This is a genomic window from Bradyrhizobium sp. USDA 4452 (assembly GCF_054063575.1).
In genome coordinates this window covers 3,272,382-3,327,214 of the sequence record NZ_JBSSGK010000001.1, presented here as the reverse complement: position 1 = coordinate 3,327,214, position 54,833 = coordinate 3,272,382, and the positions used below count along the sequence as shown (strand labels likewise).

Sequence of the window (54,833 nt, the reverse complement as noted above, 5' to 3'; positions counted from 1 at the left end):
GTCGCGGTGCAGCCGGTGCGCACCGGTTTGCTGCAGGGCGGTTCCTGGTTCGTGACCGAAGGCCTCAAGGCCGGCGACAAGGTCGTCGTCGAGGGTTTCCAGAAGTTCGCCGCCGGCGACAAGGTTCGGCCGCAGGCCTGGCGTGAGGTCGATGCTGCTGCAGCACCGGATTCGCAGCAGGCCGCGCACGCCGTGAAGTGATCCGACATGCCCGGCTTTTTCATCGACAGGCCGATCTTCGCCTGGGTCGTCGCGCTGTTCATCTGTCTGGTCGGCGCGATCTCGATTCCGCTGCTCGCGGTCGCGCAGTACCCGATCATTGCGCCGCCCTCGATCTCGATCTCGACGAGCTATCCCGGCGCATCGCCTGAAAACCTCTACAACAGCGTCACGCGGCTGATCGAAGAGGAACTCAACGGCGCCGCGAACATCCTGAACTTCGAATCGACCTCCGACTCGCTCGGCCAGGTCGAGATCATCGCCAACTTCAAGCCCGGCACCGACACCAGCCAGGCCTCGGTCGAGGTGCAGAACCGCCTCAAGCGCGTCGAGGCGCGGCTTCCGCGCGCCGTGATCCAGCAGGGTATCCTGGTCGAGGAAGCCTCAAGCGCCGTGCTGCAGATCATTACGCTGAACTCGACCGACGGCTCGCTCGATGAAGTGGGCCTCGGCGACTTCATGATCCGCAACGTGCTGGGCGAGGTGCGCCGCATTCCCGGCGTCGGCCGCGCCACGCTGTATTCGACCGAGCGTTCGCTGCGCATCTGGATCGATCCGGCCAAGCTGGTCGGCTACGGCCTGTCCGCCGACGACGTCAACAAGGCGATCACGGCGCAGAACGCCCAGGTCGCCTCCGGCAGCATCGGCGCCGAGCCGAGCACCGATACGCAGACGATTTCCGCGCAGGTGCTGGTGAAGGGCCAGCTCTCCTCGCCCGACGAGTTCGGCGCGATCATCCTGCGCGCCAACGCCGATGGATCGACGGTCCGCCTGCGCGACGTCGCGCGGATCGAGATCGGCGGCCTCAGCTATCAGTTCAATACCCGTCTCGACGGCAAGCCGACCGCCGGCCTCTCGGTGCTGCTGTCGCCGAAGGGCAATGCGCTGGCGACCGCGAGCGCGGTCGAAGCCAAGATGAAGGAGCTGTCGCGCTTCTTCCCCGCCAATATCTCCTACGAGATTCCCTACAACATCACGCCCGTCGTCAAGGCCTCGATCGAGAAGGTCCTGATGACGCTGGTCGAGGCGGTGGTGCTGGTGTTCATCGTGATGTTCCTGTTCCTGCAGAACATCCGCTACACCATCATTCCGACCATCGTGGTGCCGGTGGCGCTATTGGGCGCCTGCGCCACGCTGATGGTCGCGGGCTTCTCGATCAACATGCTGACCATGTTCGGCATGGTGCTGGCGGTCGGCATCCTGGTCGACGACGCCATCGTCGTGGTCGAGAACGTCGAGCGCATCATGGCCGAAGAGGGCCTGCCGCCGAAGGAAGCCACCAAGAAGGCGATGTCGCAGATATCAGGCGCCATCATCGGCATCACGCTGGTGCTGATGGCGGTGTTCGTGCCGATGGCGTTCTTTCCCGGCTCGGTCGGCATCATCTACCGCCAGTTCTCGGTCACCATGGTGGCGGCGATCGCGTTCTCTGCGCTGCTCGCGCTGTCGCTGACGCCGGCGCTGTGCGCGACGCTGCTCAAGCCGGTCGAAAAGGGCCACGGCCATGCCCGCAAGGGCGTGTTCGGCGCCTTCAACCGCGTGCTCGACAGCAGCCGTGCCGGCTATGTCCGCACGGTGCAGGGCGGGCTGAAGCGCACCGGCCGCCTGATGCTGATCTATCTCGTGCTGTTCGCCGGCGTCGCTTACGGCTTCGTGCGGCTGCCCGGCGGCTTCCTGCCGGTCGACGACCAGGGCTTCATCACGACCGACGTGCAGACGCCGTCGGAGTCGTCCTATGCACGGACCGAAGCCGCGGTCGAGCAGGTCGAGAAGTACCTCAAGGATCGCGCCGGCATCGAGAACGTCACGTTCCTCACCGGCTTCAGCTTCCTCGGTCAGGGCATGAACACCGCACAGGCGTTCATCACGCTGAAGGACTGGTCGGAGCGCGGCGCGAAGGATTCCGCTGCCGCCATCGTTGCCGATATCAACCGCGACCTGTCGTCGTCGATCCGCGACGCCAGGATCTCGGCGCTGCAGCCGCCGCCGATCGACAACCTCGGCAACTCCTCGGGCCTTCTCGTTCCGCCTGCAGGACCGCGGCCAGAACGGCTATGCGGCGCTGATCGCAGCAAGCGACCGCCTCATCGCGGAGGCCAATGCCAGCCCGGTGCTGCAGAAGGTCTATGTCGAAGGCCTGCCGCCGGCGCCGCAGGTCAATCTGATGATCGATCGCGAGAAGGCCGGCGCGTTCGGCCTCACCTTCGAGGACATCAACAACACGATCTCGACCAATCTCGGCTCGAACTACATCAACGACTTCCCGAACCGCGGGCGCATGCAGCGCGTCATCGTGCAGGCCGACAAGACCAGCCGCATGAACGCGGACGACATCCTGAATTACAACGTCAAGAACAACCGCGGCCAGCTGGTGCCGTTCTCGGCGTTCGCCACCATCGAATGGTCGAAGGGGCCCACTCAAATTGCCGGCTTCAACTATTATCCGGCGGTGCGCATCTCCGGCGAGGCGAAGCCGGGCTTCACCTCGGGCGACGCGATCGCGGAGATGGAGCGGCTCGCCGACAAGCTGCCGCGCGGTTTCGGCTATGAGTGGACCGGCCAGTCGCTGCAGGAGAAGCTGTCGGGTTCGCAGGCGCCGTTCCTGCTCGCGCTGTCGGTGCTGGTGGTGTTCCTTTTGCTCGCCGCGCTCTATGAGAGCTGGACCATTCCGCTCGCGGTGCTGCTCACCATTCCGCTCGGCATTCTCGGCGCCGTGGTGGCGGCGACGATGCGCGGGCTGTCCAACGACGTCTATTTCACCGTCGGCCTGATCACCATCATCGGCCTCGCCGCCAAGGACGCGATCCTGATCATCGAGTTCGCCAAGGATTTGCGCGCGCAGGGCAAGCCGCTGGTCGAGGCGACCATCGAGGCGTGTAGCCTCCGGTTCCGCCCGATCCTGATGACGGGTCTTGCCTTCGTCTGCGGCGTGCTGCCGATGGCGATCGCCACCGGCGCCGGCGGCGCCAGCCAACAGGCGCTCGGCACGTCGGTGATGGGCGGCATGATCGCCGTGGTGATCCTGGCGCTGCTGCTTGTGCCGGTGTTCTTCGTCAGCGTGCAGCGCGTGCTGGCGGGGGATCGCGAGAAGGCGTCGGAGCAGGGTGAGATGTACGGCCCGCCTGCGCCGGCCAGGATGGGACACTGATTTTCGAGATCAGTCGCGCCTTGCTTTCGCAAGCCGTTCAATCCAGATTGCAGCTCTGGATGGAACGGGGAGCGTTTAGGCAACCCGAGGACTGAGAGCATGGGATGCGGCCGACCGACATTGCGATCTCGAATTATCGCTCCATTCGTCGGCTTTTCATGTCCATTCAACCGCTATCCGTCTTCGTCGGCGAGAACGGCGTCGGCAAATCCAATCTCTACAAGTCCCTGTCGCTGCTGCGCGACGCGGCAACCGGCCGGATCACGCGTACGATCGCCGACGAAGGCGGATTGAACTCGGTCTGCTGGTCAGGGCTTCGCAGGCGCGGCGAGGATGGACGGCTGCGGCTGGCGGTCAGATTCGAGAATGTCAATTATTCGATCGAGCTCGGGCATCCCGGCCCGGTCGAGGCGGCGTTCCCGGGCGAGCCGATGATCAAGTCGGAACGCATCGAGGCGATCCACGGCAAACGCAAAGTCCTGATGATGGAGCGGACCAATTCACACGTCAGCGTCCGCGGCGAGAGCGGTGCCTGGAGCGAGCACGAGAATGCGGTGCTGCCGTCGGAAACCGCGCTCGCCGATTTCCTCGACGGCCAGATATGTCCCGAAGTCGGTCTGATCAGGAACGCCTTGCAGAGCTGGCGCTTCTATCACGATTTTCGCACCGATCCGGCATCGCCGATCCGCAAGCCTTGTCTCGCGATCACGACGCCGTCGCTGAGCGCCGATGGCAGCGATCTCGCTGCCGCTTTGGCAACGCTCACCGCGATCAGGCAAGACGCGGCCGACCTGCAGGATGCGATCGAGGACGCATTCCCGGGTGCAGAACTCCGGGCGTGGGAAGAAAGCGGGCGCTGCGAATTCGATCTGCAACAGGCGGACATGCCGCGTCCGTTCAAGGCGCACGAACTATCCGACGGCACGCTGAAATATATCTGCCTGCTCGCGGTGTTCATAGGCTACCGGCTGCCGCCGTTCATCGCGCTGAACGAGCCCGAGACCAGCCTGCATCCATCCCTGCTGGCGCCGCTGGCCCGGCTGATCGCCAAGGCCTCGCGCCGCGCCGACGTCTGGATCGTCACCCATTCGGAACATTTGATGGAGGCGTTGCGCAGCGAAAGCTCGGTGCCGCTGCGCCGGGTGATCAAGTCCAACGGCGCCACGACCATCGAGGGCCTGACCGTCGGCGGTGAGTTTCGTGACGGGGCAGACGACGATGAGAACGATGACGACGACGATTAGAACGCGCCGTCGCGCTATTGCCCGAGCGGCTTCAGGATCTTGATCAGCTCGCCATGCACATACTCGTTGCCGCAGACGACGTGGCCGGTCTGCAGCGGGTCGTCATTGCCCTGGATGCCGGAGACGGTGCCGCCGGCTTCGCGGACCATCAAGAGACCGGCCGCGACGTCCCAGGCCTGCAGATTGCGCTCCCAATAGCCGTCGAGGCGGCCGGCGGCGACGAAGGCGAGGTCGAGCGAGGCGGCGCCGAAGCGGCGGAAGCCCGCCACCTTGCTCTGCAGCGCGGCTAGCTCCTGCAGCGCGAGCTGGTGGTTGCCGCGGCCGATATGCGGCAGGCCGCAGGCGACCACGCATTCGTTGAGCTGGCGGCGGCCAGCGACGCGCAGCCGCTGGTCGTTGAGGAACGCGCCCTTGCCGCGCTCGGCGATGTAGAGCTCGTCATTGGCGGGATTGTAGATCACGCCTGCGATCACGGTGTCCTCGCGCAACAGCCCGATCGAGATCGCGAATTGCGGGATGCCGTGCAGGAAGTTGGTGGTGCCGTCCAGGGGATCGACGATCCAGGTGTGGCTTTTGTCCGAGCCTTCGCGCTTTCCGCCTTCCTCGCCGAGGAACCCGTAGCCGGGCCGGGCCTTTTCGAGGTCGGTGTAGAGCATCTCCTCGGCGCGCTTGTCGGCGAGCGAGACGAAGTTCGCCGGGCCCTTCAGCGACACCTGCAGGTGTTCGATCTCGCCGAGGTCGCGCTTGAGGCTGCGGCCGGCGCGGCGCGCGGCCTTGACCATGACATTGATGAGGGCGGAGTAGAGCATGATGAGAGCTGGCGGCTTTCGAGCGTTGGAAAATCAATCGGGCAGCGTGCGCAAGATCTTGCCCGTCATCCTGAGGAGCGCGGAACGCGCGTCTCGAAGGATCGACGGCCACCGGCCGGGCCGCGCATCCTTCGAGGCTCGCTTCGCTCGCACCTCAGGATGACGGGAAACGGCCTGCGGCGCCTTCGGTTTCCCGACTGGGTGCCCTCTGGAGGCCGCCCCGTCAAGGCGTCATTTGACGTTGTTTCCGATCCATTTTCGCGCGGCCGCCTCGCCCTTGGCGCGGTCTTCCGGGCTCATATCGGCGAGGATGTCGTCGAGATCGGGGTCGCCCTTGCCGGCGGTCTTGGCGATCGTGTGCCATTTCAGGGCCTCGACCTTGTCCACCGGGGCGCCGGCGCCGGTCGCCAGCACACGGGCGAGGCGGTTTTGCGCGATCGGGCTGTTCTGCCGGGCCGCCTTGCGCAGCAGCGCCACCGCCGCCGGCACGTTCCGCGGCGTGCCGGTGCCGTTGTACAGCGCGATGGCATACTCGACCTCGGCATCGACATTGTCGGCCAGCGAGGCGGCCTGTAGCAGCCGCGCCGCCTTTTCGAGGTCCTTCGGCACGCCGGTGCCTTCCTTGTAGAAGGTCGCGAGCGCGTACTGCGCCTCGGGGCTGCCGGCGTCGGCGGCCATCCGCAACAGCTCGGCGGAGCGCTTGAGGTCCTGCGGCAGGGTCTGGCCATCGAGATAGAGCAGAGCGAGGTTGTAGGCCGCCTTGGGTTCGCCGAGCTTGGCGGACGAGGCCAGCAGCTTGACCGCGGAATCCTTGTCCACCGCGCCGCCGCGGCCCGCGATCCGCATCATCGCGAGCGCGAACATCGCCTCACGGTCGCCGGCATCGGACGCGCGCTTGTACCAGTCGTCGGCCTTGGCGTAGTCGCGCTTGACGCCGAGCCCATTGGCATAGAGCTCGCCCAGCATCGTCATTGCCTTGGCATCGTTGTTGTTCTGGGCGCGCGCCATCGCCAGTTCGAACGCGGTCTTGTACATGCCGCGCTGATAGGCGCCGTAGACCAGGTCGACATTGGGATCATCAGGCGTCGGGGTCGGCGAGGATGTCGGGGTGGCCGTCGGCGTGGCGGCGGGCTTCGGCGCGGGCCTCTTCGCGGCCGGCGCATGCACCTTCGGCTTCTCTTTCGGCGCCTCCTTCTTCGCGGACGGCGGCGTCTGCGCCGGCGGCGTGATCGAGAGCTGCGCCATCGCGCCGCTCGCCAGCATCGTGCAGCCGAGCGCAACACTTATCGGACGCAGGCATTTCATTCCGGCGTCATCCCGCGGCCTTGGCTTTGCCGGCATATGCAACCGCTTCGCCGATCTCGACGAGCGCAGCCTTCGCGCCGCGCGGATCGGACCAGATGAAATCTCCGACCAGCACGAAATCCGCGCCGGCCGCGGCGAACGCCTCGGCCTCCTCGCGCGAGGTCGCAAAGCCGACGCAGGGCGGCTCGAACAATTCGTCCCACCATTCGAGCCGCTCGGCGATCGCCTCGAGCGATGGCCGCGCTCCCTTGGCGTCGGGCTCGCCGAACAGCACATAGTCGGCGCCGGCTTCGCCCGCGGCCATGGAATCGTGGCGTGTCGCCAGGCCACCGACGCCTGCGATGCGATCGGGCTTCAGCGAGGGCATCGCCTCTTCCATCGCGGCGAGGCCGGTCAGGTGTGCGCCGTCGGCGCCGGCGCGGGCCACGATGTCGGGATGGCCGTCGATCAACAGCGCCGCACCTGCGTTCTGGATCGCAGGCGCCAGCGCCTTGATGGTGGAGATCATGCTGCGCGGATCGCTTTCGCGCAGCCGCACCAGAACGGCCGCGACGTCGGCCGCGGCCAGCAGATCGGCAAGCTCGGCCGCAAGCAGCAACGGCTCGTCGACCGGCGGCGTTGCCAGATAGAGGCGCGGCGCCGGCCGCGGCGGAACGGGCTTTGGGGCCAACTATGCCGCCTGTTTCTCGAGGCCGGCGTCCCACTTGCCGGTGCTCGCCAGCCCGTTCATCCGGGCGCGATGCGAGAAAGCGCGCTGGCCCGCGGGGACGTTCTCCGGTTTGCCGGACCATGCCTTCTGCGGCGCGGCCTGCAGCGCACGGCCATAGGAGAAGGTCAGCCGCCAGGGCAGATGGCCGATCTTGTTCATGGCGTCGAGATGCGCGGTCGCTTCCTCGTCGCTCTGTCCGCCGGAGAGGAAGGCGATGCCGGGCACCGCGGCCGGCACGCAGCTCTTGAGCAGGCGGACGGTCTTCTCGGCGACTTCCTGCACCGACGCCTGCTTCGGGCACTTCTTGCCCGAGATCGCCATGTTTGGCTTCAGGATCATGCCTTCGAGCGCGACGCGCTGCACCCGCAATTCCTGGAAGGTGCGGTTCAGCACGCGCTGCGTCACCTCGTAGCAGCGGTCGATGTCGTGATCGCCGTCCATCAGCACCTCCGGCTCGACGATCGGCACGATCTGCGCGGCCTGGCACAGCGCGGCGTAGCGCGCCAGCGCATGCGCGTTGACGCGGATTGCGGTCATCGTGGGAATACCGCGGCTGCCCGCGCCCGAGCCGATATCGATCACGGCGCGCCATTTCGCAAACCGCGCACCGCGCTCGTAATATTTCTTCAGCCGCTCGGCGAGCCTGTCGAGGCCGACGGTGACGAGTTCGCCGGGGCAGTTCGGCAACGGCTGGGTGCCTTCGTCGACCTTGATGCCGGGAATTGCGCCCGCCTGCTCGATCAGCTTGACCAGCGGCGTGCCGTCCTTGGCATTCTGCCAGATCGTCTCGTCGTAGAGGATGACGCCGGAGATGTATTTGCTCATCGCCTCCTGCGAGCGGAACAGCATCTCGCGATAGTCGCGGCGATTGTCCTCGGTCGAATCGACCTTGATGGCGTCGAACCGCTTCTTGATGGTGCCGGAGGATTCGTCGGCAGCGAGGATGCCCTTGCCCGGGGTGACCATGGCAAGCGCAACTTTGTTGAGGTCAGCGAGGTTCATCGGGAACGTCCTTTAGGGCCATTGCCTTTGCAAACCAAAATAGGCGGTTCTCGGGCAAATGCCTAGAAAACGTTCGTCGCGGCTCGTGTTCGGACGTTCCACCTCTCCCATCGGGAGAGGTCGCGCCGAAGGCGCGGGTGAGGGGATGCGCTCTATCGAGGGACCCGAATCCCTCACCCGGATCGCCGGCGCGATCCGACCTCTCCCCGTTGGGGAGAGGTGATCGCGGTCCGCGGCGAGTGAAGAGCGCTCAAGCAACCTTGGGGTCGAGCTCGCCCGCGGCGTAGCGCTTGGCCATTTCCGCCGTGGTCAGCACCTTCTTGATCTTGCTGGCCTGGCCCGCGGTGTTGAACTCCTGCAGGCGCTGCTTGCACAGCTTGGTCATCGCCTCCATCGCAGGCTTCAGGTACTTGCGCGGATCGAACTCTTCCGGATTGTCCTTCAGAACTTTCCGGATCTGACCGGTCATCGCCATCCGGTTGTCGGTGTCGATGTTGATCTTGCGCACGCCGTTCTTGATGCCGCGCTGGATCTCGGCGACCGGCACGCCCCAGGTCGGCTTCATCTTGCCGCCATTGGCGTTGATGATCTCCTGCAGCTCCTGCGGCACCGACGAGGAGCCATGCATCACCAGATGCGTGCTCGGCAGCTTGCGATGGATTTCCTCGATCACGTTCATGGCGAGGATGTCGCCATCGGGCTTGCGGGTGAACTTGTAGGCGCCGTGCGAGGTGCCCATCGCGATCGCCAGCGCGTCGACCTTGGTCTCCTTGACGAATTTCACGGCCTCGTCGGGATTGGTCAGCAACTGGTCATGCGACAGCTTGCCCTCGGCGCCGTGGCCGTCTTCCTTGTCGCCCATGCCGGTCTCGAGCGAGCCGAGCACGCCGAGCTCGCCTTCCACCGAGATGCCGCCGAGATGGGCCATGCCGGTCACGGTCCGGGTGACGCCAACATTGTAGTCCCAGTCGCCGGGGGTCTTGCCGTCGGCCTTCAGCGAGCCGTCCATCATGACAGAGGTGAAGCCGGCCTGGATCGCGGTCATGCAGGTGGCGGGCTCGTTGCCGTGGTCGAGATGCACGCAGACCGGGATCTGCGGATAGATCTCGGTGACGGCGTCCATCATGTGCTTGAGCATGACGTCGTTGGCGTAGGAGCGTGCGCCGCGCGAAGCCTGGATGATGACCGGCGCATCGACCTCGGAGGCCGCCGCCATGATCGCCAGCGCCTGCTCCATGTTGTTGATGTTGAAGGCAGGTACGCCGTAATCATGCTCGGCCGCGTGGTCGAGCAGTTGCCGCAACGTGATGCGAGCCATTCCATTTCTCCCTGTAATGCGCGTTCGCGGATTTGACCTAAATCAACCTTTTTTCAAAACTTCGACGCCCGGCAGCGGCTTGCCTTCCATCCATTCAAGAAACGCGCCGCCGGCGGTCGAGACGTAGGAAAAATCACCGGCCACGCCGGCCTGGTTGAGCGCCGCGACGGTGTCGCCGCCGCCGGCGACCGAGATCAGCTTCTTGGCCCTGGTGCGCTCGGCGGCATGCTTGGCCGACACCACGGTGCCGCGGTCGAACGGCGTCAGTTCGAAGGCGCCGAGCGGCCCGTTCCAGACCAGGGTCGCGGCATCGTCGATCGCGGCATGGATGCGCGCGATCGATTGCGGGCCGACGTCGAGGATCATGCCGTCGGCCGGGATCGCATCGAGGCCGTAAGCGTGCGAAGGCGCGTTGGCGGCGAACTGATTGGCGACAACCGCGTCAACCGGCAGGATGATCGCGCAATTCGCCGCGTTGGCCTTCTCCATGATCCGCAGCGCGGTCGCGGCGAGGTCCTTTTCGGCGAGCGACTTGCCGACGGCGACGCCCTGCGCGTGCAGGAAGGTGTTGGCCATGCCGCCGCCGATCACCAGCGCGTCCACCTTGTTCACGAGGTTTTCCAAAAGGTCGATCTTGGTCGAGACCTTGGCGCCGCCGATGATCGCGATCACCGGCTTGGTCGGGGCTTCCAGCGCCTTGCCGAGCGCGTCGAGCTCGGCCTGCATGGTGCGGCCGGCATAGGCCGGCAGTTTGTGACCGAGGCCTTCGGTCGAGGCGTGGGCGCGGTGCGCGGCGGAGAAGGCGTCATTGACCCAGATGTCGCCGAGTTTTGCCAATTCGGCGACGAAGCCGGCGTCGTTCTTCTCCTCTTCCTTGTGGAAGCGGGTGTTTTCCAGGCAGAGGATGTCGCCATCCTTGAGGGCCGCAACCGCCTTGGCCGCCGGCTCCCCGATGCAGTCCTCGGCGAAGGCGACCGGGCGCTTGATCACCGTCGACAGCGCTTCGGCGACCGGCTTCAGCGAATCCTTGGGATCGCGCCCCTTGGGCCGGCCGAAATGGGCGAGCAGGATCACCTTGCCGCCCTTGTCGGAGATTTCAGTGATGGTGGGAGCAACGCGCTCGAGCCGTGTGGCGTCGGTGACGCGGCCGCCTTCCATGGGGACGTTGAGGTCGACGCGCAGCAGCACGCGCTTGCCCTTCACGTTGACGTCGTCGAGGGTGCGGAACGATTTTGTCATGGACGTTTCCTGGGACGTTTCCTGTGCGGCCGGACACAGCCATCCACCGGACGGCGTCGCTTTCGCTTGCCGATGTCGCGGCCGTCAAGGTCGCGAATGCAGGGGCAAACACGCAGATGCCCGGCGCTGGGCCGGGCATCACGAACAGTCGAACTTAGATCAGCTTGCCGATCGCGACGGCGGTGTCGGCCATGCGGTTCGAGAAGCCCCACTCATTGTCGTACCAGGCCATCACGCGCACCAGCGTGCCGTTCTGCACCTTGGTCTGGTCCATGTGGAAGGTGGCCGAATGCGGATCGTGGTTGAAGTCGATCGAGACGTTCGGCGCGGTGGTGAAGCCCAGGATGCCCTTGAGCTGCTGCTCGGAGGCGCGCTTCATCGCCTCGTTGATTTCCTTGGCGTCGGTTGAGCGCTTGGCGACGATCTTCAGGTCGATCACCGAGACGTTCGGGGTCGGCACGCGGATCGAGACGCCGTCGAGCTTGCCCTTCAGTTCCGGCAGCACCAGGCCGATCGCCTTTGCCGCACCGGTCGAGGTCGGGATCATCGACATCGCCGCGGCGCGGCCGCGATAGAGGTCCTTGTGCAGGGTGTCGAGCGTCGGCTGGTCGCCGGTATAGGCGTGGATCGTGGTCATGAAGCCGGTCTCGATGCCGACGGTCTCGTTCAGCACCTTGGCAACCGGCGCCAGGCAGTTGGTGGTGCAGGAGCCGTTGGAGACGACGAGCTGATCCTTGTTCAGCGTGTCATGGTTGACGCCGTAGACGATCGTCGCGTCAGCACCGTCGGCGGGCGCCGAGACCAGCACGCGCTTGGCGCCGGCGGCGAGGTGCGCTGAGGCCTTGTCCTTGGCGGTGAAGATGCCGGTGCATTCCAGCGCGATGTCGACGCCGAGCGCCTTCCACGGCAGCTTGGAGGGATCGCGCTCGGCCGAGACCTTGATCTTGTTGTCGCCGACGCTGATCGAATCGCCGTCGACGGTCACGGTGCCGGGAAAGCGGCCATGCACGGAATCGAAGCGCAGCAGGTGCGCGTTGGTCTCGACCGGGCCGAGGTCGTTGATGCCAACCACCTCGATGTCCTTGCGGCCGGACTCGGCGATGGCGCGCAGAATGTTGCGGCCGATGCGCCCAAACCCGTTGATCGCGACGCGGATTGCCATGCTCGTCTCCTCTAAAGCTGTTGTCAGCCCCGCGGGAGGGCTCCCACGAGGTTCTTACGGCGGAACGCCCGGTTCGGCCGGGCGCGTACGGAAAAGATGGAGCTTTGGTAATCCTTTTTCACGACAAGCTCAACCGTGCCCCGCGAGTGGCAGACCGGCGTCAGACGCGCTTGGTGGCAGCGTTAACGACGGCTTCAGCGGTAATGTCGAAATGCGGGAAAAGGTCCTTCGCCGGGGCGCTGGCCCCGAAACCGTGCATGCCGATGAATTCGCCGTCATGGCCGATCACGGCGTCCCAGCCCCAGCGCACCGCAGCCTCGATCGCGATCTTGACCGGCGCCTTGCCGATAATGGCATTTTGTCGCTCCGCAGGCTGCGCCAGCAGCAATTCCAGCGACGGCACCGAGACGACCCGCGTCGCGATGCCGCGCCCTGCGAGCTGCTTCTGTGCCTCGACCGCGATCTGGACCTCGGAACCGGAGGCGAACAATGACACTTTCGCGTCACCCTGCGCCGCGACCAATTCGTAGGCGCCGTGACTGCACGGATTGTCGTTCGGCGCCGTGGTGCGGAGCTGCGGCAGGTTCTGGCGGGTCAGCGCCAGCACGGTCGGTCCGTCGACGCGGTTGAGCGCCAATTCCCAGCACTCGGCGGTCTCGACCGCGTCGCAGGGACGGAACACGCGCATGTTCGGCATCGCGCGCAACGCGGAGAGGTGCTCGACCGGCTGGTGCGTCGGGCCGTCCTCGCCGAGCCCGATCGAATCATGGGTCATGACATAGACGACGCCGGTGCCCATCAGCGCCGACAGGCGCATCGCGCCGCGCGCATAGTCGGTGAAGACCAGGAAGGTGGCGCCGTTCGGCGCAAAGCCGCCATGCAGGAAGATGCCGTTGAGGCACGCTGCCATGCCGTGCTCGCGGATGCCGTAATGGATGAAGCGGCCCTTCGGCGTCTTGGCGGCGAACGCTGTTGCCGACTTCGCCTTGTTGTTGTTGGAGCCGGTGAGGTCGGCCGAGCCGGCCACGAATTCCATCGGCATCGCGGCCGCGATCACCTCGATCGCAGCTTCCGACGATTTGCGGGTCGCGACGTTGAGCGGATTTTCCAAGAGGCTCTTCTTGAAGGCGCGCAGCCCCTTGGCGAGCGACTGCGGGCGCTCGTGACGGATGCGGCGCTCGAACTCGGCGCGCTTGCGGTTGCCGAGCTGCGCGAACTGCTCGTCCCACGCCTTGTGCTCGGCAGCGCCGCGAGCCCCGGCCTCACGCCAGGCCTTCAGCACGTCGTCGGGCACCGAGAACGGTTCGAGCGAGATGCCGAGCTTCTCCTTGGCGCCCTTGAGCTCGTTGGCGCCGAGCGCTTCGCCATGGGCTTTCGCGGTGCCGGCCCTGGTCGGCGCGCCGAAGCCGATCGTGGTCTTGCAGGCGATCAGCGAAGGCTTGCTGGACTTCTGCGCGCGGGTGATCGCAGCCGCGATCGCCTGCGGATCGTGGCCATCGATCAGCTCGGCCGCCCAGCCCGCGGACTTGAAGCGCTTCACCTGATCGACGGAGTCGGCGATCGAGGTCGGGCCGTCGATCGAGATGCCGTTGTCGTCGTACAGCACGATCATCTTGTTGAGCCGCCAGACACCGGCGAGCGCGATCGCTTCCTGCGAGATGCCTTCCATCAGGTCGCCGTCCGAGGCGAGCACATAGGTGTAGTGGTTGACGATCTTCTTGCCGAATTCTGCAGCGAGCATCTTCTCGGCGAGCGCCATGCCGACCGCGGTCGCGATGCCCTGGCCGAGCGGACCGGTGGTGGTCTCGATGCCCCTGGTGTGGAAATTCTCGGGGTGCCCCGGCGTCAGCGATCCGAGCTGGCGGAAATGCTTGAGCTGGTCGAGCGTCATGTCCTTGTTGCCGGTGAGGTACAGCAACGCATAGAGCAGCATCGAGCCGTGGCCGGCCGACAGCACGAAGCGATCGCGATCGGGCCACGCCGTATCGGCGGCATCGAACTTCAGGAATTTCGTGAACAGGACGGTTGCGATGTCGGCAGCGCCCATCGGCAGGCCGGGATGGCCGGAATTCGCCTTCTCGACGGCGTCCATGGCAAGGCCACGGATCGCATTGGCCATACGGGTGTGATCGACCTGCGTCATGATGAAAAGTCCGCCTGAAATGAGAGCTGATTGCTGGACGTATCGGGGCGAGCAGCCGCGATGCGCGCGTGGAGTGGCCTTACGGGTTGGAGGGTGGATTAGCACCTCAATTCCGCAAGTCCAAGGCGAGGAAACGCCCCAAAACGGGGAAAAGTTGCTCGAAATGGCCCAATTTCATTCAACGGTGCATAGTTCTGCGCCGCCGTTGCGCTTCCCTCGCTTGCCACGTAAATTTCGTCCGCTAAACGCTTGCCCAACCGCCGCTTTTGCCGTGCGGCAAGCCTGTCTCCAGCCGGCTATCAAGGCCGATCGACCAGAAGGGGTCCACGCCGCGTGTCATGAGTGATCGTCTCGCCAACGGGTCTGGCAATACCGAGGCACCGCTTGCCGATATCGATGCTGCGACCAAGCGGCTGATGGCCGCGCTCGATGCGCTGGAAAGTTCGGTGGAGCGGCGCCGCGAGGCCGACCGCGATGAGAACGAACTGGCGAGCAGGATCCAGGCGCTCGGCGCCGATCGCTCGAGACTTGCCGACGAACTCGACGGATCGCTGGTGAAGACGCGCAAGCTCGAGCGCGTCAATCGCGACATCGCGGAAAAGCTCGACGCGGCGATCGGCACCATTCGCGCCGTGCTCGAGGGCGGAGAAGGCAGATGAGCCACATCAACGTCACCATCAATGGCCGGCAATACCGGATGGCCTGCGAGGAGGGCCAGGAGGTGCGGCTCTTGAAGCTCGCGGAAAATCTCCAGCAGCGCGTCGAATCGCTGCGCGGCAAGTTCGGCGAGATCGGCGACGCACGGCTCACCGTGATGGCGGCGCTCACCGCCTGCGACGAGCTGGTCGATGCAAGCGCGCGCATCCGCAGCCTCGAGGAAGAGGTCGAGCAGTTGCGCAATGCCCGCACAGCCGCCGCCGACCGCGCCCGTGCGACCCAGACCGCGGTCTCCAACGCGCTGAACGCCGCCGCCGAGCGGATCGAGCGCACCACGCAGGTGCTCAACCGCACCATCGGCGGCGGCATCGCGATCGGGTGATGTTCTTGGTCGTCCCGGTCTTCGCCGGGGCGACGCCAGGTTTCTTACCGCTGGCGAATTGCGACAACGATCGCTAGATTAGCCCACGCGAAGCTGCGTCGTGCGTCAGGAGCCATATATCCCCGGGGCCTTATCGATCCTTTAGGGAACTGTCCCTGGCCGGGTCCGTGGACCCGGACATATGGTGCCCACCTACTTTCGTAGGGAACTCCGGGATCGAGCGCTCCAACGGCCTCTGCGGCTTCGCACTATTTTTGCTGTTGCCTAGTCGTCGCGCGGCGGCGGTTCGATTGTGGTGCAGCGCTGTTCCCTGCGAAGCAGGGCGTCCAGTGCGCCGCGGCGTGACCCTAATGAATGCGAGCGTCTGTGATTGATGGATCGTCCGTTGTCGCGGACGACGACAGCGGAAGATGGATCATGCACGCATCTCCATCGAAGGCCGAGCTTCGGGCGCTTGCCCTCGCCAAGCGTGACGCGCTGAGCGACGAGCAGCGCGCGACGGCTGCGGAAGCGCTCGCCAAGCGCGGCGCGCCGTTCGCCATCACGCAAGGCATGATCATCTCGGGCTATGCCCCGATCCGCAGCGAGATCGATCCGGCGCCGCTGATGAAGAAGCTTGCCGAGAAGGGGGCGCGGCTCGCGCTGCCCTGTATCAATGCGCGCGGCCAGTCGCTGACCTTCCGCAGCTGGTCGCCGCAGGACCGGCTGATGCTCGGGCCGCTCGGCATACCCGAGCCGTCGCCGGCCGCGGCCGAGGTGCATCCCGACGTGATGCTGGTGCCGCTTGCCGCCTTCGACAAGCTCGGCCACCGCATCGGCTATGGTGCCGGCTATTACGACTATACCTTTGCGCATCTGCGCAAGGCCAAGCATGTGATCGGGGTCGGGATCGCCTTTGCTGCACAGGAAACCAAGGCCATTCCGGCGCTGTCGCACGACGTCCCGCTCGATTATGTGCTAACGGAGCGCAAGACGTTCGATTTCCGGAGCCCTTGAATTGCGTATCCTCTTCGTTGGTGACGTCGTCGGCAGAACGGGCCGCACCGCCATATCAGATCATCTCCCCGGCATGGTCAGGGACTGGTCGCTCGATCTCGTCGTCGTCAATGGCGAGAACGCCGCCGGCGGCTTCGGCATCACCGAGGCGATCTACCAGGAGCTGCTCGACGCCGGCGCCGATGCGATCACGCTCGGCAACCACGCCTGGAATCAGAAGGAGGCGCTGGTCTTCATCGAGCGCGCGCCGCGCCTGATCCGGCCCTTGAATTTCCCGCGCCATTCGCCGGGCCGCGGCGCCGCGCTGGTCGACACCAAGAGCGGCAAGCGCGCGCTGGTTCTCAACGCGATCGGTCGCGTCTTCATGGAGCCGTCCTCGAACGATCCGTTCAGCGCGATCGAGCGTGAGCTCGAGGCCTGCCCGCTGCGCGAGGGTTGTGACGCCATCGTGCTCGATTTCCACGCCGAGGCGACCAGCGAGAAGCAGGGCGTCGGCTTCTTCTGCGACGGCCGCGTCAGCCTCGTGGTCGGGACCCACACCCATGTGCCGACCGCCGATCACCAGGTGCTGCCCGGCGGCACCGCTTACATGAGCGATGCCGGCATGACCGGCGACTATGATTCGGTGATCGGTATGCAGAAGGAGGAGCCGCTGCAGCGTTTCCTCACCGGCATTCCCTCCGGCCGTTTCGAGCCGGCGGCAGGCGTTGCGACGCTCAGCGGCGTCGCGGTCGAGACCGACGATGCGACCGGGCTTGCGGTCAAGGTCGCGCCGGTGCGCGCCGGTGGCCGGCTCGAGCCCGCGGTGCCGGGGTTCTGGACGTAAGTGAAGTCGCGCCGACGAACCGATTCCGTCATTGCGAGCGAAGCGAAGCAATCCATGTCACCGTGCATGGGGGGCGATGGATTGCTTCGTCGCTATCGCTCCTCGCAATGACGACTTGCCGTCAACCCTGCCGGAAACCGGTCCGGCCTATCGCTGCACACCATTTCGGAATAATGGAAATGTACCGGTGAGTTGCCCGACGTGTCAAGCGCAGTGTCGAGCGCCGGCAGCCGACGGCTACTGTGCATGGGGTTGTTTTGCATTTTTTTGGCAGTGCCTGTAGCCCGGATGCAGCCAACGGGGCGCGCGTTCGCGCGACTCCCATCCGGGCCCCGTTCAAAGCTTGTAGGCGGTGCGGAACGCGCCCCAGTGCCGGCCGCGGACGCGGATCGGCACGTCGATCTCGCGCATCATCACGGTGGTGCCGCCTCCCATGTCGCGCGCGTAGCTTTGCACCAGGTAGGCGCGCTCATTGCGCGCGGCGGCGAGGCCGGCGGGGTCGTTGAAGATGCGGCGATTGCGGCAATTGGCGGTGTTGTAGGCGACGTCGCCCGGCCGCTGCGGCTGCGAGTAGATCTTGTTGTGGACCGGCAGATAGCCGTTGCGGTCGACCGTCGCGCAGAATGCCAGGCGCTTGTCCTTGGCGAGGAACGCCTCGAGCGGAGCGGGCAGCGCGCGGTCCGCCCAGTCCAGCATCTTGGTGCGGTACTGCACCGGATTGGTGCCCGGTATCTCGACATAGTCGGTGTCGAACATGTCGGCGATCGTGATCGCGCCGCTGGCCAGTCCGTTCTCGAACAGTCTGCTCAGTGCGCGGCCGGCTTCCATCGCGCGGGTGACGAGTTCGGCGTTCTCCTCGTGGATCGCCCACATCCGGTCTTCGATCTTTTCGCGCAATTCGGCGGTCGCGGCCTCGAAGCGCGCCTGGCTGCCTGCCTTGGCGCGGTCGCCGATCCTGATCCGGCAGGCGCCGATGTCCTGGAGGGTCGCGCTCAGGGTCTCATGGGCCGGCAGCTTCTCGGCATCGGGCCCGCCGATCAGGATGCCGTCCATCGCGATCTCATAGACCGGCGCGGTGATGTTGCCGCGCGCGGTCGTGATCTCGATTCTGAGGCTGCAGGGCAGGCGCTCGTTCTTGCGCGGATCGCCGCGCTCGTCCTGGCGCAGCAGCACCGCGCAGCGCGCCTTCAGCTTCTGGGCGAAGGCGGTCACCGCCTTGCCGGCCTTGGCGACATTGTCGCCATGCGCGGCGGCTTCCCGCGTCGCGCTGTCGATCTCGCCGGCGCTGGTGCCGACCGAGACGATGAAGTGGGAGGCGGAGGCTGCGTTCTGGCCCATCTCGCCGGTGATCTGGTTCTGCTCGGCGACCGCGCCGTTGACGTTCTCGAACACCGGCCGGATCTTCTCGATCGCCTGCGAGATGCGGTGGACGGCGTCCGCCGATCCGGTGGCGTCCTTCTGCAGCGCCTCGATCTTGCGGGTGATCTCCTCAGTGGCGCTCTGGGTCTGCACCGCCAGCGCCTTGACCTCGGTGGCGACCACGGCAAAGCCCTTGCCGGCCGTGCCGGCGCGCGCAGCTTCAATGGTGGAGTTGAGCGCGAGCAGCGTGGTCTGCCGCGCGATCTGCGCGATCAGATTGACGACATTGCCGATCGCGGCCGAGGATTCGCGCAGGCGATCGACATTCGCGGTGGCCTCGCGCGCCGCCGCCGCGGCATCGTCGGCGAGCTGGCTCGCGCTGCGCACCTGCGCGCCGATGCCTTCGGCGGAATGGGTGAACCGGTCGGCGGCTTCGGAGAATGTCGTCGCGGTGCTCTGCGCATCGCTGCTGCGCCCGGTCAGCGCGTCGGTGCGGGCTCGGATCGTCGCGAGCTTGGCGGCCGTCGCCTCGGCGCCGTCGGCCACCGCGCCCGCGGCGCGCTCGAGCTGGCGGATCATAGCCCCTAGCTCGAGTTCCAGCAGCTCCAAGATTTCCTTCGACGAATCAGTCTCGGTCGAGACCTCGGGCGCGGTTGCCGCGGCCGGCACCAGTGGCGCGGCGACAGGCGCAGCCGGCTCCGGCTCTTGCTTTCGAAACAAACCGAACGCCATGGGGGCTCTTGGAAAGTTGCGGCGGGACGGGGCGATCCTCGCATCCGGGCATGAAGTCATGGTTAACAAGTGCCTCATATTCCGGCTTGCGGTAGTATTCTCGGGCCAGACGACCCCTGCCGACCTTTGATTTTGACCGCCAGGGGCCTATAAGGCCGCGTTTTCCACCCCTGTTCAGACCCTAGGCTCGAAGAGACGTCGCATGGCCGGCCATTCCCAATTCAAGAACATCATGCACCGCAAGGGCCGGCAGGATGCCCAGAAGTCGAAGCTTTTCGGCAAGCTGGCCCGCGAAATCACCGTGGCGGCCAAGCTCGGCACCCCGGACCCGGCGATGAACCCGCGGCTGCGCGCCGCCGTGGTCGCAGCGCGGGCCGAGAACATGCCCAAGGACAATATCGACCGCGCCATCAAGAAGGCCGCGGGCAATGAGGGCGAGAACTACGACGAGATACGCTACGAGGGCTATGGCCCCGGCGGTGTCGCCGTGATCGTCGAGGCGCTGACCGACAACCGCAACCGCGCCGCCTCCGACATCCGCTCGTTCTTCACCAAGTCGGGCGGCAATCTCGGCGAAACCGGCTCGGTCGCCTTCATGTTCGATCGCACCGGCATCATCGAGTACGACGCCAAGGTGGCCTCCGACGATGCGATGCTGGACGCCGCGATCGAGGCCGGCGCCGACGACGTCGTCTCCAGCGAAGGCGGCCACGAGGTCTACGCCTCGCAGGACACCTTCCGCGAGGTCGCAAAAGCGCTGGAAGCGAAGTTCGGCGAGCCGCGCAAGGCGGCGCTGACCTGGAAGCCGCAGAACACCGTCGCGGTCGACGACGAGACCGGCGAAAAGCTGCTCAAGCTGATGGACCTGCTCAACGAGCACGACGACGTGCAGAACGTCTACGCCAATTTCGAGGTGTCCGACGCGCTGATTGCAAAGATGGGCGGGTAAGAGCCGCGTTCATCGCCCCAAGCTCCAATGTCATCGCCCGACTTGATCGGGCGATTCAGCATTCCAGAGGTCGTTATTTGACCCGAGAGGCCGCGGCGTGCTGGATCCCCCGCTTTCGCGGGGGATGACGAGCGAGGACGGGATCAAGAGCGGAGCCGACGGCGACCGCGGCAGGGGATGGGCTTCCGTTTGTGTTTCGTTCTCGCAGGCCAGGCGGTATCACTACCGCATGACAGCCCAGCCGATTCGCTCTCCCGTCCGCATCATCGGTATCGATCCGGGTCTCCGCCGCACCGGCTGGGGCGTGATCGAGACCGAGGGCAACCGTCTGGTCTATATCGGCTGCGGCTCGGTCGAGCCGCCGGACGATCTGCCGCTGGCGAGCCGGCTGCTCGCGATCCATGAGGGGCTGGCCGCCGTGCTCGGCGACTTTAGGCCGGCGGAGGCCGCGGTCGAGCAGACCTTCGTCAACAAGGACGGCGTTGCCACGCTGAAGCTCGGCCAGGCCCGCGGCGTCGCCATGCTGGCGCCCGCAATGTTCGGTATCTCGGTCGCCGAATACGCGCCGAACCAGGTCAAGAAGACCGTGGTCGGTGCCGGTCACGCCGAGAAGAACCAGATCCAGGTGATGCTGAAGATCCTGTTGCCGAAGGCCGAACCGCCGTCCGCCGACGCCGCCGACGCGCTCGCGGTCGCGATCACCCACGCCCATCACCGCCAGAGCGCCGCACTCCGGCTCAGGGTGGCGAGCCTATGATCGGCTATTGCAACGTAGCGCAACGCGAGGAGCGCGCGCTCGTCAGGCTCCCTCCCCCCTTGCGGGGGAGGGTTGGGGAGAGGGGTGGACCCCGGGCGAGACGATTGCTGAGCGCATCGCCCTCGCAAAGTCGGCTACCTGTCGTCGGAACGGAAATTGACAGAGCGCGTCGTGTGGTACCCCTCGCCCTAACCCTCCACCGCAAGGGGGGAGGGAACCCTTCCGCCAGTGCGTCCCCTACTAGTGCGGGTTCATCCGAACACGGTGCGCGCGTCGAGCCTGGGTCACCATCATGATCGGCAAGCTCAAGGGTCTGATCGATTCCTATGGCGAGGACTACGTAATCCTCGACGTCGGCGGCGTCGGCTATCAGGTGCATTGCGCGAGCCGCACGCTGCAGGCATTGCCGTCGCCGGGCGGCGCGGCGGTGCTCTCGATCGAGACCTATGTCCGCGAGGATCAGATCAAGCTGTTCGGCTTCCGCTCAGATCTCGAGCGCGAATGGTTTCGCCTGCTGCAGACCGTGCAGGGCGTCGGCGCCAAGGTCGCGCTCGCGGTGCTCGGCACGCTGCCGCCGACCGATCTCGCCAACGCCATCGCGCTGCGTGACAAGGCGGCGGTGGCGCGGACGCCCGGTGTCGGGCCGAAGGTCGCCGAACGCATCGTCAGCGAATTGAAGGACAAGGCACCGGGCTTTGCCGATGTCGATCCCGCGGTGGTGCATCTCTCGGGCGCGATCGACAACAACCGCGCGCCGCGTCCGGTCACCGACGCGATCTCTCGCGCTGGTTAACCTCGGCTACGGCCAGCCGCAGGCCGCCGCCGCGATCGCCGCTGCCTCGCGCAGCGCCGGTGAGAGTGCCGAGACCGCGCAGCTGATCCGGCTTGGGCTTAAGGAATTGTCGAAGTGAACACGCCCTCGCGCATGGTCTCGCCCGAACGCCGCTCCGACGATGTCGGCGACACCGCGCTGCGTCCGCAGTCGCTGACGGAGTTCGTCGGCCAGGCCCAGGCGCGCAAGAATCTCTCGATCTTCATCGAAGCCGCCAAGAAGCGCGGCGAGGCGCTCGATCACGTGCTGTTCGTCGGTCCCCCCGGCCTCGGCAAGACCACGCTGGCGCAGATCGTTGCGCGCGAGCTCGGCGTCGGCTTCCGTGCCACCTCCGGCCCCGTGATCGCGAAGGCTGGCGACCTCGCGGCGCTGCTCACCAATCTGGAAGAGCGCGATGTGCTGTTCATCGACGAAATCCATCGCCTGAGCCCAGCGGTGGAAGAAGTACTCTATCCCGCGATGGAGGATTTTCAGCTTGATCTGATCATCGGCGAAGGCCCTGCGGCGCGCTCGGTCAAGATCGAGCTGTCGAAATTCACCCTGGTCGGTGCGACGACGCGCGCGGGCCTGCTCACCAATCCGCTGCGCGATCGCTTCGGCATTCCGGTCCGGCTCAACTTCTACACCGTGGAAGAGCTCGAGAAGATCGTCACCCGCGGCGCCCGCGTGCTCAACATCGGCATGAGCCCCGACGGCGCCAACGAGATCGCGCGCCGTGCCCGCGGCACGCCGCGCATCGCCGGCCGCCTGCTGCGCCGGGTCCGCGACTTTGCCTCGGCAGCCGATGCCGATGCCATCGACCGCGGCATCGCCGACCGGGCGCTGAGCGCGCTCGAGGTCGACAGCGCCGGGCTCGACGCGATGGACCGGCGCTATCTCACCACCATCGCCTTGAACTATGGCGGCGGGCCAGTCGGTGTCGAGACCATGGCCGCAGCGTTGTCGGAGCCGCGCGATGCGATCGAGGACATCATCGAGCCCTATCTGATCCAGTGCGGCTATCTGCAGCGCACCCCGCGCGGAAGACTGCTGACCTCACATGCCTTCCGCCATCTCGGCCTCGCCGAGCCGAACCGCGATCCCGCGCAGTTCGGCCTGTTCGGCGGCAATGGCGATGAGGATTGAGGCGAGCGCTCTCGAAGACGTGAAAAGACGTGTTGTGCCCGCTAACCATTGCGACGTCTCTGCGGGTCCTCTGCACAAACACGGCCCAATTTCGCTCTAATCAAAGGGCCTATGATCGTCCGGAGCGCCTTCCAGGAGGCGCCAGGCATCACCGATCAAGCGTCCATGATTTCACGTCGACATTTTCTTCGCGGCTTCGGCGGATTGACCGCCGCCACCGCCTCGACCGGAGCCTACGGCCTGAGCGAGCCGGTCGTCCGCCTCACGCTGACGCGCTACGATCTGTCGCCGCGGCAATGGCCGGCCGACTTTCCGCTCAGGATCGTCGCGCTCGCCGATATTCACGCCTGCGATCCCTGGATGTCGCTCGATCGCATCGCGGAGATCGTCGAGCGCACCAACGCGCTGAACCCCGACATCATCGTGTTGCTAGGCGACTATGTCGCGGGACTGCGCCACGTCACCCGCTTCATTCCGGCTTCCGAATGGGCCGCGGTGCTCAGGGGCCTGAAGGCGCCGCTCGGCGTCCACGCCGTGCTCGGCAATCACGATTATTGGGAAGACAAGACGGTGCAGCGCCTGGGGCAGGGGACACCCGTCGCGCGCCGCGCGCTGGAGCGCGCCGGCATTCCGGTCTACGAGAACGACGCGGTGCGGCTCACCAAGGACGGTCGCCCGTTCTGGCTTGCCGGTCTCGGCGACCAGCTCGCCTTTATGGCGGCGCGGCGCTATCGCGAGGTCCGGCGCATCGGCGTCGACGATCTCAACGCGACGCTCGCAAAAGTCACCGACGACGCGCCGGTGATCCTGCTCGCGCACGAGCCCGATGTGGCGCTCCGCGTGCCCTCGCGCGTCGCGCTGCAACTGTCCGGCCACACCCATGGCGGCCAGATCCGGCTGCTCGGCTGGTCGCCCGCGGTGCCGGTGAAGCACGGCATGCGGCTCGCCTATGGCCACATCAAGCTGAAATGCGACGTCGTCGTCTCCGGCGGCCTCGGCTGCAGCATCATGCCGTTCCGCCTCGGCGTGCCGCCGGAGATCGTGCAGGTCACGCTCGGCGCAAAGGGGCCGGTGCTGTCCTGATCGCGCTTGCGTGATCGCGCAATTTGCGCAAAACGATGGTTCTCACGAGGGCAATCGAGGGGCCGCACTTGACCTTACCCCATATCGACGGCGCGATCCGCGATGGCCGACATCATATGCAGGTCCGTGTCTACTACGAAGACACCGATTTTTCCGGCATCGTCTACCACGCCAATTATCTGCGCTTCATGGAGCGCGGCCGCACCAATCATCTCCGCTTGATGGGCGCCGAACAGAACGCGCTGTTCGAGGAGGCGCAGGAGGAGACCGGCGGCTTCGCCTTCGTGGTGCGCTCGATGACGCTGGACTTCCTGAAGCCCGCGCGAATGGACGACATGCTCGACGTCGTGACCTGGCCGATCGCGGTGAAGGGTGCCTCCATCATGCTCGCGCAGGAGGTCCGGCGCGGCGATGACGTGCTCGTGAAGGCGCAGGTGCGCGTCGCCTTCGTCAGTCAGGGCAGGGCACAGCCGATTCCGAAGTCCATTCGCGCGCTGATGAAGGCCGATCTGGCTTAACTATCGGGCGATAGGAAACACCCCATCGACTCTCCGTCGCCCGGCGATAGATTTGCCTGGCAAACATTGAGGGATCGCCGATGTCACGCCCGCCGCTGCCGCCCTTTACCCGCGAGACCGCCGCGCAGAAGGCGCGCATGGCGGAGGACGCCTGGAATTCGCGCGACCCGGTCCGGGTTGCCGGCGCCTATACCGAGGACAGCCGCTGGCGCAATCGCTCCGAGGTATTTCAAGGCCGCGAGGCGATCGTGGCCTTCCTGACCCGCAAATGGGAGAAGGAGCTGGAGTATCGCCTGATCAAGGACCTCTGGGCGTTCGACGGCAATCGCATCGCGGTGCGCTTCCAGTACGAATGGCACGACGTCGGCGGCAACTGGTTTCGCTCCTACGGCAACGAGCAGTGGGAGTTCGACGAGCACGGCCTGATGCGCCGCCGCGAGGCCTCGATCAACGACATCGCGATCGCAGAGAAGGACCGCCGCTTCCACTGGCCTGCGCCGGGTCCGCGTCCGGCCGACGTGCCCGGGTTGGGGCAGGAGCCGTTCTGATCGCTGCGCTCGATCCGGGCTCAGGGTGAGGCGGGAGCCGGGCCGTCGTGCTTCGAGACGCGCGTTCCGCGCTCCTCAGCATGACGGTCATGAGATTGAGCGTTCAGCTAGAGCTAAGCGTGCAGATGTTCGCTCCGTCACCCCTGCGCAAAGGCTTCGCCTTTGTCGCTGGAGGTGCGAGCGGAGCGAGCCTCGAAGTGTGGACGGCCCCACGCTCGGAGCCGTCGCCTTTCAATGTGCCTTACGCCGCCGCCTTGTGCCGGGCGATCTCCGCCTTGTAGAGCTCGAACTCCTCCGCGACCGCTTTCGCGACCGACGGCCGGGTGCGCAGGCGCTCGTAATAGGCCTTCAGCGCCGGCCACTTCGAAAGCTCGATCGGCGGCGTTGCCATGGTCCAGTTGATGACAGTGACGAGATAGGCGTCGGCGACGCTGAAATGATCGAGCAGGTAGTCGCGGCCCTTCAGGTGGTCCTCGAGATAGTCGAGCCGCGAGACGTATTTCTCCAGCGCGTAGGTCTTGGCTTCCGGCGGCGCCTTCTTGTCGAGCAGCGGCAGGAACAGGCCCTTGTGCAACTCGGTGCCGATGAAGCACAGCCATTGATGCAGCTTCGAACGTTCGGCGCTCGATGCGGTGCCGATGCCGGCGCGCGGGAACTGGTCGGCGACATATTGCAGGATCGCGGCGTTCTCGGTCAGCACCACGCCGTCGTCGGTGCGCAAGGTCGGCACCAGCCCGAGCGGGTTGACCTTGTTGAAGTCGGTGCCGTCATTGCGCACCTGTTTGGTCTTCGGATCGACCTCGAGATAGTTGGCCGGCTGGCCCGCTTCGTACAGCGCGACGCGGGTCGCCATCGAGCAAGCGAGCGGCGAGAAATACAGGTCCATGGTGCCTCCTTGGGGCGAGTCTGGCGCGGGTGTCCCGGCCATTGTTGATTTTTGTACTGTCTTGGATAATATTGAGGGCGTCAAGGAATTTAATGCGAAATGGTACAAAAAAGTAAGAGGCCGCCATCTGCTGCAAGAAGTGCGACGCCCGTCGAACCGAAGCGGCGCGGGCGGCCGCGCGCCTATGAGCCCGATGTGGCGCTCGGCAAGGCGCTCGATCTGTTCCGCCGCGACGGCTTTGCCGCGACCTCGCTCGATGATCTGAGTGCTGCGACCGGCATGAACCGGCCGAGTCTCTATGGCGCGTTCGGCGACAAGCGCGACCTCTACATCAAGAGCTACCAGCGCTACCGCGACGATGCGCGCGCGTCGATGGCCGACATCTTTCGCGCCGAGGCGCCGCTGCGCGAGCGGCTGGAGCGCATCTACCGGATCGCGCTCGACATCTATCTCTCCGGCGAGTCCGGTCCGCGCGGCTGCTTCACGGTGATGACAGCGGCGTCCGAGGCGGTGTCGGATCCGGATATCCGCAGCATGGTGGTGGAGGGCCTGACCGAACTCGACAAGGCGTTCGGCATTTGCTTCCGCCATGCCAGGGAACGCGGCGAGCTGCCCGAGGGCGCCGATCCGGCGGCGCTGGCGCATCTCGCCTCCGCCACCATCCACACCATCGCGATCCGTGCCCGCGCCCGCGTGCCGCGCGGGGAACTCGAGGCGATCGTGAAGGGCGCCGTCGACGTGCTGTGCGCGGCCAAATAGCCGCCGCGAATTTCACCAGAGCAAATGTCGGGAGCTGGTTTTCCGGGCCGTCCTCGGTCAGGTCTCCTCGCACACGGAAGCGGAACTTCATGGGAAAGCTCAGGACTTCACTCTTCATGGTATCGATCGACGGATTTGGCGCGGCGCCGCGCCAGAGCCTGGAAAACCCATTCGGCGAAGGCGGTCTCGCGCTGCCCGCCGCCTGGTTCTTCGAGACGCGAACATTTCGCCAGATGACCGGACAGGACGGCGGCACCACCGGGCTCGACGACGAGATCGCCCGCAAGTCGATGCAGAACATCGGCGCCTGGATCATGGGCCGCAACATGTTCGGACCGATTCGTGGGCCGTGGCCCGATCATTCGTGGAAGGGCTGGTGGGGCGACGTACCGCCATATCACACGCCAGTGTTCGTGCTGACGCATCACGCGCGGCCCGACCTTCCGATGGCGGGCGACACCACGTTTCATTTCGTCACCGACGGCATGCTTGCTGCGCTGGAGCGGGCGCGCGCCGTTGCCGGCGACAAGGACATCCGGGTCGGTGGCGGCGTATCGGTGGTGCGGCAATTCCTCCAGGCCCGTTTGCTCGACGAACTGCAATTGGTGATACCGCCGGTCTTGCTCGGTGCCGGCGAGAGCTTGTTCGCGGGGCTCGACCTGCCCGCGCTCGGCTATGGCGTCGTCTCGCATGTCGCGAGCCCGAACGCCACCCACATCACCTTCGCGCGCAAGCCGTAGGTCGCAGTCTCCGCGTCAGCGGCCAAAATAGGCCGTTGACGCGACCGCTTTTTGGTCGTACTTAACCCAAAGGTTATTTAACCAATGAGCTAAGTAGATGCCGCTCGATCCCCTCAGTTCGACCTTCGCGGCGCTGGCCGATCCGACCCGGCGCGCGATCCTGGCGCGGCTCGCGCTCGGCGAAACCTCGGTGATGGAGCTGGCAAAGCCATTCGACATGAGCCTGCCGGCGATCTCCAAGCACCTGAAGGTGCTGGAGCATGCCGGGTTGATCTCGCGCGGGCGCGAGGCGCAGTGGCGGCCGTGCCGCATCGCGCCCTCTTCGTTCAAGCAGGTCGACGGCTGGCTCGGGAATTTCCGCCGCTTCTGGGACGAGAGCTTCAACCACCTCGACGGCCTGCTCGAGGAGATGAAGGCGGAGGAGGCCGCGAAGGTCCCGCCGCGCAGCAACCGCAAGGTCAGCAACCCTAAAGTCAGAGTAACCAAGGAGAAGCAACGTGGACGCACGCGTGGATAAGACGCTGAGGATCACGACCCCATCGGATTTCGAGTTCGCCATGACGCGCCAGTTCGATGCGCCGCGGCGCTTTGTGTTCGACGCGATGACCAAGCCGGAATATCTGGTGCGCTGGCTCGGCTGCGAGACGCTCGCAATGCCCGTGTGCGAAGTCGACCTGCGCGTCGGCGGAGCCTATCGGTTTGTGTTCCGCTCTTCCGAGGGCATCGAGCATGAACTGACCGGCACCTATCGCGAGGTGGTGCGACCGGAGCGGCTGGCATTCGGCGAGACCTTCTCGATGCCGGGCTTCACCAGCGACGAATATCTCGTCATCTCGACCTTCATCGAGGAAGCCGGCACCACCACGTTGACCACCACCATCCGCCATCCGACCAAGGAAGCGCGCGACGGCCATCTCAATTCGGGCATCGACAAGGGCGTCGCGCCGGCCTACGACCGGCTCGCGGAGGTGGTTGCCGGGATGGGCTAAGGCGCCTGTTGTCTCGCATCCGCCATTGCGAGCGACGCGAAGCATCCATCTGACCGTGTTTAGGGTGGCATGGATTGCTTCGTCGCTTCGCTCCTCGCAATGACGGCTTCGCGCTAATACCCCCGCTTGCGATCGACCATGTTCTCCAGCTCCCCGCCTTGCTCGAAGCGCGCGATCTGTTGCGCGACGTATTTCGAGATCTCGTCGGCGTCGGTGTCGGCGGCGTTGTGCGGTGTCAGCACCACCTTCGGATGGCTCCAGAACGGGCTCGCCTCGGGCAGCGGCTCGGTCTCGAAGACGTCGAGCGAGGCCGCGCCCAGCGTGCCGTCATCGAGCGCGCGCAAAATGTCCGCTTCGTTCTGCAATCCGCCGCGGCCGGCATTGATGATGACAGGCGCGCCGAGCGGGCTGCTGCGGTTCAGTTTCACGAACGCGTCGCGGTTCAGCACGTGCCGGGTATCCGGCGTCAGCGGCAGCAGGCAGACCAGGATGTTGGTCTCGCGCAGGAACGCGTCCAGCCCGTCAGTGCCGTGATAGCAGACGACGCCGTCGATCCGCTTCTCGCTGCGGCTCCAGCCGACGACGCGGAAGCCGAGCGCGCGCAGCGCGTGCGCCGAGGCGGCGCCGAGGGTGCCGAGCCCCATCACCCCGACGGTGATCGCGCTTGCCGCCCACTGATAGTCCGGCGCCCAGCGCTTCAGGCGCTGCGACTCGCGCAGATAAAGCTCCTGGCGGTGATGCATCAACACATGCAGCACGACATATTCTGTCATGCGGTCGGTGAGATCGGAGACCGAAACCCGCACCAGCGGCACGTCGGGCAGCGAGCGGTCCGCCATCAGTGCGTCGACGCCGGCGCCGAGGTTGAAGATGACGCGCAGGTTCTTGAATGCCGCGAGCTCGCCCGGCTTCGGCTTCCATACCGCGGCATAGTGCACCTCCGCGGGATCGAGCGCGCCGTCCGGCAGCAGCACCACGCGGCGGTCCGGGCAGACCGTGTCGAACCGCGCTTTCCAGCGCGCCGACGACCAGTTTTCCGAGCCGCCATTGATCAGCAGCGCCAGTGCGCCCTTACCCATCGGGATACCTCCAACTTCAATGTGATATTCATCACAGAACGGGCGTGGCCCGCCCCTTAGTCTCCTGCCATCAACCGGGGAGAACTTCCATGCGCAAGCTGATCCTGATCGCGGCTTTCATCGCAGTCGCCGCCACCACCGCTCACGCCGGCCAGAGTCGTGGCCTTGTGCTCGCAAACGCCGACACCCCCGCTCAGACGCAATCGGCCGTTGCGCCTGCTCCCGCCGAAGCCCAGCCGGGCTCGTCGCAGGTGCAGCCTGCCGATGCGCCGCGGCCGCAGGCGTCGCGTCCGGTGAAGAGGAGCCAGGCCAACCGCCGGGAGAGCGACGAGGCCAAGGCGCGCCGGATCGCCGCCCGCTACGGCGTCTATTGGTGATCGCGGCATCGTCGTTACGGCGATGGCCTGACGCGCCATCGCGGCCTCAGCCCTCGGTCTTTCGCGCTGTGCGCCGAGGCTTCGGCGAAATCCGTCGCCGACATCCGGAACCCAAATTTCTTTCGCGCCGCCTGTCGGCAGCGGGCATAATCGTTCGTTCTTGCAATGAACGGAGATGCCTTTTCGATGCTGTACGCCATCCTCTGCTATCATGACGAAGACCTAGTCGGTTCCTGGAGCAAGGAACACGACGCGTCGGTCATGCAGAAATTGTCCGTCGTGCAGGATAAGCTCGCCAAGCAGGGCAAGCTCGGCCCGGTGGCGCGGCTGCTGCCGACCACCGCGGCGACCACGCTGCGCAAGGAAAACCCGCCGCTGGTGCTCGACGGCCCGTTCGCCGAAACCAAGGAGCAGCTGCTCGGCTTCTATCTGGTCGAGGGCAAGAACCTCGACGAGGTGCTCGACATCGCGCGCGACCTCGGCGAGGCCAATCCCGGCGGCACCTACGAAATCCGCCCGGTCGGCTACTTCACCCCGGGGAGTGCAAAGCCGTGAGCCTGACCGACACCGCCTGGATCGATGCCGCGCTGACGTCGGCGCGTCCCCAGGCGGTTGGCGCGTTGCTGCGCTACTTCCGCAATCTCGACACCGCAGAGGAAGCATTCCAGAACGCCTGCCTGCGCGCGCTGAAGAGCTGGCCGCAGAACGGCCCGCCGCGCGATCCCGCGGCGTGGCTGATCATGGTCGGCCGCAACGTCGCGATCGACGAGGTCCGCCGCAACAAGAAGCAGCAACCGCTGCCCGAGGACGACCAGGCGATTTCCGACCTCGAGGACGCGGAGGAGGAGCTCGCCGAGCGGCTCGATGGCTCGCATTACCGCGACGACATCCTGCGGCTGCTGTTCATCTGCTGCCACAAGGACCTGCCGGCGACGCAGCAGATCGCGCTCGCGCTGCGCATCGTCTCCGGCCTGTCGGTGAAGCAGATCGCGCGCGCCTTCCTGGTCTCGGAAGCCGCGATGGAGCAGCGCATCACGCGGGCCAAGGCGCGCGTCGCCGACGCCAATGTGCCGTTCGAGACGCCGGGCGCCGTCGAGCGCAGCGAGCGGCTCGCCTCGGTCGCGGCGATGATCTATCTGATCTTCAACGAGGGCTATTCGGCGAGCGGCGACACCGCGGAGATCCGCTCGCCGCTGTGTGAGGAGGCGATCCGCCTCGCCCGCCTGCTGCTGCGGCTGTTCCAGAGCGAGCCGGAGATCATGGGGCTGACGGCGCTCCTGTTGCTGCAGCATGCCCGAGCCGCGGCGCGCTTCGACGCCGACGGTCAGGTCATCCTGCTCGACGACCAGGACCGCAGCCTGTGGAATCAGAAGCTGATCGCCGAAGGCCTCGCGCTGATCGACAAGGCGATGCGCCACCGCCGCAGCGGGCCCTACCAGGTGCAGGCCGCGATCGCCGCACTCCACGCGCGCGCGGAAAAGGCAGAGGATACCGACTGGACCCAGATCGACCTGCTCTACGGTGCGCTCGAGATCATGCAGCCGTCGCCGGTGATCACGCTGAACCGCGCCGTTGCGGTCTCCAAGGTGAAGGGGCCGGCGGCCGCGCTCGAGATGATCGAGCCCTTGGCGCCGCGGCTTTCCAATTACTTCCATTATTTCGGCGTGCGCGGCGCCTTCCTGATGCAGCTCGGCCGCAACGAGGAAGCCCGCGTCACTTTCGACCGCGCTATCGCGCTCGCCAACACCACCGCCGAAGCCGCCCATATCCGCATGCATATCGATCGCCTGATGCGCGACAGCCAGCCGCGCAATGTGAAGACGAAGTAGCGCTCGCTTGGTCGTGCCTCGTTCGCGTGTGCGTTGAGAGACTTCCCGTGCGACACCCCTCTCCCTATCCCTCCCCCGCAAGGGGGGAGGGAACCCTTCCGCCGGTGGCTTCCTCACGTCGATATTGGCATGCACCGATTTTTCGCGACCGCGCGCAAGTGAGGTGAGCACGCTGGTCAGGCTCCCTCCCCCCTTGCGGGGGAGGGTTGGGGAGAGGGGTAAGCCCCGGGCGCGCCGATCGACGCGTGCATCGCTCGCGCAAGTCCAGTCGTCGCTGCAAAAAATCTTCGCCACCCCGTCGGCGCCGCACTGCTCCATTCGTCATGAAGGCAGAGCATCACCAAGCGTTACGGAGCCTGCCATGCCTGTCATCGTCGACACCGAAATCTCGAAGCCCGCCCGCATCACCGGCCGCGTCTTGAGCGGCGTGGTCGTCCTTTTCCTGCTGTTCGATGGCGCGATCAAGCTGCTGCCGTTGTCCGTCGTCACCGAGACCATGGACAAGATGGGCTACGGCGCGAGCGATACGCTGGCGCGCAGCCTCGGCATCATCACCATCGTCTGCACGCTGCTGTACTCGGTGCCGCCGACCTCGATCCTCGGCGCCATCCTGCTCACCGGCTATCTCGGCGGCGCGATTGCCTCCCATGTGCGGATCGGCAGCCCGCTGTTCACCCACACGCTGTTCGGGCTCTATCTCGGCCTGATGGTCTGGGGCGGGCTCTATCTGCGCGATGGCAATCTGCGCGCGCTGCTTCCGTTCCGCCGCTGAGCTATCGTCCTCATTCATTTGCGTGGAGACTGTCATGTTCGAGACCATTGCCGTCATCGCGGTCATTCTCGCGGTCGCGATTGCCGTCATCCTCGTCCTCGCGGCGACCAAGCCGAGCACATTCTGCGTCACGCGCGCGACCAGCATCAATGCGCCGGCCGAGCGGATTTTTCCGTTGATCGACGATTTCCGTCAGTGGACGGTCTGGTCGCCCTACGAGAATCGGGATCCCGACATGAAGCGCACCTATGACGGCGCCGGGCGCGGGCAGGGAGCGATCTATGCCTGGGACGGCAACAAGAATGTCGGCACCGGCCGGATGGAGATCCTGCAGTCGTCCGCGCCGTCGAAGATCGTGATCAAGCTCGACTTCCTCAAGCCGTTCGAGGGCCACAACACCGCCGAGTTCACAATGCTGCCGCAGGGAGATGCGACCAGCGTCACATGGACCATGTATGGTCCGGCCGTCTTCATGTCGAAGGTGATGCAGGTGTTCATGAACCTGGATCACATGATCGGCAAGGATTTCGAGGCCGGTCTCGCCAATCTGAAGAAGCTGACGGAAAAATAGCGCGTTTTCGAGCGAAGTGGTTTAACGGTTCGCGTGAAGAAGCGCCTCAAAACCAGAACCTACCCAGGGAGCATGTGATGCAGGTCAATCCTTATCTCTCCTACGACGGCAATTGCGGCGCGGCGCTGAACTTCTATCAGAAGGTTCTGGGCGCGCGGATCGAGGAATCCTTCCCCTACGGCGAGGGCAACGCGGAGATGCAGACGCCGCCGGGCTGGAAGGACAAGATCATGCATGCTCGCCTCTCGATCGACGGCGAGATCATCATGGCCTCCGACGCCCCGCCCGGTCACTTCCAGAAGCCGCAGGGTTTTCACGTCGCGCTGCAGGTCGAGGATCCCGCGGAGGCTGAACGCCGCTTCAAGGCGCTGTCCGAAGGCGGTACGGTCACCATGCCGTTCGGCAAGACCTTCTTCTCCAACGGCTTCGGCATGTGCGTCGATCAGTTCGGCATCCCCTGGATGGTGAACTGCCCGCAGCAGATGTAGGCCGGCACACGCGCCGCCGTAGAATTGTAGAACGTCGTGTGGGTTAGCCAAAGGCGTGACCCAGCGCCGGTTTCCCGTCTGCGCAAGCGCCTGTGGGCGGCAAGCGTGGGTTACGCTTCGCTAACCCACCCTACATCAGCTACGCAATTCACCGGCACCGCGGATAGATCGCGTCGAGCTCGCGGCCGCGCAGCAGCAGCAGGCGCGAGGTCAGGCCGCCGCGGCGCACGATCCAGCCGCGCACTGGCGCCGGATAGGCCTCCAGCACCGCCTCGGATGCTTCCGGTTCGGCATAGGTCCGGCCGCGCCGGTCGATCGAGCGCGCGGCGTGGAAGCCGAGCACGGCGCGCCGCGTCACGCAGATGCGGTCGCCCGGCACCATCGACAGCACCAGCGTGCAGGCCGACAGGCACGGCCCGTCGATCACCACGCGCTCGCCGGACTCGCGCACCTTGTCGAACAATTCGATGAACGGGCCGACCTGCCCGCCGGGGCTGGCGAGGATGCGGACCTCGGCATGCGCGAAGGAAATGTCCGCGAAAAGCGCCGCCAAGCCCAAGATCATCGAGATCGCCCTGGTGCGCATTCGGCGGTTCCTTCGGTCGACGTCGTCCAGCTCGCGCTGAACCCGTAGTCTACGCTAGCCCATGCGGCGACAGTTTGTCAGCCCGCGCCGGAGACACCGGCCTCGGCAAAGGTCGCCATGCCGCCATGACAGGCGAGCGCCGCGCGCAGCAGCAGGATCGCAACCCCCGCGCCGGAGGCTTCGCCGAGCCGCATCTCGAGATCGAGCAGGGGCGCGAGCTGCAGGTCGCGCAGCAGCTGACGATGGCCGAGCTCGGCCGAGACATGCCCGGCGCGGCAATGCGCGAGGCTATCAGGCGCAAGCCGCGCCAGCGGCAGCACCGCCGACGTCGCGACGAAGCCGTCGAGCAGCACCGGGATCGATCGTGCCCGCGCCGCCAGCACGGCGCCCGCGATGGCCGCGAGCTCGCGGCCGCCGAGCGCGACTGCGACGGCGAGCGGATCGTCGAGCAGGCTGCGATGCAGTTTCAGCGCGGTATCGATCACAGTGCGCTTGCGCAGCAGGCCGGTATCGTCGACGCCGGTGCCGCGGCCGGCCCAGCGCGCACCGCGTCCGCCCATCAGCGCCGCGCACAGCGTCGCCGCGACCGTGGTGTTGGCGATGCCCATCTCGCCGACCACGAGCAGATCGCATCGCTCCGGCACCGTGCGCCAGCCGGTGTCGAAGGCGACCAGGAAATCGGCGCCATCCATCGCCGGCGCCATCGTGAAATCGCGGGTCGGACGTGCGAGTTCGAGCGGCTCGACGCGCAGCTCCGCCCCGGCAAGCCTGGCGATCTGGTTGATCGCGGCGCCCCCCGCGGCGAAATTCGCCACCATCTGCGCGGTGACTTCAGAGGGAAAGGCGGAGACGCCGCGCTCGGCGATGCCGTGATTGCCGGCGAACACGGCGATCGTGACCTGATCGAGCCGGGGGATCTCGCGCCCTTGCCAGCGCGCCAGCCAGATCGCGACCTCCTCCAGCCGGCCGAGGCTGCCCGGCGGCTTGGTCAGGTTCTGCTGGCGCTGGGTAGCTGCCGCAGCGCTTGCCGCGTCGCCTTCGGGCAGCTCGCGACAAAAGCTGCGGATGTCGTCTAGAGTACTGAACTGCATGCGATTCCCTCGTCGAGCGGGCCGCAAACTAGTTCAATTTTCAGGCCTTCACCATGAATCAATGGCTCGACGATCTCAGGACCGCCACGGCCTTTCTGACCCGGCTGCCGATGCCGCATCCGGACGGTGCGCGGCCGGAAGGTTTTGCCCGGGCGCAGCGGCTGTTCCCCCTGGTCGGCGCGGGGATCGGGGCGGCGATCGGCCTGTTCTGTCTGCTGCTGCGGATGATCGGTGTTCCGGACCTCGCTGCGGCGGCGCTGGCGCTCGGTTGTGGCGCGCTGTTGACCGGCGCGCTGCACGAAGACGGGCTCGCCGATGTCGCCGACGGGTTCGGCGGCGGCCGCGATCAAGCGGCCAAGCTCGAGATCATGCGCGACAGCCGGCTCGGCACCTATGGCGCACTGGCGCTGGTGGTGAGCTTTGCCACCAGGCTCGCGGCGCTGGCTGCGCTTCCCAACGACATGGTGGTGCAGAGCCTGATCGCAGCGCATGCGCTCGGCCGCGGTGTGTTGCCGTGGATCGCGATCAGCCTGCCTTACGCGCGCAAGGATGGACTCGCGGCTAATGCCGGCCGGCCCGACGGCACGATTGCGGCTGTCGCAGCCGGCATCGCGCTGGTGATCGCAGTGCTCGCGCTGCCCTTCGGCAGCGCGCTGCTGGCGGCGATCGCGGCCGGCGCGAGCGCATCGATCATGGCGCTGCTGGCAAAGCGGCAGATCGGCGGCCAGACCGGCGACGTGCTCGGTGGCGCCGAGCAGGTTGCGGAGACCGCGATCCTGGTGCTGCTCGCGGCGCGGCTCGGCTAGCGATTTCGAGTGCGGTGGAGACCCCTTCGCATGAAGATGATGCGAGCCCAAGCAACCGCTGGCGCGCGTTCAGCCATGGGCCAGAACTGGAAGCCGCGCCGATCCGAGGCGTTGTTCCGGGACAAGACGTCGATGGGCATTGCATCGACCGTCACCAATCGTCGTAGAGCCATTCCCTGGAGATTGGCGGCCGCGCTCCAGCATACGGGGGTGGGGACGTCCGCTCGGGCTTGCGCACGCTTGGAGTAGGCGGCGTCGGAAGCGGTAACGGCTTCGGCTCGGAGAGCTTCGCCAGCGTCCGTTTCATGTCTTCTTGGCTCGCCTTGAGTTCCTCGATGGCTTTGGAGCTCACGCGGGCCGTCTGTTGCTGGTCCGCCTTGAGCTGCTCGATGCTTCGCTCCAAATTTTCGAGGTTGCGGGCGATCGTTTGCAGCAGCTGCGCTTGGTCGGGAAGAGCTGGATTGACCGTCGGCGCGGCGTCCTGCGGCGGTACCGGGGGCGTCGCCTGGGGCAGAGCGGCGTCCACCGCTGCGGCCTGAACGGTGGGTGGAGCGGGCTGCGCCGCCAGCGGCGGATTATCCGGGGGCAATGACGGAGTTGAAACGAGCTGAGGCACCCAACGTGCGACAACCTGCTTGGCTCCTCTACCGTACGACGACTGCAAAGCCAGCGCGCCGACAATGATACATGCTGCCAGCGACAAGCCGGCGAGAGCACGGAAGCCCGGCATCCGGCGCGGCGATCGCGAGCGAGGTCCGAAAGCGGCAGAGCCTGGCTCGGAAGCGCCAAGGCTGGGTCCGGCCGAAGGCGGGGCAGGCTGCGCCGGAGCCGGGGAGGCGGCATCGCGCTCCATTCTCGCAAGCTGTTCGCTCAAACGCGCGAGCTCTTCATTGGCGCGCGTGATCTGCTTGTGGGTTTCTGCGAGTCTTTCGTCGGCGCGCGTGGTCAGGCCATCGTTCGATTCGACCGGGTTCGGGGTGGGGGTGGAGTTCACTGGCGCTTCCCTTTCCATCCAATGTCACCCAAGCGTGCCGACTCGGTTATCCGTCCGGGTCGACCGACCCCCAGCACTCCCGTCAGTCTTGTCCAAAAAATGGCCGGATGATAGCGGGCTGAGGTCACCTGATAATGGGGGACCACCACGTACCGTGTACGTTGGCGCCTTGCCCGATAAATCAGGCATCAACTGTCAATGAGTACACGCCCCGGTCAGAATGGAAGGGCTGCTGCCGCGATGGACCATGAAACGCATCTCTGGCTGATCCGCCACGCGCCGGTCGACGGTCCGCGCGGCGTGATCCATGCGCCGGATGCGCCCGCAGACCTCGGCGATGCGCCAGCATTCGCCGCGTTGCAGGCGCGGCTGCCGGCCGGCGTTTTCGCGGTCTGCAGTCCGGCGCGGCGCACGAGCGAGACCGCCGAGCGGCTCGGCCTCACGGCGACGGCGGATGATGCCTTCCGCGAGCAGGATTTTGGCGACTGGACCGGCCGTCGCCACAGCGAGATCGAGGCCGAGCTCGGCGCGGCGGCCTATCGGGCGTTCTGGAATTCGCCGGGGACCAACCGGCCGCCCGGCGGCGAAAGTTTTGCCGATCAGATCGCGCGCGCGCGGGCAGGGCTGGTGCGGCTGCCGGCCGGCGACGTCGTGCTGGTCGTGCACTCAGGCACCATCCGTGCGATCCTCGCAATCGCGCTCGAGCTCGCGCCGGAGCTCGCGCTGCGCTTCGTGATCGATCCATTGTCGTTGACGCGGATCGATCGGCTGGCAGATGCCTGGCGCGTGGTCGCGGTGAATGGACGGTAGACCTTTCGCTGGTTTCAACCCGTCATCCCTGAGGAGCGCGCGCTGCGCGCTCCTCAGGGTGACGATGAGGCTGCGTGAGCGTCTCACCCGTTCCGCCGCTGCCCGCGCAGGGTCGGCAGGCCGATGCCGGCGGCGTCGAAGCCGCCGTCGACGGCGAGGATCTGGCCGGTGATGTAGCTGGCGCGATCCGAGCACAGGAAGAAGATCGCCTCCGCCAGCTCCTCCTCCAGCCCGTAGCGGTTGAGCGGGATCGCGTCGTGATAGTCGGCGCGGATCTCCGGCGTGTGCACGGCCTTGGCCATCGCGGTCTCGACCGGCCCGGGCGCGACGCCGTTGACGCGGATGCCGAGCGAGGCGAGCTCCACCGCGAGCTGCTTGGTGAGATGGGCGAGGCCCGCCTTGCTGGTGCCGTAGGCCGAGCGCAAGGTCGAGGCGCGCACCGCCGAGATCGAGGTGATGTTGACGATCGCGCCGCCGCCATGCTCGCGCATCACGGGCGCTGCCGCCTTGGTGCACAGGAACGGGCCGGTGAGATTCACCGCCATGATGCGGCTCCAGTCGGCGTCCGAGGTCTCCAGCACCGGCGCGAACACGGCCGTGCCGGCGTTGTTGACCAGCGCGTCGAGCCGGCCGAAGCGGCTCGTGATCGCAGCGATCGCGGCGGCCACGCCGTCGGCGTCCGATACGTCGGAGGTCAGCGCCAATGTGGTGTCGGGCTGCTTCAATGCCGCGACCGCGCTCTCCAGCAGCGCGCCTTCGATGTCGAGCAGCGCGACGCGCCAGCCCTCGGCGAGAAAGCGTTTCGCGGCGGCAAGCCCGATACCGCGCGCGGCGCCGGTCACGAGTGCGACTTTGGGGGAAGCGGAATTCATCGGATGGTCCATCGGTTCAGGCAGGAAGTCCCGACCGTCTGCGACCTTTACTCCGACGTGTCAACCCGAGAGGAATTCTTTGTCATTGTCGTGTGGCAGTCGCGTCTCGAAGGATGCACGACCACCAGCCTGGGCCGTGCATCCTTCGAGGATCGCACCGCTGCCTATGCCGCGAGTTCGGCAGAGGCGCGCTGCATGTTGGTCGACATGTCCTGCGTGACGATGCTCTGCTCCTCGACTGCGGCGGCGGTGGAGGTGATGTATTCGTTGACGCCGGCGATCGCCGCCTTGATCTCGGACAGCGAGGAGACCACCTCGGCCGCGATCGAGTTCAGTGCATCGATCTCCGAGGAGATCGTATCGGTCGCCTGCTTGGCCTGGTTGGCGAGGCTCTTCACCTCGGAGGCCACCACCGCGAAGCCGCGGCCGGCTTCGCCCGCACGCGCCGATTCGATCGTGGCGTTGAGCGCGAGCAGGTTGATCTGCCCGGTGATGCTCGAGATCATCTCGACGATGCCGCTCATCGCCTGAGCTGCGGCGTTGAGTTTCTGCGCCTGTCCGTCGGCAGCCTCGACACGGCCTGTTGCGACCGCGGCGTTCTGCTTCGACTTGGTCATGGTCTCCGAGATCTCGCGGATCGAGGCGCTCATCTCCTCGCTGCCGGCGGCAACCGCCTCGATCAGGCCGCGTGCGCTGTCGGCCTTCTTGCGGCCGATCGCCTGCGCGGTGATGTCGGTGGCGTATTTCACCACCTTGTAGGGCTTGCCGTTGAGATCGAGGATCGGGTTGTAGGATGCTTGGATCCAGATCTCGCGGCCGCCCTTGGCGATGCGCTTGTATTCGGCGGCCTGGAACTCGCCGCGATTCAGCGCTCCCCAGAACTCGCGGTAGCCCGACGAGCCTGCCTCGACCGGCTCGACGAACATGCTGTGATGCCGGCCCTGGATCTCGGCGAGCGAATAGCCCATCGCGGCGAGGAAGTTCGGGTTCGCGGTACGGATCGTGCCGTCCATGTTGAACTCGATCACCGCTTGCGACTTGCCAATGGCGTCGATCTGGCCGTCATTGTCGGCGGCCTTCAGCTTCTGCTGCGTGATGTCGGTCGCGAACTTGACGACCTTGAACGGCTTGCCGCGGTCGTCGAGGATCGGATTGTAGCTGGCGAGGATCCAGATCTCCTTGCCGCCCTTGGCGAGGCGCTTGAATTCGCCTGACTCCAGCTCGCCGCGGTTCAGCCGTGCCCAGAAATCGCGATAGGCCGGGCTGTCGCGGTCGGGCGGCGGCACGAAGATGCTGTGGTGCTTGCCCTGGATCTCGGCGAGCGAGTAGCCCATCGCGCCGAGGAAGTTCTCGTTGGCATTGACGATGGTGCCGTCCATCTTGAACTCGATGACCGCCTGCGCCCGGCCGATCGCGGCGATCTTGCCGGCGTCTTCCATACTGTGGATCTTCTGCGCGGTGATGTCGGTGGCGAATTTGACGACGCCGACCGGCTTGCCGGTCTTGTCCAGGATGGGGTTGTAGGAAGCCTGGATCCAGACCTCGCGGCCGCCCTTGGCGACGCGCTTGTACTGCGCGGCCTGAAGCTCGCCGCGATTCAGGCTCGCCCAGAACGCGCGATAGTCGTGGCTGTCGCGATACGCCGGCTCGACGAACATGCTGTGGTGCTTGCCCCTGATCTCGTCGAGCGTGTAGCCCATTGCGTTCAGGAAGTTCTCGTTGGCGGTGACGATGGTGCCGTCGAGCTTGAACTCGATCACCGCCTGCGACTTGCCGATCGCTGCAGCTTGCGCCAGCGCACTGTCGATGTTTGCCTTGTTGCTGAAACTGAACATCAGGGCTCCGTGAAGTTTCAAATGAAACGGGATGGGAAATTGGATCGACGCAACTCACGGAAAGGTTGCAGCGAGCCGTTTAGCATCGGTAAAGCCTGCGGCGTGGCACGGACTGCATAATGCAGCGCGGCGCGCACGCATCTATCTCAGCTTGCAAAGTAATTTTCCGATGTGCACGTTAGCATCCATAGTCGTGATGCGATCTCTACCGTAATCCTACGGACCAAAATTGGTGACGATTTTGGTGTGATGCGGATGATCGCAACGCATCTACTTCAGCGACGCTGATAGACCTATTACGAACGCTGATATTGCTGAGCGTTTCACGGATCGATTCCGCACCGCGATTCGCAGATTCGCAGCCTCGACGAATGCGCATCGCGTCGATGCCCGCTCTCAGTCCCGGCCGACGGGCAAAATAATTCCGCACGAGATGTCTGTTGAGCGGTCTCCGATTCGTCGTCCAGATACTGGTCCCATGATGGAGTTCCGATGTCACTGACCCTGCATTACCACCCGCTGTCCTCGTTCTGCTGGAAGGCGCTGGTCGTGCTTTACGAGAACGGCGCGCCGTTCACGCCGAACATGGTCAATCTCGGCGACCCCGCCGAGCGCGCAGCGCTGCTCGCGCTGTCGCCGATCGGCCGCTTTCCCGTGCTGCGCGACGAGGCGCGCGGCGAGACGGTGCCTGAATCGAGCATCGTCATCGAGTATCTCGACCGGCATTATCCCGGTGCCGTCGGATTGATCCCCAATGACCCGGAGCTCGCGTTGCAGACCCGGCTGCGCGACCGCTTCCTCGATCTCTACGTCCATCTGCCGACGCAGAAGATCGTCGGCGACCGGCTGCGGCCGGCTGACAGCAAGGACCCGCATGGCGTCGCCGAGGCGCGGGCGCAGCTCCGCACTTCCTATGCAATCCTGGATGAGCAGCTCGCGCATGGCGGCTGGATGATGGGTGAGCAGGTCTCGCTGGCCGACTGCGCCGCCGCGCCGGCGCTGTTCTACGGCAACAAGGTCGAGCCGATCGGGGAGGACCATCCGGACCTCCTGGCCTATCTCGAGCGGCTGAAAGCGCGGCCGTCCTTCGCGCGCGTCCTCAAGGAGGCCGAGCCCTATTTCGGCATGTTCCCCAAGGGGGATTGAAAACGGGGACTGAACCGACAAGGGAACCCGCGGTTCGGTCAAGACCCGAAAATAAATCGCGGTGCGATGTCGCTTTTGGGCCGCCCCGTTCGTCATCTCCCTGAAGCCCGGGTTCTGGAGCGCCGGTCGCGCCCTGGGGCCCGGGCGAGATTTGTGTGGAGGTGACATGGCTGCAGCTGGCAACAGGGCGGAGATCATCCGCTCCCTCTTCGCCGCTTATCTCGCCAATGATCGCGCGAGTGTGGAAGCGGCGTTTGCCGAGAATTTCCGTTTCTCGACGCCCTACGGCGAGAACATCGACAAGCCGCGCTATTTCGCCGAGTGCTGGCGCGACTCTGGCTGGATCGGCCGCCACGAGATCGAGCGCATCATGGTCGACGGCGCCGAGGCCTTCGTCACCTATCGCTGCGTCGCCCGCGACGGCAAGAGCTTCCGCAACACCGAGTTCTTCGTGTTCGACGGCGACAAGGTGTCGCGCATCGACGTCTATTTCGGTCCGTCGCATCAGGACGGTGTGCTTGTTCCGCAGGAGCGCTGACGGCAGTGACGCGCGATGCGACGACCTCCGAAATAATTCCGCCTGTCCTGTCGGCGCGGCAAGCCACGCGTCGTCCTTGAGACGAGCACCGGCGACGCCGGCAAGACAGCAGCCAACGGAGCAGGACGATGAAGTTCATGGTGATCGTGAAGGCGAACAAGGATACCGAGGCCGGCGTGATGCCGAGCACGGAGATGCTCGCTGCGATGGGCAAGTTCAACGAGGAGATGGTCAAGGCCGGCGTGATGCAGGCCGGCGAGGGCCTGCATCCGACCAGCAAGGGCGCGCGCGTCAAATATGCCGGCGGGCAGAGCACCGTGAGCCATGGACCGTTCAGCATGACCTCCGATCTCGCCTGCGGTTTCTGGATGATCGAGACCAAATCGCTCGATGATGCGATCGGCTGGATGAAGCGCGCGCCGTTCGACGCCGGCTCCGAGATCGAGATCCGCCAGGTGTTCGCCGCGGAGGATTTCGGCGAGGCGCTGACGCCCGAGCTGCGCGAGCAGGAAGAACGCCTGCGCGCGCAGGCTGGAAACAGGTGACGACTTCGTCATTGCAGGCTTGCGCATCCAGGTCGGCTGTTGCCGACTTGGACAAATGCCAGGTGCCGAATTCGAGTAGACTCGAATTCGGACGACGCGCTGCCGAAATGACGGGGTGAGAACTCAACTAGCAAGGAAGTCCGACCAATGCGTTTCATGATGTTGATGATCCCGCTCGGCTACGAGTCCGCGCCGGCCGAGCTCGAGCTCGACCCCGAACGGGTCGCCGCAATGATGCGATACAATCAGGCGCTGAAGGACGCCGGCGTGCTGATCACGCTGGAAGGCCTGCATCCGCCGGCCTCGGGCGCGCGCGTCAAGTTCGACACCGGCGAGCCCATCGTGGTCGACGGCCCCTTCACCGAGGCCAAGGAAGTGATCGGCGGCTTCTGGATGATCGAGGTCGCTTCGCGCGCCGAAGCGATCGCATGGGCCAAGCAGTGCCCCGCCAGTGCCAACGAGATGATCGAGATCCGCCAGGTGCAGGAGATGGCGGATTTCTCGGAGGAAGTGCAGCAAGCGGCTTCGACCTTCGAGCATCCGCAGGGCGGCTGGGGCAAGGCGCTGCGGTGAATCTCAAACGAGACGCGATGCCACCGCAAAGCGGCGGCATCGCGCGACCGACCGATCGTCAAACCACCACAACGGAGAAGCACGATGAGCAATGACACCTTCCTCGCGGTCTATCTCGGCGGCGGCAAAACCGGTTCGCGCATGGCAGCCTGGAACGCGCTGCCGGAGGCCGAACGGCGCGCCAAGGAACAGCAGGGCATGGCCGCCTGGGGCGCCTGGGTCGAGAAACACCACGATGTGATCGTCGAGATGGGCGGGCCGCTCGGCAAGACCAAGCATGTCGGCGCCGGCGGCACCGCCGACATCGCCAATCTGATGACCGGCTTCACCGTGGTGCGCGCGCCCTCGCATGAGGCGGCGGCAAAGCTGTTCGAGAACCACCCGCATTTTGCGATATTCCCCGGCGAGGCCGTGGAGATCATGCCGGTGCTGCCGATCCCGGGACGGTAGTGCCCGGGCCGATCCTGCGGGAGCATTTACCTCCCCTTGAAAAGGGGAGGTCGCTTTGCTCGCCAGAGCAAAGCGGGTGGGGATCTGCTCTCTCCGCATACAGCGTCGCCTGCGGCCGCCCTTCCCCCTTTCAGGGGAAGGGGAGTATACGCAGGCATTGGCTTGAGCGGGGCTCCGCTGGTCAAGCGACAGCAGTGTGCCTCACGCCACCGATCCGTTAATCTTGATCGACGGGCCGTCGTCCCGCTAGTGACCTTTACCGCCGGCTCATGTAAAAGCCGTTCACATGAGCTGGCGCAAGGACCAAGGCCGCGCCGAGCGCGGCTATCATCACGGCAATCTCAAAGAGGCGTTGCTGCAGGCCGCCCTCGACCTGATCTCGAAGAAGGGGCCGGCCGGCTTCACTTTCGCCGATGCCGCGCGCATGGCCGGCGTCAGCCCCGCCGCGCCGTACCGGCATTTCCGCGACCGTGACGAGCTGATCGCCAGCATCGCGCAGCGCGGCTTCGAGCAGTTCGAGCAGCTCTTGACGCAGGCCTGGGACGACGGCCGCCCCGACACCGTCACGGCGTTCGAGCGGGTCGGCAAGGCCTATCTCGCCTTTGCGCGCGAGGAGCCCGCGTTCTACTCCGCGATGTTCGAATCCGGCTTGCCGGTCGATTCCAATTCGACCCTGATGGCGGCAAGCGAGCGCGCCTTTGCGATCATCCGCGCCGCCGCCGAGCGGCTCGCGGCGCTGGCGCCGCCCGGCACACCGCGCCCGCCGGCGATGATGATGGCGCTGCATATCTGGTCGATGTCGCACGGCGTCGCCTCGCTGTTCGGCCGCGGCGACGCCGCCCGGCGCAAGCTGCCGATGTCGCCGGAGGATCTGCTCGAGGCCGAAGTGCTGATCTATCTGCGCGGCCTTGGCTTCCTCACCGATCGCAGGCCGGGCGCCGCGGCGCCCGCCGACGACAAGCCGGCCGGCCCGTGGGGCAAGCCGAAATAAGGTTCAACGGCGAACTCAAAAATAATCCGAGGGGTGCGTCATCAGCGCTGCTTGACTTTCGCAAGGGATCGGCTACCTATGTAAATGTTATTTACATTCACAACGGCGTGATGCCGTGATGGAGAAGGAAATGGCCTACACCGCTGATGTCAATCGCTGGCGCGGCCCCGTCGAAGAGCCCTACCGTCCGCACTTCTACGCGACGCCCTGGCATCCCCTGAAGATCGCCGGGATCATCCTCGGCTTCATGATCTGGTGGCCGATCGGCCTCGCCCTTCTCTTTTTCACACTCGGGAGCAGAAAAATGGCCTGTTGGAGTCACAACGACATGGATCGCTGGCAGAACAAGATGGAGCGCATGCAGGACAAGATGGAGCGGATGAAGAGCCGCATGGAGCGCCGCGGCTTCCCGTTCGGCGGCTTCGGCCCGCCGTCGAGCGGCAACCGCGCCTTCGACGAGTATCGTCAGGACACGCTGCGCCGGCTCGAGGAAGAGCAGGTCGAGTTCAAGAACTTCCTCGATCGCCTCCGCCACGCCAAGGACAAGGAAGAGTTCGACGCCTTCATGGCGCAGCACAAGACCCGTCCGACCCCGCCGAACGATCAGCCGCCGCAGGGCTGATCATGCGAGGCAAGCACTGAGCCTTCAGGCGATGTGCCCCCATAACACCTGATGGCCCCGAGCCGCCCGTTTGCGACAAGCAAGCGGGCGGTTTGCATTTTGGCGAGGCCATGCCCACTCTATCGTCCTGACGCGGGGCGATGAGGTGATCATGGCGGTGCAGGTGACGGCGAGTCCCGACGATCTCTGGCTTGCGATCCGGCGCGAGGCGGAAGCTGCCGTTGTCGCCGATCGTTTTCTCGAGGCGTCGGCCGCCTTCATCCTCGATCAGGGCGATCTCGGCGGCGCGCTCGCCTTCCTGATCGGCCGGGCTATCTGCCGTGCGGAAGCCGATCGTGCGCAGTTCATGCGGACCGCCCGCGAGGCGTTCGCGGCCGAGCCCGCGCTGGTCGAAGCCGCAGCCACCGATCTTACCGCCATCGTGCGCCGCGACCCGGCGATCACGGGCCTGCTGGTGCCGCTGCTCGACTTCAAGGGCTACGTCGCGCTGCAGGCCTGGCGGGTGACGAACTGGCTGTGGCGCCATGATCGCCCTGATCTTGCGCTGCTGATGCAAAGCGCGACGGCGGACCAGTTGCAGATCAGCATTCATCCCTCGGCCAAAATCGGCACTGCGGTGTTCCTCGATCACGGCACCGGCATCATCATCGGCGCTCTGGCGTCGATCGGCGATGAGGTCACGATCCTGCAGAACGTCACCATCGCCCGGCATCAGGATGACCCGCGCCATGCCCCGACGATCGGCCGCGGCGTGCTGCTCAGCGCCGGCGCAACGCTGATCGGGAATCTCTCTGTCGGCGATTTCGCCAAGGTCGGCGCCGGCGCACTGGTGACCTCGGACGTGCCGGCCGGCTGCACCGCCGTTGGTGTGCCGGCGCGGTTGACCAATTGCGCGGAGCCGGGTGCGCTGTCGTGACGTAAGCGCCCTGTTTCGTTGCGTCGCTACGCCGGCACGAGCTGATCGGCGAGTTGCGTAAAGCTGTCCGCGTGCAGGTCGATCCAGGATTCTGGCGCCACGTCGACCTTCGCCGCCGGCCCGAACTCCAGCGGACGGGCGACGAACGCGGTGCGCATGCCGAAGGCCCGGGCCGCCTTCAGGTCGTATTTGTGGCAGGCGACCATCAGGATCTTGTCGGCGGGATAGCCGAGGTAGTCGACGGCGAGCTGATACACGGCCGGTGACGGCTTGTAGCTGCGTGCAAGCTCTGCGGTCAGCACGGCGTCGAACGGCAGCCTGGCGTGCTTGACCACCGCCACCACGGCGGCCATGCCGGCATTCGACAATGTCGAGGTCACGAAGCGGCTGCGCAGGCGCGCAAGTCCCTCGACGCTGTCGGGCCAGGCGTCGAGCTTGCTCCACACCGTGTTCAATTCGTCGCGTTCATCCCTGGAGAAAGCCTCCGCGAGGCCGTGGCGATCGAGCAGCACATCCAGCGCCTCGCGATAGATGCGGTCGACCCGGATCCACGGGCGCTTGCCGGCGATCACGTCGTCGAGCGCGGCACGATAGAGGTCGCGCCATTCGCTCGAGAGCCTTGCCCAGTCGAGCGCGAGGCCCTTGGCGGCGTTGACGGCCTGCCCGGCACTCAGGATCGGCTGATGGAAGTCGACGCATGTCCCCTGGACGTCGAACGCGATGGCGCGGATCTCGTCGCGCCATGCCGCGGCACCAGCCGGCTGTATCCCCGTCATCGCGGCCATGATCGATAGTCCTCCAGCAGTCATGAAGTGTCGTCTGGTCAGATCGGGTAGCACGGTCCGTTTCCCGGTTATGGGTATCGAGAGCAGCCGCACCGTCGTGAGGCGAGTACTCCTGGTCAGGCTCCCTCCCCGCAAGCGGGGGAGGCGGACGACATTCGCGGATAGCTACGCACTCTCACACGTTCGATCCATGGATCGCGTCGATCACGGCATCCGTCACTTCCTTGGTCGTCGCCTTGCCGCCGACGTCGGGCGTCAGCACGCCGGCCGCGCACACCTTCTCGACTGCCGCCATCAGGCGCGCCGCAGCGTCCTTTTCGCCGAGATGTTCCAGCATCTGCGCGCCGGTCCAGAAGGTCGCGACCGGGTTGGCGATGCCCTTGCCGGTGATGTCGAACGCCGAGCCGTGGATAGGCTCGAACATCGAGGGGAAGCGGCGCTGCGGGTCGATGTTGCCGGTCGGCGCCACGCCGAGGCTGCCGGCCAGCGCGCCTGCGAGGTCCGACAGGATGTCGGCGTGCAAATTGGTCGCGACGATGGTGTCGAGGCTCTTCGGATTGAGCGTCATCCGCACCGTCATGGCGTCGACCAGCATCTTGTCCCAGGTGACGTCGGGGAATTCCTGCGCGACCTCGGCCGCGATTTCGTCCCACATTACCATGCCGTGGCGCTGCGCGTTCGACTTGGTCACCACGGTAAGGAATTTGCGCGGCCGCGACTGCGCGAGCTGGAATGCATAGCGCATGATCCGCGTGACCCCGACCCGGGTGAAGACGGCGACTTCGGTGCCGACCTCTTCCGGCAGCCCCCTGTGCGCACGGCCGCCCATGCCGGCATATTCGCCCTCGGAATTCTCGCGCACGATCACCCAGTCGAGATCGCCGACCCCGACATTGCGCAGCGGCGAGGCGACGCCGGGCAGGATCTTGGTCGGCCGCACATTGGCGTATTGGTCAAAACCCTGGCAGATCGGCAGGCGAAGGCCCCACAGCGTGATGTGGTCGGGCACGTCGGGCGCGCCGACCGCGCCGAAATAGATCGCGTCGAAATTCTTCAATTCCGCGAGCCCGTCGGCCGGCATCATCACGCCGTGCTTCTTGTAGTAGTCCGAGCCCCAGTCGAAGGTCTTGACGTTGAAGCTGATGTCGCCCGAGCGCTTCGCCAGCGCCTCCAGCACGCGGACGCCCGCGGAGATCACTTCGGGGCCGATGCCGTCGGCGGGGATGGCGGCGATGGAATGGGTACGCATGGTTGTCTCCGGATCAGTGGTTAGCGGGTTCGCACGGGATTGGGTTGCGGTTCGGCTGGTGCGGGCGCGGCTCGTGCACGCGACAGCAGCAGCGTCAGCACGGCGGACAGCACCAGCAGGCCGGCGACGAAATAGAGGCCGCCGTCGAAGCTGCCGGTGCGTTCCTTGATCCAGCCGATCATCGCCGGCCCGACGAAGCCGCCGAGATTGCCGATCGAGTTGATGGTGGCGATCCCGGCCGCCGCAGCCGAGCCGGACAGGAACATGGTCGGCATGCTCCACAGCGGCGGCTTCGACGAGGAGATGCCGATATTGACCAGGGTCAGCGCCGCGATCACGGCGGCAAGCCCTGTCCACAATCCCGCCAGCGCAAGTCCCGCCGCCGCGATCAGGCAGGCGATCACGACGTGCCAGGTGCGCTCGCCGGTGCGATCGGAATGCCGCGCCCACAGCACCATGGCGATCACGGCGATGGTCGCCGGCACCGCGTTGAGGAAGCCGACCTGGATCGACGACAGGCCGAACGCCTTGATGATCTGCGGCGCCCACACGCCGAGTGTGTAGAGCCCCGCTGAAGTGCCGAAATAGACCAGCGACAGCGCCAGCACGCGCGGATCGGCGAGGCCGCGCCAGATGCTGTGGCTCGCGGTCGCGGCCTTGCCGTCGGTCTCCGTCTTCATGGTCTTGACCAGCCAGGCGCGCTCGTCGTCAGCGAGCCATTTGGCCTGCTCCGGCCGGTCGGTCAGGAAGCCGAGCACGACGAAGCCGAGCAGCACGGCGGGTATGGCCTCCAGCACGAACAGCCATTGCCAGCCCTTGAAGCCGAGCAGGCCGTCCATCTCCAGCAGCGCACCCGACACCGGCGAGCCGAGCACGGTCGAGAGCGGCGCCGCGGCCATGAACAGCGCGGTGACGGCGGCGCGCTGCCGAGCCGGGAACCAGTAGGACAAATAGAGGATGATGCCGGGGAAGAAGCCGGCTTCGGCGGCGCCGAGCAGGAAGCGCAGCACGTAGAAGCTGGTCGCGCCCTGCACCAGCGCCATCGCCGTCGAAACGATCCCCCAGGTGATCATCACCCGCGCGATCCAGATCCGCGCGCCGATCTTGTGCAGGATGATGTTGGAGGGCACCTCGAACAGGAAGTAGCCCCAGAAGAAGATACCGGCGCCGAAGCCATAGACGGTCGGCGACAGGCCGATGTCCTTGTTCATGGTCAATGAGGCGAAGCCGATATTGACGCGGTCGATGAAGGCCACGAAGTACAGCAGCATGATGAACGGCACGATGCGCAGTGAGATCTTGCGCAACACGCGCGTGCCAAGCTCGCTTTCCATGGGCTTCCTTCCCCGGTTTGTCTTGTTTGTTGGGACGGCGTTTCGCCGCACCATTGGGAAGCCTAGAAGGCTGCACCCTTCCGATTCAATCCGCGCCGGTTTATACAAAAAAACGATATAATCGCCGTCGTTGCCTGTCATTGCGAGGAGCGCAGCGACGACGCAATCCATCGCTCCGCATATGCCGAGCGATGGATTGCTTCGCTTCGCTCGCAAATGACTGGTGGCAATAAAGGAACCGGTCTTGGAACTGCACCAGCTTCGCTGCTTCGTCGCGGCTGCCGAGGAACTGCATTTCGGCCGTGCCGCGCAGCGGCTGCAGATGATGCCGTCGGCGCTCGGCCGCCACATCAAGCTGCTGGAGGAGGATCTCGGGGTCCGGCTGTTCGCCCGCACCACCCGCGCGGTGTCGCTGACCGAGGATGGGGCTGTGCTGCTGCGCGAGGGGCGGGCGCTGCTCGGCCGTGCCGAGGCGATCGAGAACGGCTTTCGCCGCCGGCTGCGCAAGCCGCAGGCGCGGCGCTTCCGGATCGGTGCGATCGACAGCGCCGCGGCCGGCCTGCTGCCGCCGCTGCTGCGCGACCTCCGCGCCGCCCATCCCGAGGTTGCCGTGCAGCTGCTCGAAGAGAAGACCATCCGCCTGCTGCCGAAGCTCCTGTCGGGCGCGCTCGACCTCGCCTTCGTGCGCCCGCCGGAGCGGCCCGACCGGCGCATCGAGTTCTTTCCGCTGCTGCAGGAGACCGCCGTGGTGGCGCTGTCGCACAAGCATAAGCTGGCGCGGCGCAAGCAGATCGTGCTGCCCGACATCGCCGATCAGCCCTTGATCGTGCCGGAGCGACGCTCGCGGCCGCACAGCCACGATCTCACGACAAAACTGTTCGACGAGGCTGGGCTGACGCCGCGCATCCAGGAGATCGCCGACGAGAAGCAGACCATCGTCAACATGGTCGCGGCACGGCTCGGGGTTGCGATCGTGCCGCGCTGGACTGCGCGGATGGCGATCCCGGGCGTGCGTTTCGTTCCCCTCAGGCTCAAGCGCGGCAGTGCCGCCGGCCGCCTGCCGCTCGCCGCCGCCTGGCTGAAGGGCTCCCGCGATCCGGTGCGCGACCAGGTGATCGCGGTGCTCGAGGCAAGGTTGAAGGGTTACGCTCGCGAGGCGTGACGCCGCCCGACGCGAAGGGATAAAGAGGTGTTCGTCCTTCGGAGGACCAGCAACGCAAGTGTCATATTGGCCTGCTAGCGGTTCGGTCGCGGCTGCCATGCGCTTCCCGCGCCGGAAGCCGCCCGACGCTTCGCCGGCATTCCTTGACGGAGGGATCATGCTCCGCATCGTCACGTGTCTGACGCTCCTGGTGTCCCTTGGTGCGGCTGCAGCACAGGACAAGGCGCCTGGTGCTTCGTCGCAGCCCTATTTCGGGGGCTCCACAACGCCGCCGACCGATCTGCCGTCCGGGATCGGCAGCTATTGCATCTACGACAACCTCATCTACTCGATCGGTTCGCCGATCTGCGTCGGCAAGACCAGCTACGTCTGTGCTCCCGCGACAAATGACGCCCAGCTCGGTCAGCGGGCGTATTGGTCGGCGCGGCCGGCCGACCCGAAACTGACCGCGCCGGTGTGCCAGTAGACCGGCTTCCGGTCTCTCGCGTGAATCGAGATCCATCCTCATCGTCGTCCTGGCTTTTCGCCAGGACGACGTTGGAGAGCGCACGGGTCGCTTTCGTCCGGGCGCGGTTCCATCGGGGCGGGTTTTGGCTGGCGCAGCTCGAATCTCTTCCGGTTTTGCGGAGCGGCCATGAGTTCCGCATCGGTAGACTCGCGTTATGTTATAATATAACAATTTGGCCATGGCGCACACGCACTCCCACGACGACCACCACCATCACGGCCACAGCCATCCCCACGAGCATAGCCACGGCCCGTCGGCGCATCCGGCTCAGGCGGCGCCCTGGTCGATCCTGCGCATGCCGGTGTCGACCCGGCTGTCGGCGGCGCTCGCGGTCTCTGCCTGCCTGTGGGCGGTCGTCTGGCTGGCGATGAGGTAAACCGATGGGCGCGCTTGTCACCTTCCGCGACGTTACCCTTGGCTATGACCGCCACCCGGCCGTGCACCATCTCAATGGCGCGGTCGAGGCGGGCGCGCTGCTCGCCGTGATCGGCCCGAACGGCGCCGGCAAGTCGACATTGCTGCGCGGCATCGCCGGTGTGCTGAAGCCGCTGTCGGGCGTGATCGATCTCGACGGCCTCGAGCATCGCGACATCGCCTATCTGCCGCAATCCGCCGACATCGACCGTACGTTCCCGATCTCGGTGTTCGATTTCGTCGGCACCGGGCTGTGGCGCTCGACCGGCTTCTTCGGCGGCATCGGCAAGGCCGCGCGCGAAAAGATCTTGGCAGCGCTCGCCGCGGTTGGCCTCAACGGCTTCGAGAACCGCCCGATCGGTACGCTGTCCGGCGGCCAGATGCAGCGCATGCTGTTCGCGCGCGTGCTGCTGCAGGACGCCCGCCTGATCGTGCTCGACGAACCCTTCAACGCCATCGATGCCAAGACCACCGCCGACCTGCTGACGCTGGTGAAGCGCTGGAACGGCGAGGGGCGTACGGTGCTGGCCGCGCTGCACGATCTCAACATGGTGCGCAACAATTTCCCGGAAACGCTGCTCTTGGCGCGCGGCCCGGTGGAATGGGGGCCGACCGCGGAGGCGCTGACGCCCGAAAACCTGACGGTCGCGATGCGGATGTGCGAGGCCTTCGACGACAGCGCCGCGGCCTGCGCAACCGATCCACGCTCACGGGCCGCCTGACGCCGATGCTGACTGACGTGCTGATCACGCCTTTCACCGAATTCGAGTTCATGCGCCGCGCGCTTGCGGCCGTGATCGCCCTGTCGCTCGGCGGCGCGCCGATCGGCGTGTTCCTGATGCTGCGGCGGATGAGCCTGGTCGGCGATGCCATGGCGCATGCGATCCTGCCGGGAGCTGCGATCGGCTTCCTGCTGTCCGGGCTCAATCTGTTCGCGATGACGACCGGGGGGTTGATCGCGGGTTTTGCCGTCGCATTGCTCGCCGGCCTCGTCGCCCGCACCACCGAGCTGAAGGAGGATGCTTCGCTCGCGACCTTCTATCTGGTCTCGCTGGCGCTCGGCGTCACCATCGTCTCGATCAAAGGCACCAATATCGACCTGCTGCACGTGCTGTTCGGCAATATCCTCGCGATGGACGACCAGACCCTGCTGGTGATCGCGTTCAACGCCACCATCACGCTGCTGGTGCTCGCGGTGATCTATCGCCCGCTGGTGATCGAATGCGTCGATCCGGTGTTCCTGCGCACCGTGAGCCGGGCCGGCGCGCCGTCGCATCTCGCCTTCCTCGCGCTGGTCGTGGTCAATCTCGTCAACGGCTTCCACGCGCTCGGCACGCTGCTCGGCGTCGGGCTGATGATCCTGCCCGCCGGCATTGCGCGGTTCTGGTCGCGCGACATCACCACCATGATCTGCATCGCGGTTGCGAGCGCGATTGTGTCGGGCTATGCCGGGCTCGTGCTGTCGTACCAGACCCGCATTCCCTCCGGCCCCGCGATCATCCTCGTCGCGGCCGGGCTCTACATTGTGTCGCTGCTGTTCGGCAATGTCAGCGGACTGGTGCGGCAGCTGTTTCCCGGCCGCCATCTCGAGGCGTGAGGACGATGCGGCGATTGTTCGGTCTGATCGGTCTGGTGCTGCTGCTGGCGAGCGGCACGGCGCGCGCCGAGGAGCGCATCAAGGTCGTTGCGAGCTTCTCGATCCTCGCCGACATGGTGCGCAATGTCGGCGGCAACGACGTCGACGTGGCGGCGCTGGTCGGTCCCGACGGCGACGCGCATGTCTACGCGCCGACGCCGGCCGATGCCAAAAAGGTCGCCGACGCCAGGCTGCTGGTCATCAACGGCCTCGGCTTCGAGGGCTGGCTGCCACGGCTGTTGCAGGCCTCCGGCAGCAAGGCGCCGGTCGTGGTGGCGACCAAGGGGATCATGCCGCGCAAGATGGGCGGCCATGACGATCCGCATGCCTGGCAATCCGTTGCCAATGCCAAGATCTACGTCGTCAATATTCGCGACGCGCTGATTGCTGCCGCCCCCGACCATGCCGGCGTCTTCAAGGCTAATGCCGACGCCTATCTGGCAAAGCTGGAGGCGCTCGACCGTGAGGTGCACGAGGCGGTGGCACGCGTACCGGAGGCGCGGCGCAAGGTGATCTCGACCCACGGCGCGTTCGGCTATTTCGCCGATGCCTACGGGGTCACGTTCTTCGCGCCGCAGAGCGTGTCCACGGATTCCGAGCCCAGCGCACGCGATATCGCCGCCATTATCGCCCAGATCAAGGTGGCGAAAATTCCGGCAGTTTTTCTCGAAAATATCAGCGATCCCCGTCTGGTCGAGCGGATCGCCGCCGAGACCGGCGCCAAGGTCGGCGGGACCCTGTATTCGGACAGTTTGACGGGCGAAAAGGGCCAGGCACCCACTTACATTGATATGGTCAGGCACAATATAAAGGCCCTGACCAGCGCGCTCGCCAATTAGGGCAGGGGCCTCCCTGCGGGACCGAGCGTGGCCTGAAGTTCCTTTCGGAGTTGTTATGGCTGAAGCTTCGCAAAAAATTCCAGTGACCGTGCTGACGGGCTATCTCGGCGCCGGCAAGACCACGCTGTTGAACCGCATCCTGTCGGAGAACCACGGCAAGAAATACGCCGTCATCGTCAACGAATTCGGCGAGATCGGCATCGACAACGACCTCATCATCGGTGCCGATGAGGAAGTGTTCGAGATGAACAATGGCTGCATCTGCTGCACGGTGCGCGGCGACCTCGTCCGCATCATGGACGGGTTGATGAAGCGCAAGGGCAAGTTCGACGCCATCATCGTCGAGACCACCGGCCTCGCCGATCCGGCGCCGGTCGCGCAGACCTTCTTCGTCGACGAGGACGTGCAGAAGAACGCCCGGCTCGACGCCGTGGTGACCGTCGCCGACGCCAAATGGCTGAGCGACCGCCTCAAGGACGCGCCGGAAGCCAAGAACCAGATCGCGTTCGCCGACGTCATCGTGCTGAACAAGACCGACCTCGTCTCCAAGCCCGAGCTTGCCGAGGTCGAGGCCCGCAT

58 protein-coding genes, 1 other RNA gene and 2 pseudogenes (2 of these 61 cut by a window edge) are annotated in these 54,833 nt (G+C 65.8%); 42 read left to right on the top strand and 19 right to left on the bottom strand.

Going from position 1 to position 54,833, the window contains the following annotated elements; all coding sequences use genetic code 11:
- The 3 genes and pseudogenes from ACVISU_RS16025 to ACVISU_RS16015 form a co-directional block, all read left to right on the top strand.
- A protein-coding gene (locus ACVISU_RS16025; protein WP_456707559.1) for an efflux RND transporter periplasmic adaptor subunit crosses the window boundary here: on the top strand, positions 1–201 show its final stretch. 1,002 nt of this gene lie to the left of the window's left edge; 201 of the gene's 1,203 nt are visible here — the last part of the coding sequence; its start codon lies off the left edge, out of view; it ends in the stop codon at positions 199–201.
- Between the two features lie 6 nt (positions 202–207).
- Positions 208–3,367: pseudogene (locus ACVISU_RS16020) on the top strand (multidrug efflux RND transporter permease subunit).
- A 104-nt stretch (positions 3,368–3,471) separates the two neighbouring features.
- Complete coding sequence (locus tag ACVISU_RS16015) at positions 3,472–4,611, top strand: AAA family ATPase (RefSeq protein ID WP_456707558.1); 1,140 nt, start codon at positions 3,472–3,474, stop codon at positions 4,609–4,611.
- Positions 4,612–4,625: 14 nt separating this feature from the next.
- Here the strand turns inward: ACVISU_RS16015 and ACVISU_RS16010 are convergent, their stop codons facing one another.
- The 8 genes from ACVISU_RS16010 to tkt form a co-directional block, all read right to left on the bottom strand.
- Positions 4,626–5,420 (bottom strand): inositol monophosphatase family protein, encoded by a 795-nt coding sequence (locus tag ACVISU_RS16010; protein ID WP_050405732.1) that lies wholly within the window; start codon positions 5,418–5,420, stop codon positions 4,626–4,628.
- A 231-nt stretch (positions 5,421–5,651) separates the two neighbouring features.
- Entirely contained in the window at positions 5,652–6,725 is a 1,074-nt protein-coding gene (locus ACVISU_RS16005) for a tetratricopeptide repeat protein (RefSeq protein ID WP_456707557.1), read from the bottom strand.
- Between the two features lie 7 nt (positions 6,726–6,732).
- Positions 6,733–7,395 carry a thiamine phosphate synthase gene (locus tag ACVISU_RS16000; RefSeq protein WP_456707556.1) on the bottom strand — a complete coding sequence of 221 codons (663 nt, stop codon included), beginning with the start codon at positions 7,393–7,395 and terminating at the stop codon, positions 6,733–6,735.
- Entirely contained in the window at positions 7,396–8,436 is a 1,041-nt protein-coding gene (locus ACVISU_RS15995) for a class I fructose-bisphosphate aldolase (RefSeq protein WP_456707555.1), read from the bottom strand.
- Positions 8,437–8,686: 250 nt separating this feature from the next.
- A complete protein-coding gene (gene fba / locus ACVISU_RS15990; protein ID WP_456707554.1) occupies positions 8,687–9,754 on the bottom strand; it encodes a class II fructose-bisphosphate aldolase in 1,068 nt (355 codons plus the stop codon).
- A gap of 42 nt (positions 9,755–9,796) precedes the next feature.
- Positions 9,797–10,993: a phosphoglycerate kinase gene (locus ACVISU_RS15985; protein WP_456707553.1), complete on the bottom strand. Its 1,197-nt coding sequence runs from the start codon at positions 10,991–10,993 to the stop codon at positions 9,797–9,799.
- Positions 10,994–11,147: 154 nt separating this feature from the next.
- Positions 11,148–12,155, bottom strand: coding sequence for a type I glyceraldehyde-3-phosphate dehydrogenase (gene gap / locus ACVISU_RS15980; protein WP_050405738.1), 1,008 nt, complete (start codon positions 12,153–12,155; stop codon positions 11,148–11,150).
- A gap of 160 nt (positions 12,156–12,315) precedes the next feature.
- On the bottom strand, positions 12,316–14,298 hold the full coding sequence (gene tkt, locus ACVISU_RS15975; protein WP_456707552.1) for a transketolase: 1,983 nt from the start codon (positions 14,296–14,298) through the stop codon (positions 12,316–12,318).
- A gap of 338 nt (positions 14,299–14,636) precedes the next feature.
- Here tkt and ACVISU_RS15970 point away from each other — a divergent pair, with 338 nt between their 5' ends.
- From ACVISU_RS15970 to ACVISU_RS15950, 5 genes are all read left to right on the top strand, one after another.
- Entirely contained in the window at positions 14,637–14,957 is a 321-nt protein-coding gene (locus ACVISU_RS15970) for a DUF4164 domain-containing protein (protein ID WP_050405740.1), read from the top strand.
- A complete protein-coding gene (locus tag ACVISU_RS15965; protein ID WP_050405741.1) occupies positions 14,954–15,337 on the top strand; it encodes a cell division protein ZapA in 384 nt (127 codons plus the stop codon). Before ACVISU_RS15970 ends, ACVISU_RS15965 begins: the two co-directional genes overlap by 4 nt.
- Positions 15,338–15,424: 87 nt before the next feature.
- Positions 15,425–15,585, top strand: a non-coding RNA gene (ssrS, locus tag ACVISU_RS15960) — 6S RNA.
- A 169-nt stretch (positions 15,586–15,754) separates the two neighbouring features.
- Entirely contained in the window at positions 15,755–16,333 is a 579-nt protein-coding gene (locus ACVISU_RS15955; protein WP_050405742.1) for a 5-formyltetrahydrofolate cyclo-ligase, read from the top strand.
- Position 16,334: 1 nt separating this feature from the next.
- Entirely contained in the window at positions 16,335–17,159 is an 825-nt protein-coding gene (locus tag ACVISU_RS15950) for a TIGR00282 family metallophosphoesterase (protein ID WP_456707551.1), read from the top strand.
- A gap of 336 nt (positions 17,160–17,495) precedes the next feature.
- Here the strand turns inward: ACVISU_RS15950 and ACVISU_RS15945 are convergent, their stop codons facing one another.
- Positions 17,496–19,250: a methyl-accepting chemotaxis protein gene (locus tag ACVISU_RS15945; RefSeq protein ID WP_456707550.1), complete on the bottom strand. Its 1,755-nt coding sequence runs from the start codon at positions 19,248–19,250 to the stop codon at positions 17,496–17,498.
- 202 nt (positions 19,251–19,452) lie between these two features.
- Here ACVISU_RS15945 and ACVISU_RS15940 point away from each other — a divergent pair, with 202 nt between their 5' ends.
- The 7 genes and pseudogenes from ACVISU_RS15940 to ACVISU_RS15910 all read left to right on the top strand — a co-directional run bounded on the left by ACVISU_RS15940 (position 19,453) and on the right by ACVISU_RS15910 (position 25,062).
- Positions 19,453–20,199 (top strand): YebC/PmpR family DNA-binding transcriptional regulator, encoded by a 747-nt coding sequence (locus tag ACVISU_RS15940; protein WP_050405745.1) that lies wholly within the window; start codon positions 19,453–19,455, stop codon positions 20,197–20,199.
- Positions 20,200–20,428: 229 nt separating this feature from the next.
- The gene (gene ruvC / locus ACVISU_RS15935) at positions 20,429–20,956 is read left to right on the top strand and encodes a crossover junction endodeoxyribonuclease RuvC (protein WP_456707549.1); all 528 of its coding nucleotides are present in this window, start codon (positions 20,429–20,431) and stop codon (positions 20,954–20,956) included.
- A 292-nt stretch (positions 20,957–21,248) separates the two neighbouring features.
- Positions 21,249–21,867: pseudogene (gene ruvA / locus ACVISU_RS15930) on the top strand (Holliday junction branch migration protein RuvA).
- The gene (gene ruvB / locus ACVISU_RS15925; protein WP_050405748.1) at positions 21,864–22,913 is read left to right on the top strand and encodes a Holliday junction branch migration DNA helicase RuvB; all 1,050 of its coding nucleotides are present in this window, start codon (positions 21,864–21,866) and stop codon (positions 22,911–22,913) included. Before ruvA ends, ruvB begins: the two are co-directional and overlap by 4 nt.
- 165 nt (positions 22,914–23,078) lie before the next feature.
- On the top strand, positions 23,079–23,996 hold the full coding sequence (locus tag ACVISU_RS15920) for a metallophosphoesterase (protein WP_456707548.1): 918 nt from the start codon (positions 23,079–23,081) through the stop codon (positions 23,994–23,996).
- Positions 23,997–24,064: 68 nt separating this feature from the next.
- A complete protein-coding gene (gene ybgC / locus ACVISU_RS15915) occupies positions 24,065–24,514 on the top strand; it encodes a tol-pal system-associated acyl-CoA thioesterase (RefSeq protein ID WP_021076499.1) in 450 nt (149 codons plus the stop codon).
- 80 nt (positions 24,515–24,594) lie between these two features.
- Positions 24,595–25,062 (top strand): nuclear transport factor 2 family protein, encoded by a 468-nt coding sequence (locus ACVISU_RS15910; protein WP_456707547.1) that lies wholly within the window; start codon positions 24,595–24,597, stop codon positions 25,060–25,062.
- A 241-nt stretch (positions 25,063–25,303) separates the two neighbouring features.
- Here ACVISU_RS15910 and ACVISU_RS15905 read toward each other — a convergent pair whose 3' ends face one another.
- Positions 25,304–25,948 (bottom strand): glutathione binding-like protein, encoded by a 645-nt coding sequence (locus ACVISU_RS15905; RefSeq protein ID WP_050405751.1) that lies wholly within the window; start codon positions 25,946–25,948, stop codon positions 25,304–25,306.
- A 99-nt stretch (positions 25,949–26,047) separates the two neighbouring features.
- On the opposite strand from ACVISU_RS15905, the gene ACVISU_RS15900 reads away from it, so the two are divergent.
- The 4 genes from ACVISU_RS15900 to ACVISU_RS15885 all read left to right on the top strand — a co-directional run bounded on the left by ACVISU_RS15900 (position 26,048) and on the right by ACVISU_RS15885 (position 28,436).
- Positions 26,048–26,707 carry a TetR/AcrR family transcriptional regulator gene (locus ACVISU_RS15900; protein ID WP_050405752.1) on the top strand — a complete coding sequence of 220 codons (660 nt, stop codon included), beginning with the start codon at positions 26,048–26,050 and terminating at the stop codon, positions 26,705–26,707.
- A gap of 89 nt (positions 26,708–26,796) precedes the next feature.
- Complete coding sequence (locus tag ACVISU_RS15895) at positions 26,797–27,447, top strand: dihydrofolate reductase family protein (protein ID WP_456707546.1); 651 nt, start codon at positions 26,797–26,799, stop codon at positions 27,445–27,447.
- 97 nt (positions 27,448–27,544) lie between these two features.
- A complete protein-coding gene (locus tag ACVISU_RS15890; RefSeq protein WP_456707545.1) occupies positions 27,545–27,964 on the top strand; it encodes an ArsR/SmtB family transcription factor in 420 nt (139 codons plus the stop codon).
- Positions 27,945–28,436 (top strand): SRPBCC domain-containing protein, encoded by a 492-nt coding sequence (locus tag ACVISU_RS15885; RefSeq protein ID WP_206600781.1) that lies wholly within the window; start codon positions 27,945–27,947, stop codon positions 28,434–28,436. The genes ACVISU_RS15890 and ACVISU_RS15885 overlap by 20 nt, the downstream gene beginning before the upstream one ends.
- A gap of 113 nt (positions 28,437–28,549) precedes the next feature.
- Here ACVISU_RS15885 and ACVISU_RS15880 read toward each other — a convergent pair whose 3' ends face one another.
- Complete coding sequence (locus tag ACVISU_RS15880) at positions 28,550–29,515, bottom strand: 2-hydroxyacid dehydrogenase (RefSeq protein ID WP_050405755.1); 966 nt, start codon at positions 29,513–29,515, stop codon at positions 28,550–28,552.
- Between the two features lie 89 nt (positions 29,516–29,604).
- Between ACVISU_RS15880 and ACVISU_RS15875 the strand changes: the two genes are divergently transcribed.
- The 6 genes from ACVISU_RS15875 to ACVISU_RS15850 all read left to right on the top strand — a co-directional run bounded on the left by ACVISU_RS15875 (position 29,605) and on the right by ACVISU_RS15850 (position 33,552).
- Positions 29,605–29,892, top strand: coding sequence for a hypothetical protein (locus ACVISU_RS15875; RefSeq protein WP_456707544.1), 288 nt, complete (start codon positions 29,605–29,607; stop codon positions 29,890–29,892).
- Positions 29,893–30,078: 186 nt separating this feature from the next.
- Positions 30,079–30,447 (top strand): YciI family protein, encoded by a 369-nt coding sequence (locus ACVISU_RS15870; protein WP_050405757.1) that lies wholly within the window; start codon positions 30,079–30,081, stop codon positions 30,445–30,447.
- Positions 30,444–31,721 (top strand): RNA polymerase sigma factor, encoded by a 1,278-nt coding sequence (locus ACVISU_RS15865; RefSeq protein ID WP_456707543.1) that lies wholly within the window; start codon positions 30,444–30,446, stop codon positions 31,719–31,721. The genes ACVISU_RS15870 and ACVISU_RS15865 overlap by 4 nt, the downstream gene beginning before the upstream one ends.
- Before the next feature lie 361 nt (positions 31,722–32,082).
- Positions 32,083–32,493 (top strand): DoxX family protein, encoded by a 411-nt coding sequence (locus tag ACVISU_RS15860; RefSeq protein ID WP_050405759.1) that lies wholly within the window; start codon positions 32,083–32,085, stop codon positions 32,491–32,493.
- 34 nt (positions 32,494–32,527) lie between these two features.
- Positions 32,528–33,064, top strand: a complete 537-nt coding sequence (locus tag ACVISU_RS15855) for an SRPBCC family protein (protein ID WP_456707542.1) — start codon at positions 32,528–32,530, stop codon at positions 33,062–33,064.
- Positions 33,065–33,141: 77 nt separating this feature from the next.
- Positions 33,142–33,552 (top strand): VOC family protein, encoded by a 411-nt coding sequence (locus ACVISU_RS15850; RefSeq protein WP_050405761.1) that lies wholly within the window; start codon positions 33,142–33,144, stop codon positions 33,550–33,552.
- 148 nt (positions 33,553–33,700) lie between these two features.
- On the opposite strand, the gene ACVISU_RS15845 is transcribed toward ACVISU_RS15850, so the two are convergent.
- Both ACVISU_RS15845 and cobT read right to left on the bottom strand, forming a co-directional pair.
- Positions 33,701–34,117, bottom strand: coding sequence for a hypothetical protein (locus ACVISU_RS15845; RefSeq protein ID WP_456710830.1), 417 nt, complete (start codon positions 34,115–34,117; stop codon positions 33,701–33,703).
- 98 nt (positions 34,118–34,215) lie between these two features.
- Entirely contained in the window at positions 34,216–35,229 is a 1,014-nt protein-coding gene (cobT, locus tag ACVISU_RS15840; protein WP_456707541.1) for a nicotinate-nucleotide--dimethylbenzimidazole phosphoribosyltransferase, read from the bottom strand.
- Positions 35,230–35,282: 53 nt separating this feature from the next.
- Here cobT and cobS point away from each other — a divergent pair, with 53 nt between their 5' ends.
- A complete protein-coding gene (cobS, locus tag ACVISU_RS15835) occupies positions 35,283–36,035 on the top strand; it encodes an adenosylcobinamide-GDP ribazoletransferase (RefSeq protein ID WP_456707540.1) in 753 nt (250 codons plus the stop codon).
- 151 nt (positions 36,036–36,186) lie between these two features.
- Here cobS and ACVISU_RS15830 read toward each other — a convergent pair whose 3' ends face one another.
- Positions 36,187–37,029, bottom strand: coding sequence for a hypothetical protein (locus tag ACVISU_RS15830; RefSeq protein ID WP_456707539.1), 843 nt, complete (start codon positions 37,027–37,029; stop codon positions 36,187–36,189).
- A gap of 240 nt (positions 37,030–37,269) precedes the next feature.
- Here ACVISU_RS15830 and ACVISU_RS15825 point away from each other — a divergent pair, with 240 nt between their 5' ends.
- Positions 37,270–37,839 (top strand): histidine phosphatase family protein, encoded by a 570-nt coding sequence (locus ACVISU_RS15825; protein ID WP_050405766.1) that lies wholly within the window; start codon positions 37,270–37,272, stop codon positions 37,837–37,839.
- Between the two features lie 83 nt (positions 37,840–37,922).
- On the opposite strand, the gene ACVISU_RS15820 is transcribed toward ACVISU_RS15825, so the two are convergent.
- Complete coding sequence (locus ACVISU_RS15820) at positions 37,923–38,711, bottom strand: SDR family NAD(P)-dependent oxidoreductase (protein ID WP_456707538.1); 789 nt, start codon at positions 38,709–38,711, stop codon at positions 37,923–37,925.
- A 164-nt stretch (positions 38,712–38,875) separates the two neighbouring features.
- Positions 38,876–40,546 carry a methyl-accepting chemotaxis protein gene (locus ACVISU_RS15815; protein ID WP_050405767.1) on the bottom strand — a complete coding sequence of 557 codons (1,671 nt, stop codon included), beginning with the start codon at positions 40,544–40,546 and terminating at the stop codon, positions 38,876–38,878.
- Positions 40,547–41,038: 492 nt separating this feature from the next.
- Between ACVISU_RS15815 and ACVISU_RS15810 the strand changes: the two genes are divergently transcribed.
- From ACVISU_RS15810 to ACVISU_RS15775, 8 genes are all read left to right on the top strand, one after another.
- Positions 41,039–41,692, top strand: a complete 654-nt coding sequence (locus ACVISU_RS15810) for a glutathione S-transferase family protein (RefSeq protein WP_456707537.1) — start codon at positions 41,039–41,041, stop codon at positions 41,690–41,692.
- A gap of 166 nt (positions 41,693–41,858) precedes the next feature.
- Entirely contained in the window at positions 41,859–42,230 is a 372-nt protein-coding gene (locus tag ACVISU_RS15805) for a nuclear transport factor 2 family protein (protein ID WP_456707536.1), read from the top strand.
- Between the two features lie 128 nt (positions 42,231–42,358).
- Positions 42,359–42,775: a YciI family protein gene (locus tag ACVISU_RS15800; RefSeq protein ID WP_456707535.1), complete on the top strand. Its 417-nt coding sequence runs from the start codon at positions 42,359–42,361 to the stop codon at positions 42,773–42,775.
- A gap of 147 nt (positions 42,776–42,922) precedes the next feature.
- Positions 42,923–43,348: a YciI family protein gene (locus tag ACVISU_RS15795; RefSeq protein WP_050405771.1), complete on the top strand. Its 426-nt coding sequence runs from the start codon at positions 42,923–42,925 to the stop codon at positions 43,346–43,348.
- Positions 43,349–43,432: 84 nt separating this feature from the next.
- Positions 43,433–43,798, top strand: a complete 366-nt coding sequence (locus ACVISU_RS15790) for a YciI family protein (protein ID WP_050405772.1) — start codon at positions 43,433–43,435, stop codon at positions 43,796–43,798.
- Positions 43,799–44,084: 286 nt separating this feature from the next.
- A complete protein-coding gene (locus tag ACVISU_RS15785; RefSeq protein ID WP_050405773.1) occupies positions 44,085–44,789 on the top strand; it encodes a TetR/AcrR family transcriptional regulator in 705 nt (234 codons plus the stop codon).
- Positions 44,790–44,919: 130 nt separating this feature from the next.
- Positions 44,920–45,411: a DUF2852 domain-containing protein gene (locus ACVISU_RS15780; protein WP_050405858.1), complete on the top strand. Its 492-nt coding sequence runs from the start codon at positions 44,920–44,922 to the stop codon at positions 45,409–45,411.
- Between the two features lie 151 nt (positions 45,412–45,562).
- Positions 45,563–46,327: a serine O-acetyltransferase gene (locus ACVISU_RS15775; protein ID WP_050405859.1), complete on the top strand. Its 765-nt coding sequence runs from the start codon at positions 45,563–45,565 to the stop codon at positions 46,325–46,327.
- 26 nt (positions 46,328–46,353) lie between these two features.
- On the opposite strand, the gene ACVISU_RS15770 is transcribed toward ACVISU_RS15775, so the two are convergent.
- The 3 genes from ACVISU_RS15770 to ACVISU_RS15760 form a co-directional block, all read right to left on the bottom strand.
- Positions 46,354–47,112: a haloacid dehalogenase type II gene (locus ACVISU_RS15770; protein ID WP_456707534.1), complete on the bottom strand. Its 759-nt coding sequence runs from the start codon at positions 47,110–47,112 to the stop codon at positions 46,354–46,356.
- Positions 47,113–47,287: 175 nt separating this feature from the next.
- Positions 47,288–48,361: a tartrate dehydrogenase gene (locus ACVISU_RS15765; protein WP_456707533.1), complete on the bottom strand. Its 1,074-nt coding sequence runs from the start codon at positions 48,359–48,361 to the stop codon at positions 47,288–47,290.
- A gap of 20 nt (positions 48,362–48,381) precedes the next feature.
- The gene (locus ACVISU_RS15760; RefSeq protein WP_456707532.1) at positions 48,382–49,695 is read right to left on the bottom strand and encodes an MFS transporter; all 1,314 of its coding nucleotides are present in this window, start codon (positions 49,693–49,695) and stop codon (positions 48,382–48,384) included.
- A gap of 244 nt (positions 49,696–49,939) precedes the next feature.
- Here ACVISU_RS15760 and ACVISU_RS15755 point away from each other — a divergent pair, with 244 nt between their 5' ends.
- The 7 genes from ACVISU_RS15755 to ACVISU_RS15725 all read left to right on the top strand — a co-directional run.
- Positions 49,940–50,857, top strand: coding sequence for a LysR family transcriptional regulator (locus tag ACVISU_RS15755; RefSeq protein WP_456707531.1), 918 nt, complete (start codon positions 49,940–49,942; stop codon positions 50,855–50,857).
- 157 nt (positions 50,858–51,014) lie between these two features.
- The gene (locus ACVISU_RS15750) at positions 51,015–51,323 is read left to right on the top strand and encodes a hypothetical protein (protein ID WP_456707530.1); all 309 of its coding nucleotides are present in this window, start codon (positions 51,015–51,017) and stop codon (positions 51,321–51,323) included.
- Between the two features lie 220 nt (positions 51,324–51,543).
- Positions 51,544–51,741: a hypothetical protein gene (locus ACVISU_RS15745; RefSeq protein WP_050405777.1), complete on the top strand. Its 198-nt coding sequence runs from the start codon at positions 51,544–51,546 to the stop codon at positions 51,739–51,741.
- A 4-nt stretch (positions 51,742–51,745) separates the two neighbouring features.
- Positions 51,746–52,501: a metal ABC transporter ATP-binding protein gene (locus ACVISU_RS15740; protein ID WP_456707529.1), complete on the top strand. Its 756-nt coding sequence runs from the start codon at positions 51,746–51,748 to the stop codon at positions 52,499–52,501.
- 5 nt (positions 52,502–52,506) lie between these two features.
- Positions 52,507–53,376 carry a metal ABC transporter permease gene (locus ACVISU_RS15735; protein WP_050405779.1) on the top strand — a complete coding sequence of 290 codons (870 nt, stop codon included), beginning with the start codon at positions 52,507–52,509 and terminating at the stop codon, positions 53,374–53,376.
- A 5-nt stretch (positions 53,377–53,381) separates the two neighbouring features.
- Positions 53,382–54,254: a metal ABC transporter substrate-binding protein gene (locus ACVISU_RS15730; RefSeq protein WP_456707528.1), complete on the top strand. Its 873-nt coding sequence runs from the start codon at positions 53,382–53,384 to the stop codon at positions 54,252–54,254.
- Between the two features lie 55 nt (positions 54,255–54,309).
- Positions 54,310–54,833, top strand: partial view of a CobW family GTP-binding protein gene (locus tag ACVISU_RS15725; RefSeq protein WP_456707527.1) — the 5' portion only. Its footprint extends 520 nt past the window's final position; 524 of the gene's 1,044 nt are visible here — the first part of the coding sequence; the start codon lies at positions 54,310–54,312; its stop codon lies beyond the right edge, outside the window.

Excerpts from the sequence above, each read along its gene's own strand:
- ACVISU_RS16015 (WP_456707558.1), top strand. The coding sequence starts at position 3,472 with ATGCGGCCGACCGACATTGCGATCTCGAATTATCGCTCCATTCGTCGG.
- ACVISU_RS16010 (WP_050405732.1), bottom strand. The coding sequence starts at position 5,420 with ATGCTCTACTCCGCCCTCATCAATGTCATGGTCAAGGCCGCGCGCCGC.
- ACVISU_RS16005 (WP_456707557.1), bottom strand. The coding sequence starts at position 6,725 with ATGAAATGCCTGCGTCCGATAAGTGTTGCGCTCGGCTGCACGATGCTG.
- ACVISU_RS15995 (WP_456707555.1), bottom strand. The coding sequence starts at position 8,436 with ATGAACCTCGCTGACCTCAACAAAGTTGCGCTTGCCATGGTCACCCCG.
- fba (WP_456707554.1), bottom strand. The coding sequence starts at position 9,754 with ATGGCTCGCATCACGTTGCGGCAACTGCTCGACCACGCGGCCGAGCAT.
- ACVISU_RS15985 (WP_456707553.1), bottom strand. The coding sequence starts at position 10,993 with ATGACAAAATCGTTCCGCACCCTCGACGACGTCAACGTGAAGGGCAAG.
- gap (WP_050405738.1), bottom strand. The coding sequence starts at position 12,155 with ATGGCAATCCGCGTCGCGATCAACGGGTTTGGGCGCATCGGCCGCAAC.
- tkt (WP_456707552.1), bottom strand. The coding sequence starts at position 14,298 with ATGACGCAGGTCGATCACACCCGTATGGCCAATGCGATCCGTGGCCTT.
- ACVISU_RS15970 (WP_050405740.1), top strand. The coding sequence starts at position 14,637 with ATGAGTGATCGTCTCGCCAACGGGTCTGGCAATACCGAGGCACCGCTT.
- ACVISU_RS15965 (WP_050405741.1), top strand. The coding sequence starts at position 14,954 with ATGAGCCACATCAACGTCACCATCAATGGCCGGCAATACCGGATGGCC.
- ACVISU_RS15955 (WP_050405742.1), top strand. The coding sequence starts at position 15,755 with ATGCACGCATCTCCATCGAAGGCCGAGCTTCGGGCGCTTGCCCTCGCC.
- ACVISU_RS15945 (WP_456707550.1), bottom strand. The coding sequence starts at position 19,250 with ATGGCGTTCGGTTTGTTTCGAAAGCAAGAGCCGGAGCCGGCTGCGCCT.
- ACVISU_RS15940 (WP_050405745.1), top strand. The coding sequence starts at position 19,453 with ATGGCCGGCCATTCCCAATTCAAGAACATCATGCACCGCAAGGGCCGG.
- ruvC (WP_456707549.1), top strand. The coding sequence starts at position 20,429 with ATGACAGCCCAGCCGATTCGCTCTCCCGTCCGCATCATCGGTATCGAT.
- ACVISU_RS15920 (WP_456707548.1), top strand. The coding sequence starts at position 23,079 with ATGATTTCACGTCGACATTTTCTTCGCGGCTTCGGCGGATTGACCGCC.
- ACVISU_RS15910 (WP_456707547.1), top strand. The coding sequence starts at position 24,595 with ATGTCACGCCCGCCGCTGCCGCCCTTTACCCGCGAGACCGCCGCGCAG.
- ACVISU_RS15905 (WP_050405751.1), bottom strand. The coding sequence starts at position 25,948 with ATGGACCTGTATTTCTCGCCGCTCGCTTGCTCGATGGCGACCCGCGTC.
- ACVISU_RS15900 (WP_050405752.1), top strand. The coding sequence starts at position 26,048 with ATGGTACAAAAAAGTAAGAGGCCGCCATCTGCTGCAAGAAGTGCGACG.
- ACVISU_RS15895 (WP_456707546.1), top strand. The coding sequence starts at position 26,797 with ATGGGAAAGCTCAGGACTTCACTCTTCATGGTATCGATCGACGGATTT.
- ACVISU_RS15890 (WP_456707545.1), top strand. The coding sequence starts at position 27,545 with ATGCCGCTCGATCCCCTCAGTTCGACCTTCGCGGCGCTGGCCGATCCG.
- ACVISU_RS15880 (WP_050405755.1), bottom strand. The coding sequence starts at position 29,515 with ATGGGTAAGGGCGCACTGGCGCTGCTGATCAATGGCGGCTCGGAAAAC.
- ACVISU_RS15875 (WP_456707544.1), top strand. The coding sequence starts at position 29,605 with ATGCGCAAGCTGATCCTGATCGCGGCTTTCATCGCAGTCGCCGCCACC.
- ACVISU_RS15870 (WP_050405757.1), top strand. The coding sequence starts at position 30,079 with ATGCTGTACGCCATCCTCTGCTATCATGACGAAGACCTAGTCGGTTCC.
- ACVISU_RS15860 (WP_050405759.1), top strand. The coding sequence starts at position 32,083 with ATGCCTGTCATCGTCGACACCGAAATCTCGAAGCCCGCCCGCATCACC.
- ACVISU_RS15855 (WP_456707542.1), top strand. The coding sequence starts at position 32,528 with ATGTTCGAGACCATTGCCGTCATCGCGGTCATTCTCGCGGTCGCGATT.
- ACVISU_RS15850 (WP_050405761.1), top strand. The coding sequence starts at position 33,142 with ATGCAGGTCAATCCTTATCTCTCCTACGACGGCAATTGCGGCGCGGCG.
- ACVISU_RS15845 (WP_456710830.1), bottom strand. The coding sequence starts at position 34,117 with ATGATCTTGGGCTTGGCGGCGCTTTTCGCGGACATTTCCTTCGCGCAT.
- cobT (WP_456707541.1), bottom strand. The coding sequence starts at position 35,229 with ATGCAGTTCAGTACTCTAGACGACATCCGCAGCTTTTGTCGCGAGCTG.
- cobS (WP_456707540.1), top strand. The coding sequence starts at position 35,283 with ATGAATCAATGGCTCGACGATCTCAGGACCGCCACGGCCTTTCTGACC.
- ACVISU_RS15825 (WP_050405766.1), top strand. The coding sequence starts at position 37,270 with ATGGACCATGAAACGCATCTCTGGCTGATCCGCCACGCGCCGGTCGAC.
- ACVISU_RS15820 (WP_456707538.1), bottom strand. The coding sequence starts at position 38,711 with ATGAATTCCGCTTCCCCCAAAGTCGCACTCGTGACCGGCGCCGCGCGC.
- ACVISU_RS15815 (WP_050405767.1), bottom strand. The coding sequence starts at position 40,546 with ATGTTCAGTTTCAGCAACAAGGCAAACATCGACAGTGCGCTGGCGCAA.
- ACVISU_RS15810 (WP_456707537.1), top strand. The coding sequence starts at position 41,039 with ATGTCACTGACCCTGCATTACCACCCGCTGTCCTCGTTCTGCTGGAAG.
- ACVISU_RS15805 (WP_456707536.1), top strand. The coding sequence starts at position 41,859 with ATGGCTGCAGCTGGCAACAGGGCGGAGATCATCCGCTCCCTCTTCGCC.
- ACVISU_RS15800 (WP_456707535.1), top strand. The coding sequence starts at position 42,359 with ATGAAGTTCATGGTGATCGTGAAGGCGAACAAGGATACCGAGGCCGGC.
- ACVISU_RS15795 (WP_050405771.1), top strand. The coding sequence starts at position 42,923 with ATGCGTTTCATGATGTTGATGATCCCGCTCGGCTACGAGTCCGCGCCG.
- ACVISU_RS15790 (WP_050405772.1), top strand. The coding sequence starts at position 43,433 with ATGAGCAATGACACCTTCCTCGCGGTCTATCTCGGCGGCGGCAAAACC.
- ACVISU_RS15785 (WP_050405773.1), top strand. The coding sequence starts at position 44,085 with ATGAGCTGGCGCAAGGACCAAGGCCGCGCCGAGCGCGGCTATCATCAC.
- ACVISU_RS15780 (WP_050405858.1), top strand. The coding sequence starts at position 44,920 with ATGGCCTACACCGCTGATGTCAATCGCTGGCGCGGCCCCGTCGAAGAG.
- ACVISU_RS15775 (WP_050405859.1), top strand. The coding sequence starts at position 45,563 with ATGGCGGTGCAGGTGACGGCGAGTCCCGACGATCTCTGGCTTGCGATC.
- ACVISU_RS15770 (WP_456707534.1), bottom strand. The coding sequence starts at position 47,112 with ATGGCCGCGATGACGGGGATACAGCCGGCTGGTGCCGCGGCATGGCGC.
- ACVISU_RS15765 (WP_456707533.1), bottom strand. The coding sequence starts at position 48,361 with ATGCGTACCCATTCCATCGCCGCCATCCCCGCCGACGGCATCGGCCCC.
- ACVISU_RS15760 (WP_456707532.1), bottom strand. The coding sequence starts at position 49,695 with ATGGAAAGCGAGCTTGGCACGCGCGTGTTGCGCAAGATCTCACTGCGC.
- ACVISU_RS15750 (WP_456707530.1), top strand. The coding sequence starts at position 51,015 with ATGCTCCGCATCGTCACGTGTCTGACGCTCCTGGTGTCCCTTGGTGCG.
- ACVISU_RS15745 (WP_050405777.1), top strand. The coding sequence starts at position 51,544 with ATGGCGCACACGCACTCCCACGACGACCACCACCATCACGGCCACAGC.
- ACVISU_RS15740 (WP_456707529.1), top strand. The coding sequence starts at position 51,746 with ATGGGCGCGCTTGTCACCTTCCGCGACGTTACCCTTGGCTATGACCGC.
- ACVISU_RS15735 (WP_050405779.1), top strand. The coding sequence starts at position 52,507 with ATGCTGACTGACGTGCTGATCACGCCTTTCACCGAATTCGAGTTCATG.
- ACVISU_RS15730 (WP_456707528.1), top strand. The coding sequence starts at position 53,382 with ATGCGGCGATTGTTCGGTCTGATCGGTCTGGTGCTGCTGCTGGCGAGC.